Source organism: Nocardioides litoris (assembly GCF_006346315.1).
GTDB lineage: Bacteria > Actinomycetota > Actinomycetes > Propionibacteriales > Nocardioidaceae > Nocardioides > Nocardioides litoris.
Map to the genome: position 1 here is coordinate 1,073,884 of NZ_VDMR01000001.1, position 56,284 is coordinate 1,130,167.

Sequence of the window (56,284 nt, forward strand, 5' to 3'; positions counted from 1 at the left end):
GGCGGCCGTGGGGTCGCTGCTCGCCTGAGACCCGGCGCCGTGGCGGGCTCGACCCACGGTGGTCGAGGAGGGACGGCGTCCCGTCTCGAGACCGCCTGGCCGGAGCCGTTGCGCCATCCTCGGCCGCCGCGGGTGGGTCGACGTGTCGGTCGCGGTGGATTCGAAGCTCCTCGCTGAGGTCCTCAGCGGCGCTAGGAACGCGTCTGGCCCCGTGGGGTCGCCGTCAATCGCTTGACACTCGGGGTGCAGTGGCAGGCTCGACCCACGGTGGTCGAGGAGGGACGGAGTCCCGTCTCGAGACCCCGTGGCCGCAGCCGTGGCGCCTTTCCCGGCCGCCCACGGGTGGGGGCGACGTGTCGGTCGCGGTGGCTTCGAGGTTCCTCGCTGGGGTTCGTCACTCCCCAGCCGACGTGGGTGCCGCCCCGGCGGCTGACGTGCGCTCGTCAGCGATCCCTCAAGGCCCTGGGCGCGCGTCTGGTCCCGCCGGTGGAGGTCGGCGGGGTGTGGAGCTCGGTGGTCAGGGCTCGGCTGAGCGGTCGACGGTGTACGTCGCGCCGGCGGGGGAGTACCACTCGAACACGCCCGGTCTGACTTGCTGGTAGTCCCAGTCGGAGAAGGTCTTGGCGCGGTGGTGGGACCGGCACAGTCGCGCGAGGTTGGTCGAGCGGGTCTCGCCGCCGGAGTCGTACGGCTGGATGTGGTCGCGGTCGGTCCGGCGTCGGTTGCAGTGGGGGAACACGCACCGTTGGTCGCGGAGGTCGACCTGCTCGGCCAACGTCGGTGACGGCGTGTAGCCGCTGCTGGCGTGGTCGGCGGACAGGTCGATGACGGGTCGGACGTGGGCGTCGGTGTCGAGCCAGGCCGCAACCTGCTCGGCCAGGGCGAGGGCCGCGGTGGGGTCGCCGCCGGGTAGGTCGACCACGGGCGTGATGGTGACCTTGCTGCCGGGCTGACGGCACCACGCCGCGAGCTGCTCGGTGGTGATGGTGGTGCCAGCGGTCTCGACGAGGTCGGAGTCCGAGCGCAGGTGCGCGTACACGGTCACCCCACGCCCCGTGGTGCTGCCGACCTCGAGGTCGAGCGCGAGCTGGGCGCGGGCGATCTCGCCGACCGCGAGGGCGCGGCGGGCGTCCCAGGACTCGGTCGACCCCAGGTCGCCGAGCTGGGCCGCCACGCCGGCGACGGCGGTGTCGAGGTCGACCGCGTCGGCCAGGTCGAGCATGCCGGTGACCACGACGGTGCCGTCGAGGGAGCGGACGTGGTCGAGGTGCACGTCGAACCGACGGTGCTCCAACGCCGCCAGACGCCGGCGTTCCAACTCCTCGGGACAGTGCGCGGCCAGTGCGGAGGCGACGGTGCGGTCGACCTGGGTAAAGGTGCACGAGTGCGCCGTCGGTGCGAGCGCCCGGTCGACCTCCGCCGCACCCGCCGCCGGCAGTTGTTGGGTCTGCTCTGCGATGCGGAACGCCTTCCACACCGGCACCTCCAACTCGACGACCCGGGCCCACAGGCGGGGGAGGCGGTGGCGCAGCTCGAGGGCGTTGCCGACGTAGGTCGCACAGGAGTCGGGGGAGCGTCCGAGGACGCAGGCCAGGTCGTGGGTGTCGAACTCGCTGACCCACGGACACCCCGGCCCGCCGAGCTGCAGCCCGGGGGTCATGGTGTGGAGCGACGCCTCCGCCTCCGACACCTCGTAGGCCGCGCACCAGTCCAGCACCGCGACCAATGTCGCAACCTCCTCGCGCAGCATCCGCCCACGCGCGTCAGCCACGGCGGCGAGGGCCGGGTCGAGGAGGCGGCTGCTGGTCATGCGAATAGGCTAGACGCGACCACCGACAGTTGTCGATGACATGTTCGATCAGGTAGACGGTTTCGCGAAGGGATCTTGGGACGAGAGACAGGACGCTCTCCTGTACCAGCAAGAGACCGTTGACCGCTGCGGCCTCGTGGTCTCGAGACGGGACTTCGTCGCTCCTCGACCACTGTGGGTCGAGCCGGGCCATGCGGCGACGTCCCCGACCACCAAGAGACCGTTGACAGCTGCGGCCTCGTGGTCTCGAGACGGGACTCCGTCCCTCCTCGACCACCGTGGGTCGAGCCGGGCCAGACCGCTGACCAGCTGCGGCCTCGTGGTCTCGAGACGGGACTCCGTCCCTCCTCGACCACCGTGGGTCGAGCCGGGCCAGACCGCTGAACAGCTGCGGCCTCATGGTCTCGAGACGGGACTCCGTCCCTCCTCGACCACCGTGGGTCGAGCCGGGCCAGACCGCTGACCAGCTGCGGCCTCGTGGTCTCGAGACGGGACTCCGTCCCTCCTGGACCACCGTGGGTCGAGCCGGGCCGTATTGCGGCCTCCGCCTGTGCCGCGGCCGGCTAGCCCTTGCGGTAGGGGAGGCCGACGGCGGCGGGGGCGCGGGACTTGCCGACCAGTCCGGCGACGGCGAAGACCGTGACGACGTAGGGGAGCATCAGCATGAACTGCGCCGGCACGGGGGAGCCCAGCACCGACAGGACGCCCTGGAGGTTGGAGGCGAACCCGAACAGCAGCGCGGCGAGGGTGGCCCGGATCGGGTCCCACTTGCCGAAGATGACGGCGGCGAGCGCGATGTAGCCGGCACCGCCGGTCATCTCGCGGTTGAACTGCGAGACCGAGACCAGGGTGTAGAACGCGCCGCCCGTGCCCGCGATCGCGCCCGCGATGAGCACGGTGCGGTAGCGGGTGCGGTTGACGTTGATCCCGACGGTGTCGGCGGCCTTGGGGTGCTCGCCGACGGCGCGGACCCGCAGGCCCCAGCGGGTGCGGTAGAGCGCGTAGGTGACGACCGCGACCGCGACGTAGAGCAGGTAGACGATCGGCGTCTGGCGGAACAGGATCGGCCCGACGAGCGGGATGTCACCGAGCACCGGGATCGCCCAGGCCGAGAAGCGCGGCGGCGTGTTGAGCTCGGCGGTGTTGGGGGCGAGCACCTGCGTGAACATGAAGCTGGTGACGCCGATGACGAGCACGTTGAGCACGACGCCGACGATGACCTGGTCGACGTAGCAGCTGATCGCGAAGACGCCGAGGATGAGCGCGACGACGACACCGGCGACCATCGCGCCGAGCACGCCCGCCCACACCGAGCCCGCGACGGAGCCGACGAGGGCCGCGGCGAAGGCCCCGGCCAGCAGCTGGCCGTCGATGGCGATGTTGACGATGCCGGCGCGCTCGCCGAGGACGCCGCCGAGGGCCCCGAAGACCAGCGGTACGGCGAGGGCGAGCGCCCCCGCGAGCAGGCCGACCACCGGCACGGTGCCGCCGGCCGCGGCCCAGGACAGGAAGCCGACGAGGCCGACGACGGCGTACACCGCTGCGACCCAGCCGGGGGTGCGCTTCCGGGTGGCGTAGCGGCGCCACGACTCGGCGGCGAGGAGGAGCATGACGACGACCGCACCGAGGGCGGTGCCCTCGGCGGGCACCGTGATCTCGGGCAGCTCGAAAAAGTCGCTGCGCGTGGAGAGCCGGAACGTCGTGTCGCCGGCCTGCGACCCCAGCAGGACGGCCGCGAGCAGCGCGACCGCGACCACCGTCAACAGCACCGGGGTCTTCAGCGAGACGACCGAGATGACCTGCGGCTCGTCCTCGACAGGCTTGTCGGGCACGGTGGCCTCGACCTTCGCGGCGCTCACACGGCCTCCTTGGTGGGCAGGCGGAACAACGCACGCACCAGGGGCGGCGCGGCGATGAAGAGGACGATGAGGGACTGGATGACGAGCACGATGTCGACCGGGATGCCCTCGGAGGCCTGCATCGAGAAGCCGCCGGCCTTGAAGGCACCGAAGAGCAGGCCCGCGGCGAGGATGCCCAGCGGGTGCGACCGCCCGAGCAGGGCCACGGTGATCGCGTCGAAGCCGATGCCGGCGTCGAGGTCGGTGGTCACGCCGCTGGGGACGGTGCCGAGCACCTGGTTGGCACCGGCGAGCCCCACGAGCGAGCCCGCGATCAGCATGACCACGACGTAGGTGCGGCCGACGTCGATGCCGGCGGTGCGGGCCGCGTTGGGGTTCTCGCCGACCGCGCGGAACCGGTAGCCCAGCGCCGAGCGGTTGAGCAGCCACCACACGACGGCGACGGCCACCAGCGCCAGCAGGAAGCCGAGGTGGAGGTTGTAGCGGTCGCCGAGCAGCCGGGGCATGACGGCGTCCTCGGGCATGGCCTGCGACTTGGGGTTGACCGAGCCCGGCGCCTGCAGCCAGCCCTGCTTGGACAGGGCGTAGAAGAGCAGGTAGAAGCCGATGTAGTTGAGCATGATCGTGACGATCACCTCGTGGGCGCCGGTGCGGGCCTTGAGCAGGCCGGCGATGCCGGCCCAGATGCCGCCCGCGACCATGCCGGCCAGCACCGCGGCGACCAGGAGCAGCGGCCCGGGCAGCCCGGCGTTGATGGCGACGTAGCCCGACGCGCCACCGGCGAGCAGCATCTGGCCGCGGCCACCGATGTTGAACATGCCGGCCCGGAAGGCCAGGCCCACGCCGAGGCCGGCCGCGATGAGCGGCCCGGCGAACTTGAGCGTCTCGGTCAGCGGCCGGATGCCGGTGGCGAAGTCCTCGGCGCGGGTGTTGTAGATCGACCCGCGGAAGAGCGCGGTGTAGGCGCCCTCGATGGCCACCCGGGACTCGGCGAAGAAGTCGCCCGGCCGGGAGAAGAAGTAGCTCGCCGAGGCGCGCACGTCCTCGTCGGTGAACATGATCATCAGCGAGCCGACGACCACCGCGAGGAAGACCGCCAGCACCGCGACCAGGGCGTTGCCGGTGGTGATGGAGCGGACCACGGTGTGCCACTGCTGCTGCCGACGCGGGCGTACGACGTGCTCGAGCTCGGCCGGCGGGGAGTTCTGCGCCCCCGGGTCGGCCTTCTCGTCGACCCCGCCGGAGGCCCGCGGCCGGTCCGGCTGGGCCGGCTGGTCCTGGGACAGGTCGGGCTTCTCGTCGCTCACGCGACCACCTCCGTCGGGCGCTCGCCCGTCATCATCAGGCCGAGCACGTCGCGCGGGGTGTCGGCGGGGACGATCCCGACGACCTGCCCGCGGTAGAGCACCATGATCCGGTCGGCCAGCGCCACGACCTCGTCGAGCTCGGTGGACACCACGACCACCGGGATGCCCGAGTCGCGCGCGGCGACGATCTGCTGGTGGATGAACTCGATGGACCCCACGTCGACGCCGCGGGTGGGCTGCGCGGCCACGAGCAGCCGGAGGTCCTTCGACAGCTCGCGGGCGACCACGACCTTCTGCTGGTTGCCGCCGGAGAGGTTGCCGGCCTTGGTGCCGATGCCGGGGGCGCGGATGTCGTACTCCTTCAGCTTGGTCTCGGCGAAGGCCCGCAGCCGGCCGCGGTCGACGGCGCCGAGCTGCACGAACGGCTTGCCGAAGCTGCGGTCGAGCATCAGGTTCTCGGCGATCGAGAACGTGCCGACCAGGCCGTCGACCTGCCGGTCCTCGGGGACGAACCCGACACCGGCGTCGAGGATGGAGCGCACCCCGCGGCCGACCAGCTCGTGCCCGTCGAGGCGGATCGAGCCGAGCACGTGCTGCTGCAGGCCGAGCAGGGCCTCGGTCAGCTCGGTCTGGCCGTTGCCCTGCACCCCGGCGACGGCGAGCACCTCGCCGCCGCGGACGGTGAAGCTGAGGTCGTTGACGTGCACCAGCCCGGTCTCGTCGGCGACCGTCAGCCCCTCGACGACCAGCGCGTCGTCGCCGAGCCTCGGCGGGTCCTTGTGCACGGTCAGCTCGACGGGGCGGCCCACCATGAGGGAGGCGAGCTCGGCGTTGCTGGCCTTCGGGCTGGCCTCGCCGACGACCTTGCCCAGCCGGATCACGGTGATCCGGTCGGCGACCTCGCGGACCTCGCGGAGCTTGTGGGTGATGAAGACGATGGCGACGCCGGACTCGCGGAGCTGGCGCATGATCTGCATCAGCTCGTCGGTCTCCTGGGGCGTGAGCACCGCGGTCGGCTCGTCGAAGACGAGGACCTTGGCGTCGCGGGAGAGGGCCTTGATGATCTCGACGCGCTGCTGGACCCCGACCGGCAGGTCCTCGACCACGGCGTCGGGCGAGACGTGGAAGCCGAAGCGCTCGGAGATCTCCCGCACCCGGCGGCGGGCGGCGTCGAGGTCCAACGAGCCCGCGAGACCGGTGGACTCGTTGCCGAGCATCACGTTCTCGGCCACGGTGAAGACCGGGACCAGCATGAAGTGCTGGTGGACCATGCCGATGCCGGCCGCGATCGCGTCGCCCGGGCCGGAGAACTTCCGCGGCTCCCCGTCGAGCAGGATCTCGCCCTCGTCGGCCTGGTAGAGGCCGTAGAGGACGTTCATCAGCGTGGACTTGCCGGCGCCGTTCTCGCCCAGCAGGCAGTGGATCTCGCCGGGCTCGACGGTCAGGGAGATCCGGTCGTTGGCGACCAGGCTGCCGAAGCGTTTGGTGATGTCGCGCAGGGTCAGCTGCATGGGTGGACCTTAGTGATCGGTGGGTGCTCGGGGACAGGCGCGGGGCGGGCCCGGACGCGCCGCGGGAGGGGAGCCGACCCAGGTCGGCCCCCCTCCCGGGGTCGTCACCGCTCCGGGGAGCGGCGGGTGGAGCTCACTGCTGCAGGTAGGACGTCACCGGGATGGAGCCGTCGATGATGCCCTGCTTGATCTCGTCGAGCTCGCCCTGGAGCGAGTCGTTGACCTTGTCCTCGAAGTTGTGGAAGGGCGCGATGCCGACGCCGTCGTTCTCCAGCGTGCCGACGTAGGCCTCGGGGTCGAACTCGCCGTTGCCGGCGGCCACGACGGCCTCCTCGGTGGAGACGTCCATGTTCTTCAGGATGGAGGTCAGGACGAGGTCCTGGGTGTTGGGGTCGGTCTCGTAGAAGTCGGCGTCGACACCGACGAGCGCGACGTCCTCGCCGGAGTCGGCGATGGCGGTCAGCGCACCCTGGTAGATCGGGCCACCGACCGGCAGGATCACGTCGACGCCCTGGTCGAGGAGCTGCTTGGCGGTGTTGGTCGCGGCCTGGTTGGCCTCGAAGCCACCGGTGAACAGCCCCGTCTCGTCGTCGCCGGTCCAGCCGACGAGCTCGACGTTCTCGCCCTTCTCCTGGTTGTAGTACTCCACGCCCTGGCGGAAGCCGTCCATGAAGATCGTCACGGTCGGGAACGGCTGGCCGCCGTAGGTGCCGACCTTGCCGGTCTTGCTGTAGTCGGCGGCCGCGTAGCCGGCGAGGAACGCCGCCTGCGCGGTGTCGTAGAGGAGCGGCTTGATGTTGTCCGCGTCCTTCTCGCCGTTGAAGTCGTTGTCGGCCGCGTCGTCGATGAGGATGTACTCGACGTCGGGGTTCTGGGTGGCCGACTCGACGGTCGCGGCGGAGAGCGCGAAGCCGACGGTCACGATGGCGTTGCAGCCCTCGTCGACCAGGCTGGTCAGGTTGGGCGTGTAGTCGTTCTCGCTGTTGGACTCGACCTCGCGGATGTCGGTGCCGAGCTCCTCGGCGGCGCCCTGGACGCCCTCGTAGCTGAGCTGGTTGAACGACTTGTCGTCGAAGCCGCCCGCGTCGGACACGATGCACGGGAGGAAGTCCGTGTTCGTGACCTCGCCACCGCCGCTGGACGAGCCGCCCGAACCGGGCTCGCCGCCCGACTCCGAGGGAGCCTCCCCGCACGCGGCCAGAGCCGTGGTCGCCAGGACGGCGACGCCGCCGACGAAGGCCTTCCTCATCTTCATGTAACTGCTTCCTCCCGGGTATGGCCCCGCACCGTGGGGGCGGACGGACGGCAACCTACACACTGGCGGCGGGCCTGACGGACGGATCAGGAACCGAATCCATAACGGTTCTGCAGCCCTCGGCGCGACGCCCCACCCGGCACTCCCGACTACGGTGGCCCGCGTGGACCAGCAGCACGAGGACAGGGCCGTTCCCGCCGACTGGGCGGCGCTGCGCGCGGCGGCCGTGGAGGTGATGGGCCGCGCCTACGCGCCCTACAGCGGCTACCGGGTCGGGGCCGCGGCCCTCGTGGACGACGGCCGGACGGTCGTCGGCTGCAACGTCGAGAACGCGGCGTACGGCGTCACGCTGTGCGCGGAGTGCGGGCTGGTGTCGTCGCTGCACGCCGGGGGCGGGGGTCGGCTCACGCACTTCGTGTGCGTCAACGGTGACGGTGCGGTCATCATGCCGTGCGGCCGGTGCCGCCAGCTGCTCTGGGAGAACGGCGGTGCCCGGCTGCTCGTCGAGACCCCGCGCGGCGTGCTGACGATGGACCAGGTGCTCCCGCAGGCCTTCGGGCCGGAGGACCTGGACGCGGTGGGCCCGGCTGCCGGGTCGTAGGGTCGCGGCCATGAGCACGCACGACGCGGTCGAGGTCATCACGGCCAAGCGCGACGGGGGCACCCTCAGCGACAGCCAGATCGACTGGGTCGTCGACGCCTACACCCGCGGCGACGTCGCCGACGAGCAGATGTCGGCGCTGGCCATGGCCATCCTGCTCAACGGGATGGAGCGCCCCGAGATCGCCCGCTGGACCGCGGCGATGATCGCCTCGGGGGAGCGGATGGACTTCTCCGCGCTGTCGCGGCCCACGGCCGACAAGCACTCCACGGGCGGCGTCGGCGACAAGATCACCCTGCCGCTGGCCCCGCTCGTCGCGGCCTGCGGCGTCGCGGTGCCGCAGCTCTCGGGCCGCGGCCTCGGCCACACCGGCGGCACGCTCGACAAGCTCGAGGCGATCCCCGGCTGGCGGGCGGCACTGAGCAACGAGGAGATGATGGCCCAGCTGGAGTCGGTCGGCGCGGTCATCTGCGCCGCCGGTGACGGCCTGGCCCCGGCCGACAAGAAGCTCTACGCGCTGCGCGACGTCACCGGCACCGTCGAGGCCATCCCGCTCATCGCCTCCTCGATCATGAGCAAGAAGATCGCCGAGGGCACCGGGGCCCTGGTCCTCGACGTCAAGGTCGGCAGCGGCGCCTTCATGAAGGACGTCGACCGGGCCCGCGAGCTGGCCGAGGTCATGGTGGCGCTCGGCACGGACGCCGGCGTGCGCACCACCGCCCTGCTCACCGACATGTCCACCCCGCTCGGCCTCACCGCCGGCAACGCCATCGAGGTCGAGGAGTCGGTCGAGGTGCTGGCCGGTGGCGGCCCCGCCGACGTCGTCGAGCTCACCCTGGCCCTGGCTCGCGAGATGCTCGCCGGCGCCGGCCGCGACGACGTCGACCCCGCCGACAAGCTGGCCGACGGCTCGGCGATGGACGTGTGGAAGCAGATGATCCGCGCCCAGGACGGCGACCCCGACGCCCCGCTGCCCGAGGCCCGCGAGTCCCACGTGGTCACCGCGCCGGCCACGGGCACGCTCACCCGCCTCGACGCGATGGCGGTCGGCCTGGCGGCCTGGCGGCTCGGGGCCGGACGCGCCCGCAAGGAGGACCCGGTCCAGGCCGGGGCCGGGGTCCGCTGGCACGCGCGGCCCGGCGACGCCGTACATGAGGGGGAGCCGCTGCTCACCCTGCTCACCGACGAGCCGGCTCGCTTCGAGCGGGCCCTGGCCTCCCTCGAGGGCGGGTACGACGTCGCGCCGGCGGACGCCGACGCGACCGCAGCCGGGTCACCCCTCCTGGTCGACCGGGTCGGCTGAGCCGGACGCCTCGGCCCGCTCGGCCTTGGCCTCGCGGCGCTTGCGCACCCACCGGTGGGCGCCGAACCAGACGACGGCGACCACGACCACCACGATCACGATGTTCTGCACGGGGCTGAGCCAGCCCTCGACGCGCTCCCACTGGTTGCCGAGCTCGTAGCCCGCGAGCACGAAGGCGGTGTTCCAGATCGCGCTGCCCACGGCGGTCAGCACGGTGAACCGGACGACCCCCATGTGGGACACCCCGGCCGGGATCGAGATCAGGCTGCGGAACAGCGGCACGAACCGGCCCAGGAAGACCGCCTTGTCGCCGTGCCGCTCGAACCACGCCACGGTGCGGCGCACGTCGTCGACCTCGAGCAGCGGGAGGCGGTCGACCAGCGCCTCGATGCGGGCGGCGCCGAGCCGGGCGCCGGCGGCGTACAGGACGAGCGCGCCGACGACGGAGCCCAGCGTCGTCCAGACGATGGCGTCGACCAGGCCGATGTCGCCGCGCGAGGCGGTGAAGCCGGCCAGCGGCAGGATCAGCTCGCTGGGCAGCGGGGGGAAGAGGTTCTCCAGCGCGATCAGCAGCCCCGCGCCGGGCGCACCGAGGCGCTCCATGACGTCGACGGCCCAGCCGGCGACGCCGCCGAGGTCCTCTGTCGTCGCGGTGCTCACGCGCCCGACCGTACGGGGGACGCGGTCACCGGCCCCACTCGGCGCCTACTCGGCCAGCAGGACGACGAGCATCTCGGCCACGCAGGCCGGCTTGTCGACGCCGTCGATCTCGATGACGTGCTTCATGGTGACCTGCTTGCCCATGGGCAGGTCGTCGACCGCGACCAGGGTGACGTGGTCGCGCACCCGCTGGCCGACCTTGACCGGGTGGGGGAAGCGGACCTTGTTCAGGCCGTAGTTGAGCTTGGCGCCGGGGGTCTCGAAGGCGAAGACGGTGGTGCCGAGGGCCGGGATGAGCGACAGCGTGAGGTAGCCGTGGGCGATGGGACCGCCGAAGGGGCCCTCGTCGGCCCGCTCGACGTCGACGTGGATCCACTGGTGGTCGTCGGTGGCGTCGGCGAAGGTGTTGACCCGCTCCTGGGTGATCTCGAACCACTCGCCCGTGCCGAGCTCCTCGCCGACCGCGCCCGCGACGTCGTCGAGGCTGGTGAAGGTGCGCATGCGGGTCCTCCGGGAGGGTCGGCCCGCCGCGCTCGGGAGCGCCGTCCGGCGGTGCTTGGATGGGTCCGTGCAACCTACACGCGAGCAGGTCCGGACCGCCCCCAAGGTCCTCCTCCACGACCACCTCGACGGCGGCCTGCGCCCGGCCACCGTGCTCGAGCTCGCCGCCGAGGTCGGCCACCCGCTGCCCGAGGGCAACGACGCGAGCGCCGAGGCCCTGGGTGAGTGGTTCGCCGAGGCGGCCGACTCCGGCTCGCTCGTGCGCTACCTCGAGACCTTCGACCACACCGTCGCGGTGATGCAGACCGGCCCCGCCATCGCCCGGGTGGCGCGCGAGTGCGTCGAGGACCTCGCCTCCGACGGGGTCGTGTACGCCGAGGTGCGCTACGCCCCCGAGCAGCACGTGCAGCAGGGCCTGACCCTCGACGAGGTCGTCGCGGCCGTGCAGGAGGGCTTCGAGGCGGGCGTCGCCGCGGCCGAGGCGGCCGGTCACCGGATCGTGGTGCGCCAGCTGCTGACCGCGATGCGCCACCAGGCCCGCTCGATGGAGATCGCCGAGCTCGCCGTGGCCTGGCGCGACCGCGGCGTCGCCGGGTTCGACATCGCCGGGGCCGAGGCGGGCTACCCGCCCACCCGCCACCTCGACGCCTTCGAGTACCTCCAGCGCGAGAACTCCCACTTCACCATCCACGCCGGTGAGGCCTTCGGGTTGCCGTCGATCTGGCAGGCCATCCAGTGGTGCGGCGCCGACCGCCTCGGCCACGGCGTGCGCATCGTCGACGACATCACCGTCGCCGACGACGGCTCGGTCGAGCTCGGCCGGCTGGCCGCCTACGTGCGCGACCAGCGCATCCCGCTCGAGATGTGCCCGGCCTCCAACGTGCAGACCGGTGCCGCCGAGAGCATCGCCGAGCACCCGATCGGCCTGCTCACGCGGCTGCGCTTCCGGGTCACCGTCAACACCGACAACCGGCTGATGAGCCGCACCTCGATGACCGACGAGATGCACGCGCTGGTCGAGGCCTTCGACTACGACCTCACTGACTTGCGCTGGTTCACCATCAACGCGATGAAGTCGGCCTTCCTGCCCTTCGACGAGCGGCTCGCGCTCATCGACGAGGTCATCAAGCCCGGGTACGCCGCCCTGTCGGCAGGCTGACCGGCGCGACCACCGCCCACGGCGCGCCCCACCCGGCCACGGCGTCGCCGTGCACCCAGTCGAACCGGCTGATGGTCACCTCGACGCCGTCGTCGGGGTCCCGCAGCCGGAGCGCGTGGTCGCCGGCACGGGTGGCCAGGGCGACCTGGCCCGGGCCGGTGCGCTCGCCCAGGTGCACCTGGGCCGCCTGGCCCTCGGCGGCCGCGCGCGCCGCGACGTCGTAGGACGCGCCGCGGTCCTCGGCGTCGACGACGGTGACCTCCCAGGTGCGGTGGCCGCGGCTGGTCAGCTCGGCCGCCGACTCCCAGGGCCCGGTGCCGAGGGTGCCGGTGCCGACGGCGTCACGGGTGTCACTGGTGTCACGGCGGTGCCGCGGGGCGGACGCCGTGGGCGTGGGCCGTTCCGGGCGCCGGCGACCGCTGCGCCGGCGTCGGCCGCCGCCGCCACCGACCGGGGCGGCGACGAGGGCGCCGCCCACCGGGGCGGGGGCGGGCGCCTGCTGCGGCTCCGGCCGGGCGGGGGGCTCCGGCTCGGGGGCCGGAGGGCGCACCTCGTGGGTGGCGGAGGCGAGCCGGGTGCGGAACGCGTGGTGCGCGGCGTCGGCCTCGCCGTAGGCCCGCTCCAGCTCCTCGACCGAGCGGCGCAGCACGGCGACGGAGTCGGCCAGCCGCTCGCGCCACTCCTCGGGCGCCGCCGGGTCACCACCCCAGTCGACGGCGTGCAGGGCGTGGAAGGCGTCGGCGTGGCGGTGGCGGGCGGCCTGCAGGTCCTCGGCCAGGCCGTCCAGGGCGGCCTCGACGGCGTACGACGCGGCGGGCACGACCTCGGCCCGGCGGTGCAGGTCGGCGACCGAGCGGCGCGCGTCGTCGCCGGAGCCGCCGATCCACGCGTGCTCGCCGACCCCGGCGCCGAGCTCGGCGACGTGCTCGCCGGCCCGGGCGGTGGCAGCCCCGACCTCGTGCCAGTCGTCGGCCGCTCCCAACAACGCCTCGGGCGCGGGGCCCGGGGCGTGCGTGACCACGGCGAACAGGCGACGCACCGCGTCCTCGACCTGCACCGCGGCCTCCGCCGGGTGGCGCGGGTCGATGCGGCCGACGGTCTCGGCGAGGGGCCGCAGGTCGGCCCCGACCTCAGCGGCCGGCCGCACGGACGTCCTCGCGGGTCTGGTGCTCGGCCGCCTGCATCGCGGCCGCGCCGTCGGCCAGGCCGTCGCGGTGGGTGGCCAGCGTCCCGCTGAGCCCGTCGAGCAGGTCGCGGACCTCGCCCGCGGCCCGGGCCAGGTCGAGACCGAGGTCGCCGAGGTCGGGACCGGCGTCGGCGAGCGCGACCGCGCGCAGGCGGGCGGTGGCGAGCTCGCGCTCGGCGTCGTCGGCGTGGCGGCCGGCGGCGCGCACGGCGTCGGGGTCGATGCGCACGTCCATCTCCGCGGCGTGCCCGGTGCCCGTGCTGGTCAAACGGGCGTGACGGTGAACCAGGGGTGCGACCAGCCGGCCAGCCGGAGCGTGCCGGCGGCGGTCCGCTCCCGGTCGAGGCGCACGCCGGCGCCGGCGGCCGGCTCGTAGACCCGGACCTCGGGTCCGGGGCCGGGCAGGGCCAGCACGACGTGGCGGGGGAGCCAGCGGTCGCCGACGAAGAGCGCACCCCCGGCCTGCAACCGGTCGTGCGCGGCAGCCCGTCGCGCCCGGCCCCACCGGACCAGGCGCACCCGGTGCCGCACGCCCGTGACGGCGGAGAGCTCGCGGGCCACCGCCCACGGCGGCGTGCCGAGGAGCCGGGTCCAGGGCGGCTGGGGACGACCGCGGAGCACGAGGCGCACCAGGCGGCGGTGGGTGGCGAGCACGTCGGCCCCGAACGTGGCCCGCCGTGCCCCGGGGTCGCGGTCCGCGGCGAGGTCGGCCGCCACGACGACGCACGCGGCGCCGCAGCTGCGCCGGTCGGGCTGGCGCAGGCCGGCCACGCTCGGCGGAGCGGTCACCGGTCGGCCCGGCTCGCCCGACGCAGCCGGTCGATGTCGGCGGCGGCCTCGGTGGGGGTGACGGGCCGGCAGCCGAGCTGCTCGGCGTGGGCCACCACCGACCGCTGGGCGCGCATCAGGGCCAGGCCGCGGCGGACCAGGACGAGGGGTGGCTTGCGCCGCTCGCGCAGGTCGCGGACCAGGCGCAGCCAGAACGTGACGACCGGGCGTCGGCGTACGCAGAAGGCTGCGGCGAGCAGGCCCTCGGCCTCCAGCGGTCGGACGACCTCCTGGGCGAAGATGCCCTCGGCGACCAGCAGCGGCGCCCCGCCGAGGTCGAGGTGCTGCCACCCGGTGCGGCCGTCGCGGGCCAGCTCGTAGACCGGCACGTCGCCGCCGCCGTCGCGGCAGATCGCGACCATCGCCGCCACGGCCTCCTCGCGCAGCCAGGACGCGGGGTCGTCCCAGTCGACGATGCCGCGGTTGGGTCCGGCGGTGATGCGCGGGTTGGTCGGGTCGGCCCCGTCCTTGTAGAAGTCGTCGAGCCGCAGCACCGGCAGGTCGAGCCGCTCGGCGAGCCGGGACTTGCCGGAGCCCGACGGCCCCGCCAGGACCACGACCCGGGCCATCGCGCTCACACGCCCATCGGGTGCCACACCGTCTTGATCTCCACGAAGTCGGTCATGGTGTCCAGCCCCGGGGTGGCGGTGAAGTCGGGCTCGGCCGCGGGGGCGCGGCGCACCCGCTTGAGGTTGTCGGCGGCGGCGACCTCGAGGTCGGTGGCCAGGGCGTCGCCCGCCTCGGCCGGCTCGAGGCCCCGGACCCCGCCGAGGTCGATGGCGTTGACGTCCATGTGGGCGGCCAGCCAGGGACCGATGGTCGCCGCGTCGCCGGTGAGCAGGTTGACGACCCCGCCGGGCACGTCGGAGGTGGCCAGGACCTCGGCCAGGTTGACCGCGGGCAGCGGGCGGCGGAAGGAGGAGACCACGACGGCGCTGTTGCCGGTGACCACGACCGGGGCCAGGACGGAGACCAGGCCGAGCAGCGAGGACTCCTGGGGCGCCAGCACCGCGACCACGCCGGTGGGCTCGGGCGTCGAGAGGTTGAAGAACGGCCCGGCGACCGGGTTGGCGCCGCCGACGACCTGGGTCAGCTTGTCGGCCCACCCGGCGTACCAGACGAGGCGGTCGACGGCGGCGTCGACGACGGCGCCGGCCCGCGAGGCCGAGAGGCCCTCGGACTGCTGGACGGCGACGACGAACTGCGGTCGGCGGTCCTCGAGCACCTCGGCGACGCGGTAGAGCACCTGGGCCCGGTTGTAGGCGGTGCGGCCCGACCAGCCGCCGAAGGCCTTGCGGGCGGCGACGACGGCGTCGCGGGCGTCCTTGCGCGAGGCGAGGGCGGCGTTGGCCACGAAGGTCCCCTTGGCGTCCTCGACGGGGTAGGAGTAGCCGGACTCGGATCGGGGGAACGCCCCGCCGACGTACAGCTTGTAGGTCTTGCGGACGTCGATGCGCGCAGCCATCAGAGGTCGCCGCCCTTCAGGTAGGCGGCGAGCCCGTGCCGGCCGCCCTCGCGGCCCTGGCCGGACTCCTTGTAGCCGCCGAACGGACTGGTCGGGTCGAACTTGTTGAACGTGTTGGCCCACACGACGCCGGCCTTGAGCTGCGAGGCGACGTGCAGGATGCGCGAGCCCTTCTCGGTCCAGACCCCCGCCGACAGGCCGTACGGCGTGTTGTTGGCCTTCTCGACCGCCTCCGACGGCGTGCGGAACGTCAGCACCGAGAGCACCGGGCCGAAGATCTCCTCGCGGGCGATGCGGTGGGCCTGGGAGACGCCGGTGAACAGCGTCGGCGGGAACCAGAAGCCGCGGTCGGGCAGCTCGCACGGCGCCGACCAGCGGCCGGCGCCCTCCTGCTCGCCGATGGCGCTGAGCTCGCGGATGCGGGCCAGCTGCTCGGCGGAGTTGATGGCGCCGACGTCGGTGTTCTTGTCGAGCGGGTCACCGACCCGGAGCGTCGCCATGCGCCGCTTGAGCCGGGCCAGCACCTCCTCGGCCACCGACTCCTGCACCAGCAGCCGCGAGCCCGCGCAGCACACGTGGCCCTGGTTGAAGAAGATGCCGTCGACGATGCCCTCGACGGCCTCGTCGAGCGGAGCGTCGTCGAAGACGATGTTGGCGGCCTTGCCACCGAGCTCGAGGGTGACCTTCTTGCTGGTCCCGGCCACGGTGCGGGCGATCGCCTTGCCGACCTCGGTCGAACCGGTGAAGGCGACCTTGTCGACGTCGGGGTGGGCGACCAGGGCCTGGCCGGTCGCGCCGGCGCCGGTGACGATGTTGACCACGCCCGCCGGCAGGTCGGCCTGCTGGCAGATCTCCGCGAACAGCAGCGCCGTCAGCGGCGTCGTCTCGGCCGGCTTGAGCACCACGGTGTTGCCGCAGGCCAAGGCCGGGGCGACCTTCCACGCCAGCATCAGCAGCGGGAAGTTCCACGGGATGACCTGCCCGGCGACGCCGATCGGGGTCGTGCCGTAGCCGGACCACTCGAGCTTGTCGGCCCAGCCGGCGTAGTAGAAGAAGTGCGCGGCGACGATCGGGACGTCGACGTCACGTGCCTCGCGGATCGGCTTGCCGTTGTCGAGGGACTCCAGCACGGCCAGCTCGCGCGAGCGCTCCTGGATGATGCGGGCGATCCGGTAGAGGTACTTGGCCCGCTCGGCGCCGGGCATCCGCGACCACGTGCGGTCGTGGGCGCGGCGGGCGGCCTTGACCGCGGCCTCGACGTCGGCGGCGTCGGCCTCGGCGACCTCGGAGAGGACCTCCTCGGTCGCCGGGTTGACCGTCTTGAACGGCGTGCCGTGGCCGTCGACGAACTCGCCGCCGATGAACAGGCCGTAGGACGGCTTGACGTCGACGACCGCGCGCGACTCGGGGGCGGGGGCGTACTCGAAGACAGACATCGTGATCGGTCCCTGGTCCTGCTCAGTCGAGGGTGAAGTAGTCGGGGCCGGAGTAGCGGCCGGTGGTCAGCTTGGTGCGCTGCATCAGCAGCTCGTTGAGCAGCGTCGAGGCGCCGAAGCGGAACCACTCGGGCACCAGCCAGTCGGCGCCGGCGACCTCGTTGACCACGACGAGGTACTTGATCGCGTCCTTGCTCGTGCGGATGCCGCCCGCGGGCTTGACGCCCACCATGTGGCCCGTCGCCTCGCGGAAGTCGCGCACCGCCTCGAGCATCACCATCGTCACCGGCAGCGTGGCGGCCGGCTGGACCTTGCCCGTCGAGGTCTTGATGAAGTGCCCACCGGCCATCATGGCCAGCCAGCTCGCCCGGCGTACGTTGTCGTAGGTCTGGAGCTCGCCGGTCTCGAAGATGACCTTGAGGTGGGCGCTGCCCCCGTCGGGCTTGGCGCAGGCCTCGCGGACGGCCACGATCTCCTCGAAGACCTGCAGGTAGCGCCCGGAGAGGAACGCGCCGCGGTCGATGACCATGTCGATCTCGTCGGCCCCGGCCTCCACCGCGTCGCGGGTGTCGGCGAGCTTGACGTCGAGGGCGGCACGGCCGCTGGGGAAGGCCGTGGCCACCGCGGCGACGTGGACGCCCGAGGCGCCCAGGGTCTCCTTGGCCGTGGCCACCATGTCGGGGTAGACGCAGACCGCGGCGACCTGCGGGCAGGTCGGGTCGGCCGGGTCGGGCCGCTGGGCCTTCGACGCGAGCGCCCGGACCTTGCCGTGGGTGTCGGCGCCCTCGAGGGTCGTCAGGTCGACCATCCGGATGGCCAGGTCGAGCGCCTGCGCCTTGGCGGTGGTCTTGATCGACCGGGTGCCGAGCATGGCGGCACGGGCCTCCGCGCCGACCTGGTCGACCCCGGGTAGACCGTGCAGGAACCGCCTCAGCGAGGCCTCGGACCGGGTCACGTCGGAGAAGTCCGTGGCGAGCGTGGGCATCGGTCCAGCATAGGGTTCGGCGCGTGGACAGCGACAACTCGGACGAGCGGTTCCGGCCCAGCAACGGGCGGGTCAGCGGGGTGTCCGCGATCGCCCTCGGGGTGGTCGTGGTGGGCTTCGTGCTCGCCGACGAGGGCGACCTGTCCTGGCCCGCCTTCGTGTTCGGCCTGCTCCTCGTCGGGACGGGCTGGACGGTCTTCCTGCGCCCCGCGGTCTCGATCGAGGGCGGCGACCTCGTGCTGCGCGGGATGCTGCAGACGGTGCGGCTGCCGCTGGTGGCGGTCGAGCACGTCGTCGTGCGCCGCGTGCTGGCCGTGCTGGCCTTCGACCGCCGCTGGACCTCGCCCGCGATCAGCCGCGGTCGACGCGAGCTGCGCTCCACCGACCGCGGGACCGCGCGGGACGGCGGAGGGGGCGCGACCGGTGGCGCGGGTGCCGGCGACGTCTACGGCGTGTTCGTCGAGGAGCGCATCCGCCGGGCCGCCGACGACGCGCGCGCCCAGGCGGGACCCGGGGCCGACCGGGGCGTCGTGCGCCGGGAGTGGGCGTGGCTCGAGATCGCCTGGCTGGGCGCGACCGGGGTGCTGCTGCTCGTCCTGCTGCTGGTCTGAGGCGGCGACGGTCGGCCTCGGCCGGCCTCAGCCCAGGCCGGCGGCGGCGCGGATGTCGGTGCCGAGCGCGTCGAGCCGGGTCGCGGCGCTGATGCGGGCGGCCTCGACGCCGTCCTCCTGGCCGGCCTCGACCGGCACGACGACCTCGAGGTAGCACTTGACCTTGGGCTCGGTGCCGCTCGGGCGGACGATGACCCGGGCGCCGTCGGCGAGCCGGTAGCGCAGGCCGTCGGTCGGCGGCAGCCCGCCGACGCCCTCGCCGAGGTCGTCGACCCCGAGGACCGCGAGGCCGCCGAGCTCGGCGGGCGGCTGCTCCCGCAGCCGCTGCATGGCGGCCGGGATGAGCGCGAGGTCGGCCACCCGCACCGAGACCTGGTCGGTGGCGTGCAGGCCGTGCTCGCGAGCGATGTCGTCGAGCAGGTCGACCAGCGTGCGGCCGTCGGCCTTGAGCTCGGCGGCCAGCTCGCACAGCAGCAGCAGGGCCGAGACGCCGTCCTTGTCGCGGACGTGCTCGGGGTCGACGCAGTAGCCGAGCGCCTCCTCGTAGCCGAAGGCCAGGCCCTCGGCGCGGGCGATCCACTTGAAGCCGGTCAACGTCTCGGCGTACGGCTGGCCGGCGGCGGTGGCCAGCTTGCCGAGCAGCGAGGACGACACGATCGAGCAGGCGAAGGTGCCGGTGCGGCCGCGGGCGAGCAGGTGGTGGGCGAGCAGGGCGCCCACCTCGTCTCCGCGCAGCATCCGCCAGCCCGTCTCGCCCGGCACCGCGGCGGCGCACCGGTCGGCGTCGGGGTCGTTGGCCACGACCAGGTCGGCGTCGGTCTGCGCGGCCAGCTCGAGCGCGAGGTCCATGGCCCCGGGCTCCTCGGGGTTGGGGAAGCCGACCGTCGGGAAGTCCGGGTCGGGCTGCTCCTGGCGCTCCACCACCCGCGGTGCGGCGAACCCCGCCGTCTCGAGCACCTGCAGCACCGACGGCCCACCGACACCGTGCAGCGGCGTGTAGACGAGGTCGAGGTCGCGCGGCCCGTCGCTGGCGAGCCCGGCGACGGTGTCGAGGTAGTGGTCGACGACGTCCTCGCCGAGCACGGTGCCGGCCGGGCCACGCGGCACGTCGGCCAGCCGGCCCACGGCGTCGATCCGGGCCGCGATCTCGGCGTCGGCGGGCGGCACGATCTGGCTGCCGTCGCCCAGGTAGACCTTGTAGCCGTTGTCCTGGGGCGGGTTGTGGCTGGCGGTCACCATCACGCCGGCGGCGCAGCCGAGCTCGCGGATCGCGAAGGCCAGCACCGGCGTCGGCAGCGGCCGGGGCATCACCCACGCCGCGATCCCGGCCCCGGTCATCACCTCGGCGGTGTCGCGGGCGAAGACGTCGGAGTCGTGCCGGGCGTCGTACCCGATGACGACCGAGAGGTGGCCCGAGCCGCCCTCGCTCGCGTGCTGGTCGAGCAGGTACGCCGCCAGCCCGGCCGCGGCGCGGGTGACCACGACCCGGTTCATCCGGTGGGAGCCAGCACCGAGCGCCCCGCGCAAGCCGGCCGTGCCGAACTCCAGGGTGCCCCGGAACCGGTCGGCCAGGTCGGCCGTCGCGGCCTCGTCGCCGGCCTCGACCGCCGCCACCACGGACCCGAGCTCCTGCTGCGTCCGGGGGTCGGGATCCTCGGCCATCCAGGCGCGGGCGCGGCCGAGCAGGACGTCGACGTCGGGGCTCATGCCTGGCACCGTAGCGCTCGTGGACGACCGGCCCGACCGCCCTCCGGTGGCCCGGTCGATCGTCGCGCTGGCCGACCGGATCGGCCGGCCGGCGTTCGTCGCGGTGTGCGTCGACCTGCTGGGTGGCGCGCCCCGCGAGCGGTACGTCGAGGAGCTGCGCGCCCTCACCGGGCACGACGAGAGCCTCCTGGACCCCGACCGGTGGCAGGACTCCTGGGTCCGGTCGCGGGGCGCCCGCGGGCTGCTGCACGTCTGGTCGGACGGCGCGACCACGGCGGTGGTCGCGGGGCTCGACGACGAGCACTACCGGCCTGCCGAGATGTGCCTGAAGGTCGCGACCCGCTGGGCGTCGCCGGCGCGGGCGAGGGAGCCGCTCGGCTCCTGCGCCACGAGCTGCCGCGGGTGCGGGTCCAGGCGCTGCGGTGCCTGGCGGTCAGCGGCGACGTCGAGCACGTGGACGGCGTACGACGAGCGCTGGACGACCCGCACCCCGATGTCGCGGCCCGGGCGGGCCTCGTGCTCGAGGTGCTGCACCGCCGCCTCGACCTGCGCTGACCCGTCGTGGGACCTCCGACGGGTCGGTGCGCCGGGGGTCAGTCGACGAAGTGGTCGCCCTCGAAGGTGCGCTGGGTGTTGTCGACCTCGGCGTTCTCGGGGCGGTTGGCGGGGTCGAGGCGACGGGCGCGCTCCTCCTCGATCTCGCGCTGCTCCTCCTCGCTGACCTCCATCTCGCGGAACCGCTTGCTGGGGTCGGAGCTGCCGACCTGACCCTCCTGCTGCTCCTCGCCCTCGCCCTCGGCGACGGGGTTCTCGGCGTGGTCGGGGTCGTCGTAGGTCATGGCAGCACCGCACCACCGGGGCCGCAGGCCCGTGCCCACCCCTAGGGGCGAGGTCCGGGCCTGCGGGTCGACCGCGACGACGGGTCAGGCGTCGATGGTGCTCATGTCGCCGTAGCGGTCGCCGACGACCGCGTCGGCCGGGACGGCCTCGGCGATGCGCACCAGGTCGTCGGCGGTGAGCTCGACGACGGCGGCGCCGAGGTTCTCCTCGAGGTAGCGCACCCGCTTGGTGCCGGGGATCGGGGCGACGGCGAGCTCGTCGTCGCCCTGGGCGAGGACCCAGGCCAGGGCCAGCTGGCCGGGGGTGCAGCCCTTCTCCTCGGCGATGCCCCGCACGGTGTCGACCAGGCGCAGGTTGGCGTCGAGCGCCTCGCCCTGGAGCCGCGGGAAGCGACCGGCGGCGCGGGAGTCGCCGTCCTCGAGGGAGTCGCGGGTCACCGCGCCGGTGAGGATCCCGCGCCCGAGGGGGGAGTAGGGCACCAGGCCGATGCCGAGCTCGCGCAGCACCGGGGCGATCTCGGCCTCGAGGTCGCGGGTGAACAGCGAGTACTCCGTCTGCAGCGCGGTGATGGGGTGCACGGCGTGGGCGCGACGGATCGTCTCGGGCCCGGCCTCGGACAGCCCGAGGTGGCGGACCTTGCCGGCCTCGACGAGCTCCTCCATCGCGCCGACGGTCTCCTCGATCGGGACGGTCTTGTCGACGCGGTGCTGGTAGTAGAGGTCGATGTGGTCGACGCCGAGCCGCTGCAGGGAGGCGTCGCAGGCCGCGCGGACGTACTCCGGGCGACCGTTGACGCCGAGGAACCCGCCGTCCTCGGACCGCTCGTTGCCGAACTTGGTGGCCACGACGACGCCGTCGCGGCCCTGGCTGCTGCTGGCGATGGCACGGCCGACGAGGCGCTCGTTGGTGAACGGGCCGTACATGTCGGCGGTGTCGAGGAAGGTGACGCCTAGGTCGAGGGCGCGGTGGATGGTGTCGATGCCGCCCTGCTCGTCGGGCGTGCCGTAGAACTCCGACATCCCCATGCAGCCCAGGCCGAGGGCCGAGACGTCGAGCGGGGAGGCGGTGCCGAGGGTGCGGGTCTCCAGGTGCGGTGTGCTCATGTCGTCCACCTTGCTCCTTGGAGCGCGCTCCAGGTCAAGCGGTCGGTGCGGACCCGCACGGCCGGCCGCCGGCGTCAGGCCGCGCCCGGTCCCTGCTCGCGCGCCTCGAGCGCCTCGGTGTAGAGGCCGATCTTGTGGTCGATCGCGCCGAGGTGGTCCTGCACCTCGGCGAGCCGGGCCAGCACCGTGCGGCGGTGCTCGCGCAGCAGCTCGAGGCGGTCGGCCTCGGTGCCGTCGCCGGCGCGCACCAGGTCGGCGTAGCGACGGACGTCGCGGATGGTCATGCCGGTCGAGCGCAACCGGGTGACCAGCTCGATCCACCGCAGGTCGGGGGCGGAGTAGCGGCGGTGGCCGCTCGCGGCGCGTCCGACCGGGCGCAGCAGCAGCCCGTCGCGCTCGTAGTAGCGCAGCGCGTCGGTGGACAGGCCGAGCCGCTCGGCGGCCTCGGCGATGGTCAGGCCCTCGGTCACGCCCCCAGTGCACCCTGGAGCGCACTCCGGGTCAAGCGCGGCCGCTCGGCGTACGCCGTCGGGGCGCGGGGTCCTCAGGCGGTCGGCGCGGGTGCGCCCAGCATGCCGACGACCATCGCCACGAGGTTGGCCGCGAACGGCCCGTCGGGCAGCTGGGCCCGGCCGTCGGCCCGCTCGGCCGCCCGGCCGCGGTCGGCGACCGTGCGCAGGGTGAAGGCCGCCACCAGGGCCAGCCGCTCGGCCCGCACCTCGGCGGCCATCGGCGGCATCCGCTCCTCGGCGAGGGCGAAGGCCTCGTAGCCCCCGGTGCGGTGCAGCACCACGACGACGGCCGGGTCCATCTGCTCGTCGGCGTCGTCGACGAGCTGGGCGAGGATGCTGAGGTAGGCGCGCTGCTGCGGGCCCATCGCGGCCAGCTCGACGGCCGGCAGCGTCAGGGCCTCGACCGCCGAGACCAGGTCGTCGTCCGGCTGCTCCTGCGCCCGGGTCAGCAGCTCGCGCTGCCGGTCGGCGATGAGGTCGACGTGCCGCTCCAGGACCGCGACGAGCATCCCGGTGCGGGAGCCGAAGTGGTAGTGCACCGCGCCGCGGTTGCGCTGCCCCGCGCGGCGTGTGATCTCGAGCAGCGAGGCGGTGTGGACGCCGTCGTAGGCGAACCCCAGCGTCGCGGCCTCGACCAGGAGGCGGCGGGTGCGCTCGCCGGCGCCCGCCTCCAGGACGTCCTGGTCGGTCTTCGGGACGGTCGTCGGGTCGGTCGTCGGGTCGGTCGTCGGGTCGGTCTCGTCGGCCCGCTGGGGGGTCCGGTCGGCCACGGTCAGATCCCCGGCACGACGCGGCCGAGCAGGTCGCCCATCCGGCTGGCCGCGGCCCGGCCGGCCTCGAGCACCTCGGCGTGGTCGAGGGGCTCGCCGCTGATGCCGGCGGCCAGGTTGGTGACCAGGCTGATGCCGAGCACCTCCAGGCCGGCCTCGCGGGCGGCGATCGCCTCCAGCGTCGTGCTCATGCCGACGAGGTGGCCGCCGATGGCGCGCACCATCCCGATCTCGGCCGGGGTCTCGTAGTGCGGCCCGGGGAACTGCACGTAGACGCCCTCGTCCAGGCTCGGGTCGACCTCGCGGCACAGCGCCCGCAGCCGCGGGGAGTAGAGGTCGGTGAGGTCGACAAAATTGGCGCCCTCGATGGGGCTGCGGGCCGTCAGGTTGATGTGGTCGCTGATCAGCACGGGCGTGCCCGGGCTCCAGGTCTCCTTCAGCCCGCCGCAGCCGTTGGTCAGCACGATCGCCCGGCAACCCGCGGCCGCCGCCGTCCGCACGCCGTGCACGACCGCTGCGACCCCGCGGCCCTCGTAGTAGTGGGTGCGGCTGAGGAAGACCAGCAGCTGCCGGTCGCCGGCGCTGATGGAGCGGATCTTGCCCGCGTGCCCGGCGACCGCGGCCGGCGCGAAGCCCGGCAGGTCGGTGGTGTCGATCTCGGCCGTCGCCTCGCCCAGTGCGTCGACCGCCGGCAGCCAGCCGCTGCCGAGGACCAGGGCGACGTCGTGCGACTCGCGCCCGGTCAGCTCGGCGAGCCGCTCCGCCGCGCGGCGGGCCAGGTCGTGGGGGGACTCCGGGGTGCTCTGGTCGTTCACGGTCGACGACTCTAGGGCGCGGGCGGCCGGGGAGGGCTACAGGGAGCGGCAGGGACGACGGCGGAGTGCTGCGACGTAGTCGTCGGGCGCGTCGGCCGCCTCGGCCGCGTCGGCCAGCACGCCAATGGTGACGGCCGAGGGCAGCCCGCCCTCGTAGGCGTCGAGGACGTAGGTCCACACCACCATCTCGCCGGTCATCGTGGAGACCCGCACCTTGGTCTTGCGGTAGAGCCCGGTGTCGGCCTGCTCCCAGCCGTCCAGGGTCCGCTCGTCGGCCGGCACGACGTCGTACACCGCGACGTAGACCTGCTCCAGGGGGTCCTGGACGAGGGTGGGCAGGGCGCCGTCCCAGCCGTGCTCCTCGCCGCCGAACGTCAGTCGCCAACCGGTGAGCCAGCCGGTCGTCCGCAGCGGCGAGTGGGGGCACCGCTCCGCCATCCGGAGCGGGTCGAGGTTGCTCCCGTAGGCGGCGTACAGCGTCACGGGGAGGAGAGTAGTGCCCGCCTCGGATCGCCCTCGGTGCCGCACTAAGATCGGAGGGTGAGCCACTTCGATGTCCTCGTCCTCGGTGCCGGCCCCGGTGGGTACGTCGCCGCCATCCGCGCCGCCCAGCTCGGCAAGTCCGTCGCGGTCGTGGAGGAGAAGTACTGGGGCGGCGTCTGCCTCAACGTCGGCTGCATCCCCAGCAAGGCGCTGCTGAAGAACGCCGAGCTCGCCCACGTGCTCACCCACGAGAAGGCCAAGTACGGCATCGAGGGCGACGTCACCATGTCGTTCTCGCCCACCTGGAAGCGCAGTCGCCAGGTCAGCGCCGGCATCGTCAAGGGCGTCCACTTCCTGATGAAGAAGAACAAGATCACCGAGATCGACGGCTGGGGCACCCTCACCTCCGCCACCGGGATCGACGTCAAGGGCAAGGACGGCGAGTCGACCTCGCACACCTTCGACAACCTCATCCTCGCCCCGGGCGCGACCGTGCGCACCGTGCCCGGCGTGACCATCGGCGGCAACGTCGTCACCTACGAGGAGCAGATCCTCGACGAGGACCTGCCGTCCTCCATCGTCATCGGCGGCTCGGGCGCCATCGGCGTCGAGTTCGCCTACATCATGCGCAACTTCGGGGTCGAGGTGACCATCGTCGAGTACCTCGACCGGATGGTCCCCACCGAGGACGCCGACGTGTCCAAGGAGCTCGCCAAGCACTACAAGAAGCTCGGCGTGAAGGTCATGACCGGCACCGCCGTCAAGGGCGTCGAGGACACCGGCTCCGGCGTCAAGGTCACCGTCGCCCCCGCCGCCGGTGGCGACGAGCAGGTGCTCGAGGCCGACAAGTTCCTCGCCGCCTTCGGCTTCGCGCCCCGCCTGGAGGGCTACGGCCTGGAGAACACCGGCGTCGAGACCACCGAGCGCGGCGCCATCGCCGTCGACGGCTTCGGCCGCACCAACGTCGAGAACGTCTACGCCATCGGCGACGTCACCGGCAAGCTCATGCTCGCCCACGTCGCCGAGGCCATGGGCATCGTCGCCGCCGAGACCCTCGCCGGCGCCGAGACCATGGAGTTCGACTTCGCGATGGTCCCGCGGGCGACCTACTGCCAGCCCCAGATCGCCTCCTTCGGCTACACCGAGGCCCAGGCCAAGGAGAAGGGGTACGACGTCAAGGTGTCGACCTTCCCGTTCTCGGCCAACGGCAAGGCCCAGGGCCTCGGCGACGCCGTCGGGTTCGTCAAGGTGGTCGCCGACGGCGAGCACAACGAGTTCCTCGGCGCCCACCTGATCGGCCCCGACGTCACCGAGCAGCTGCCCGTGCTGACCCTGGCCCAGCAGTGGGACCTCACCGCCGACGAGGTCTCCCGCAACATCTTCGCCCACCCCACGCTCTCCGAGGCCGTCAAGGAGGCCGTGCACGGCATCGCCGGCCACATGATCAACTTCTGATCTGTCTGGTCGCCTGCGGTTCGGCACCCGCGGCCGGGCGCGGCCACTCCGGTTCGCTGCCGCCGGCGTGGGCAGCGCGCCCGTCCCGCGGGCGGCCTCCCTCCGGCTCCGTGCGCCGTGTGGTCCGGTCTGAGCGGGGCCCGGCGCCTGTGCCCCCGTGCGCCGTGTGGCTCGGTCTGCTCGCCAGACTCCACGGTGGTCGAGGAAGGCCGCCTGGCGGCCTGTCTCGAGACCACGCACTGCTCCGCCCCGCCGCTTCGCGGCGACCTTCAGCCGTCCTTGACCCGGAGCCTCGCCCGATCGACTGACGGCGCGCTCAACGGCACGGGCTCCGCCCGCGCCGCCGCTGGCGCGGCCGCCCTCGATGACTTCTGTCGCCGATCTCCCACTCCTGGCGGGGAACTACCGACCGGGAGTGGGAGATCCGCACCATGAGTGGTGCGCGTGTGGACTGTGGGGCGGGTGGCCGCGCTAGCGGCGGCGCGCCGAGCTTGCGAGGCGTCGCCGACAGCGCGCAGGTCGGCGGGCCGCGCGAGGCTCGGGGTCAGGGACCGCGAAGCGGCCGCGCAGCGGCGCGAGCGCAGCGAGCGTCCTTGACGCCGAGACGCGGCCTGCCACGCGCGCGGCCACCCGACCCACCACCCAGAGCGGCCGGCCCACGCGCGCACAGCCCGCGCCTGACCCGTCGTGGTCCACGACGGGTCAGCGCGGGTTCGGGGGAGGAGGTGGGGCGTCGATATCCTGGGAGGCATGAGCAGCGACAAGGTCGTCATCCTCGGTGGGGGACCCGGTGGCTACGAGGCGGCGATGGTGGCCGCCCAGATCGGCGCCGAGGTGACGATCGTCGACTCCCACGGCATTGGCGGGTCGGCCGTGCTGACCGACTGCGTGCCCAGCAAGACCCTCATCGCCACGGCCGAGGTGATGGCCGAGCTCGGGGGAGCGACCGAGCTGGGGCTCGACTTCTACGACCACGAGGGCGACGCCGCCCGGACGATCCGGGTCGACCTGGCCCGGGTCAACGGCCGGGTCAAGCAGCTCGCCGCCGACCAGTCGGCCGACATCAGCCGACGCCTGGAGAAGGACGGCGTCCGCGTCGTCCAGGGCGTCGGCCGGCTCGACGGGCCGTCGACGGTCGTCGTGGGCGGTCGCCGACCTGAGGACCCCGAGGTCGAGACGCTCGAGGCCGACGCCGTGCTCGTGGCCACCGGCGCGGCGCCGCGCACGCTGCCGAGCGCGCAGCCCGACGGCGAGCGCATCCTCACCTGGGAGCAGGTCTACGACCTCGACGAGGTCCCGACCGAGCTCGTGGTCGTCGGGTCGGGCGTCACCGGGGCCGAGTTCGCCAGCGCCTACCTCGCCCTCGGCATCCCGGTCACCCTGGTCTCCAGCCGCGACCGCGTGCTCCCCGGCGAGGACGCCGACGCCTCCCACGTGCTGGAGGAGGTCTCCAAGCGCCGCGGCATGACCGTGCTGTCGAAGTCGCGCATGGAGTCGGTGACCCGCGACGGCGACGTCGTCACCGTGCGGCTGACCGACGGTCGTGAGGTGCAGGCCAGCCACTGCATCCTCGCCCTCGGCTCGGTGCCCAACACTGCCGACATCGGTCTCGAGGAGGCCGGCGTCGTGCTCAAGGACGGCGGGTTCGTCAACGTCGACCGGGTCTCGCGCACCTCCGCCCGGGGCGTGTACGCCGCTGGCGACTGCACCGGCGTGCTGATGCTCGCCAGCGTGGCGGCCATGCAGGGCCGGATCGCGATGTGGCACTTCCTCGGCGACACGGTGCACCCGCTCGACCTCAAGAAGGTCTCCTCCAACGTGTTCACCGCCCCCGAGATCGCCACGGTCGGCTGGTCCCAGCAGGCCGTCGACGCGGGCGAGATCGCGGTCGAGTCGGTGACCCTGCCGCTCTCGGGCAACGCCCGGGCCAAGATGCAGGGCGTCCACGACGGCTTCGTCAAGCTCTTCAGCCGTCCCGGCACGGGCATCGTGGTCGGCGGCGTCGTCGTCGGCCCGCGGGCCAGCGAGCTCATCCACCCGGTCTCGATCGCGGTGGCCGAGTCGTTGACCACCGACCAGCTGGCGCAGGCCTTCACGGTCTACCCGTCCGTCAGCGGCTCGATCGCCGAGGCCGCGCGCCGGCTGCACCGCTACTGAGACCCGGCCGGCGGGTCGACCACCACGGCGGGAAGACCTCGCCCTGCTCGACGGCCAGGCGCGCCGCCGCGGTCTGCCCGTAGCGCCAGGCCGGTCGTCGTACGTCGGGAAGCGGTCGCCCGCCCCGTTGCGGACCAACGTCAGCGGCACGTAGCGGTCACCCACCCGCACCATCCGCGTGTCGGGGTGCTCGCCCCGTGCGAGACGCCGGGCATCCGCGGCGCACACGGGGACCTGGCGGGCGACGCCCCCGGGCGGGGCCCACGACACCTCGGTGGTCGACGGGCCGTGCTGGGGGTTGGAGAAGCACTCCTCGTGCTCGGCCGGCAGCGGCTCGCCGGCGACCGCGGCCAGGACGCAGGCCCTCTGGTGCCGTCCCTGGACCAGGGCGGTGTGCACGCCGACCAGGTCGTCGTCGGTCGTCGCGGCCTCGAGCAACGTCGTGGACCGCTCGTAGGACTCCAGCGCCCAGTGGTAGCGGTCGACGTCGTCGGGGCGAGGGTGTCGGTGAGGGTGTCGAGGTGCAGCTGCCCGAGCTCCTCCCCGAAGACCGTGACGTCCTCGCGCAGGTAGGCGCGGCGGGCGACGAAGGCGTCGTGCTCGGCGAGCTCGGCCTCGCGGCGACGGCGGCGGGCGGCGAACGGGTTGAGGGCCACCTGAGCTCCCTCTCCTGAGTGGGCCGGTGGCCCGGAGGCTAGGTCAGTTCCCCGAGGAGGTCACGCATCCGCCTGATCTCGGCGTTCTGCCCCGCGATGGTCTCGGTCGCCATGTCGCCGACGACGACGTCCTCGCCCTCGCCCAGCAGCTGCTCGGCCATCCGCACCGCACCCTGGTGGTGCTGGATCATCCCCTCGAGGAACAGGCGGTCGAACGTCGCGCCGTCGGCCGCCTCCAGCTCGTCGACCTGCTCCGGCGTGAGCATCCCGGCCATGCCCATGCCGGTCATGTCGGCCACGCTCTCGCGGGTCGGCTCGGGCTGGCCGTGGTCGACCAGCCACGTCGCCATGGTGATCACCTCACGACCCTGGCCCGCGTCGATGGACTCGGCCAGCCGGCGTACGCGTGGGTCGGTGGCCCGGTCGGGCACGAGCTCGGCCATGTCGAGCGCCTGGCTGTGGTGGGCCACCATCATCTGGAGGTACTCGGCGTCGGCGGTGTTCCAGTCGGCCGACTCGGGCGGGGCCGAGGCCTCGGGCATCGCGTGGCCCGTCCCGCCCCCGCTCGCGTGGGTCGAGGTCCCCGACCCGTGCTCGCCGTGGTCCCCGTCACGTGACGTAGGGTGCTCGGCAGCACAAGCCGACGCCGTCAGCAGGATCGCTGCTGCGGACACGGTCAGCGTTCTCGGAAGCACCTCTCGACCTTAGACGACCTCTCAGGAGCACAGGTGAAGCTGTTCGTCGCCGCCGGCGCGTTCGTCCTCACGGCGGGGCTGGCCTCGGCCATCCCGGCCACGGCCGACACCGCCCCGCCCATCGACCCCGCCAACCCGCCCACGTCCGGACCCGCGCTGAAGCAGTTCACCGAGCTGCCCGGCCAGGACATCGCCCGCATCGACCCCGCCACGCCGACCGTCCGCAGCGGCGAGGTCGACCGCAGCCGCAACATGCGCAACGTCGCCCGAGTGCCGCTCAGCGGACCCTTCGCCGCGGCGGGCTCGTTCGGCACCGACCTCGCCTTCAAGGGTCGCTACGCCATCGCGGGCAACTACAACGGCTTCACCGTCTACGACATCAAGCGGCCGACCCGCCCGCGGCAGGTGTCCCAGGTGGTGTGCCCGGGTTCGCAGAACGACGTCTCGATCTACCGCGACCTGCTGGTCCTCTCGGTCGACTCCCGCCGTGACAACGCCACCTGCACCAACAGCACGGCCACGCCCGCGCAGAGCCAGGCCGGCGCCTACTGGGAGGGCATCCGGGTCTTCGACATCAAGAACCCGCGCAAGCCTCGCTTCGTGACCTCGGTGGAGACCCAGTGCGGGTCGCACACCCACACGCTCGCCCCGAGCAAGAACGGCAAGGACGTCTTCGTCTACGTCTCCTCCTACGGGCCCAGCCCATCGCTCGCCCGGTGCCAGCCGCCGCACGACAAGATCAGCGTCGTCAAGGTGCCGGCGAAGAAGCCCGCCAAGGCGGCCGTGGTGGCCACCCCGGTGCTCTTCCCCGACGGCGGCACCACCGGTGACGACTACAGCAGCGACACCAGCGGCTGCCACGACATCACCGCGTTCCCGAGCAAGGACATCGCGGCCGGCGCCTGCATGGGCGACGGCATCCTGATGGACATCAAGAACCGCGCCAAGCCGCGGGTCATCGACCGGGTCGCCGACACCGAGAACTTCGCCTTCTGGCACTCGGCCACCTTCAACAACGCCGGCACCAAGGTCGTCTTCACCGACGAGCTCGGCGGCGGTGGCGGCGCGGAGTGCAACGACGACGTGGGCCCGCAGCGCGGCGCCAACGGCATCTACGACATCCGCAAGCGCAAGCTGAAGTTCGCCAGCTACTTCAAGATCCCGCGCGTGCAGTCCGACACCGAGAACTGCGTGGCCCACAACGGTTCGCTGGTCCCCGTGCCCGGGCGCGACATCATGGTGCAGGCCTGGTACCAGGGCGGCCAGTCGGTCTTCGACTTCACCGATTCCAAGCGGCCCCGTGAGCTCGAGCACTTCGACCGAGGCGCGATCAGCGACACCGCGCTGGTGACCGGTGGCTCGTGGTCGTCGTACTGGTACAACGGCTACGTCTACTCCAGCGACATCACCCGTGGCCTCGAGGTCTTCGCCATCGACACCCGGTGGGCCGAGAAGGCCGCCAAGAAGAGGTTCTCCACCTTCAACGCCCAGTCCCAGCCGTCCTTCAACGGCTGACCTGGCGGTCCCCGTGCGCCCCGTGCGCGTGCTCGCGAGGTCGGTGGCGGTGCTCCTCACCGCCACCGGCCTCGCGGCCGTCCCGGCCGACGCCGTCGTCGGCCAGGCCCGCGCCGTCGAGGTGTGGCTCGTCGGCAACGGCTACGGCCACGGCCACGGCCTGTCCCAGTGGGGCGCCCAGCGGCAGGCCGAGCGCGGTCGTACGGCGGGCCAGATCCTCTCCTTCTACTACCCCGGGTTGCGGTCAGGGACGGCCGGCGGCAACGTCCGGGTGCTGCTCACCGCCGACACCACCGACGACGTCGTCGTCCGCGACCGGCCGGGCCTGCGGCTGACCAGCCTCGGCAGCCGGCGCACCGTCTCGCTCGACCGCCCGGCCGCAGCCGTCAGGTGGCGCATCACGCCCGCCGGCCCCCGCGGCAGCGCCGTGTCGTGGAAGCCGCGCGGCGGTGCCTGGCGCCCGTGGCGCACGGTCCGCGGGCTCGCCCAGTTCTCCGCCGGCCCGTCGCCGGTGGTGCTGGTGACCCCGTCCGGGCCACGGGCCTACCGCGGCGCCCTGCGCTCGGCCGCCCCGAGCCGGACCTCCACGCGCCGCGACACCGTCAACGTCGTGCCGCTCGAGGCCTACGTGCGCGGCGTCGTCCCCCGCGAGGTCTACACCTCCTGGCGCCCGGCCACCCTGCGCGCGCAGGCCGTGGCCGCCCGCACCTACGCCGCGTTCGAGCGCACCGCGCGGGCCGGACAGTGGTGGCACGTCGACGACACGACCTCCTCCCAGGTGTACGGCGGCTCGGGCGACGAGGTCGCCAGCACCGACGCCGCCGTGGCGGCGACCCGGGGCCGCGTGCTGCTGCACCGCGGCCGACCGGCCTTCACCCAGTTCTCCGCCAGCAACGGCGGCTGGGCCGCGGCGGGCTCGCAGCCCTACCTGGCCGCCCGGCGCGACCCGTACGACGACACCTACCGCGGCTGGACCGCGACCGTCACCGCGGCCGCGGCGCAGCGGGCCTACCCGTCCATCGGCACCTTCCGTGGCGTCGAGGTGCTCACCCGCGACGGCCACGGCCAGTGGGGCGGTCGGGTGCTGCGGGTGCGGGTGCTGGGGTCCGAGGCCTCGCCCGTGGTCAGCGGCGAGGACTTCCGGTTCGCGTTCGGGCTGCGCTCGGAGTGGTTCAGCCTCCGCTGAGCCCTCCGGTCAGCCGACGACGGCGATCAGGTCGCCGCCCTCGACCGACTGCGTGCCGCTGAGCGTGACCCGCTCGACGCGGCCGCCCTGGGCGGCGGTGATGGAGGCCTCCATCTTCATCGCCTCGATGGTGGCCAGGGTCTGCCCGGCCTCGACGGTGTCGCCCTCGGCCACGAGCACCGTCACGACGCCCTGGTAGGGCGCGGCCACGTGGCGCGGGTTGCCGGGGTCAGCCTTCTCGGCCGCCTGCACCTCCGAGGCCACCGCCTTGTCGCGCACCGAGACCGGGCGCATCTGGCCGTTGATCATCGTCATGACGGTGCGGTAGCCCCGCTCGTCGGGATCGCTGATCGACTGCAGGCCGAGGATCAGCTGCTTGCCGGGCTCGAGCTCGACCGCGTGCTCCTCGCCGCGGCGCAGGCCGTAGAGGTAGTCGATGGTCGGCAGGACCGAGACGTCGCCGTAGGTCTCGCGGACCTCGTCGAAGGACTGGGTGGGTCCGGGGAACAGCAGCTGGTTCAACGTACGCCGCCGCGTCGGCGACCCGCCCGCGAGGCCGGCCTCCTGGTCGTCGGTCAGCTCCTCGGCCGGGGGCGTCCAGCTGCGGCCCTCGAGGGCCTTGGTGCGGAAGGGCTCGGGCCAGCCGCCGGGCGGGTCGCCGAGCTCGCCGTTGAGGAACCCGATCACCGAGTCGGGGATGTCGAACCTCGCCGGGTCGGCGGCGAACTCGGCCGGGTCGGCGCCCAGGCCGACCAGCGACAGCGCGAGGTCGCCGACGACCTTGGAGGACGGGGTCACCTTGACGACGTTGCCGAGGATGTCGTTGGCCGCGGCGTACATGTCCTCGACCTGCTCGAACTTCTCGCCGAGGCCGAGGGCGATGGCCTGCTGGCGCAGGTTGGACAGCTGGCCGCCCGGGATCTCGTGGCGGTAGACGCGACCGGTGGGGGAGGGCAGGCCGGACTCGAACGGCGCGTAGACGCGGCGGGTGGCCTCCCAGTAGGGCTCGAGCGCGTTGACGGCGGACAGCGACAGGCCGGTCTCGCGGTCGGAGTGGTCGGTGGCCGAGACCAGCGCCGACAGGGCCGGCTGGGAGGTCGTGCCGGCCATCGAGGCGCAGGCGGCGTCGACGGCGTCGACCCCGCTGTCGATCGCGGCGAGCAGGGTGGCCAGCTGGCCGCCCGGGGTGTCGTGGGTGTGCAGGTGGACCGGCAGGTCGAAGCGCTCGCGCAGCGCGGTCACGAGGGTGCGGGCGGCGGGGGCGCGCAGCAGGCCCGCCATGTCCTTGATGGCCAGCACGTGGGCGCCGGCGTCGACGATGCGCTCGGCCAGGCGCAGGTAGTAGTCGAGGGTGTAGAGCGTCTCCTCGGGGCTCGACAGGTCGCCGGTGTAGCAGAGCGCGACCTCGGCGACCGCGGTGCCGGTCGCGCGGACCGCCTCGATCGCCGGGCGCATCTGCTCGACGTCGTTGAGGGCGTCGAAGATGCGGAACACGTCGAGGCCGCTCTCGGCCGCCTCGGCCACGAAGGCGTCGGTGACCGCGGTCGGGTAGGGCGTGTAGCCGACGGTGTTGCGCCCGCGCAGCAGCATCTGCAGGCACACGTTGGGCACGGCCTGGCGCAGCGCGGCCAGCCGCTCCCACGGGTCCTCGCCGAGGAAGCGCAGCGCCACGTCGTACGTCGCGCCGCCCCAGGCCTCGAGCGACCACAGCTCGGGCGTGGTGCGGGCGACGTGGCCGGCCACCGCGACGAGGTCGCGGGTGCGGACGCGGGTCGCCAGCAGCGACTGGTGGGCGTCGCGGAACGTGGTGTCGGTGACCGCCACGGCCGTCTGCGCGCGCAGCCGACGGGCGAACTCCTCGGGTCCGACCTCGAGCAGCAGCTGCCGCGAGCCGTCGGGCGCGGGCACGGCGAGGTCGACCTCGGGCAGCTTGGTCACCGGGTCGAGGCTGACCGGTGCGGCGCCGTGGGGCTGGTTGACGGTGACGTCGGCGAGGTAGGTCAGCAGCTTGGTGCCGCGGTCGCCGGAGGAGCGGGCGTTGAGCAGCTGCGGGTGGGTCTCGATGAACGACGTCGTGACCCGGCCGGCCACGAAGTCGGGGTCGTCGAGCAGGGCCTGCAGGAACGGGATGTTGGTGGAGACGCCGCGGATGCGGAACTCCGCGACCGCGCGGCGGGCCTTGGCCACCGCGACGTCGTACGTGCGGCCGCGGCACGTGAGCTTGGCCAGCATCGAGTCGAAGTGGGCCGAGACCTCGGCGCCGGTGTAGACGGTGCCGCCGTCGAGGCGGACGCCGCCGCCGCCGGGGGAGCGGTAGGTCGTGATGACGCCGGTGTCGGGGCGGAAGTTGTTGCTCGGGTCCTCGGTCGTGATGCGGCACTGCAGGGCGGCGCCGCGCAGGGTGACGGTCTCCTGGGACAGGCCGAGGTCGGCCAGCGTCTCGCCGGAGGCGATGCGCAGCTGCGACTGCACGAGGTCGACGTCGGTGACCTCCTCGGTCACGGTGTGCTCGACCTGGATGCGGGGGTTCATCTCGATGAAGACGTAGTTGCCCTCGGGGTCGAGCAGGAACTCGACCGTGCCGGCGTTGCGGTAGCCGATCTCGCGGGCGAAGCGCACCGCGTCGGCGCAGATGCGGTCGCGCAGCTCGGGGTCGAGGTGGGGCGCGGGGGCGATCTCGACGACCTTCTGGTGGCGACGCTGCACCGAGCAGTCGCGCTCGAAGAGGTGCATCACGTTGCCCTCGCCGTCGGCGAGGATCTGCACCTCGATGTGGCGCGGCTCGACCACGGCCTGCTCGACGAAGACCGTCGGGTCGCCGAAGGCGCCGTCGGCCTCGCGCATGCAGGTCTCGATGGCCTCGCGCAGCTGGGCGGGGTCGTCGACGCGGCGCATGCCGCGCCCGCCGCCGCCGGCGACGGCCTTGACGAACAGCGGGTAGGGGATGGCCTCGCTCGCCGTGACCAGCGCGTCGACGTCGGTGCCGGGCTCGACGCTCTGCAGCGTGGGCACGCCGGCCGCCTTGGCCGCGGCGATGGCGCGCGCCTTGTTGCCGGTGAGCGTGAGCACCTCGGCGGTCGGCCCGACGAAGGTGATGCCGGCGTTGGCGCAGGCCTCGGCCAGCGCGGGGTTCTCCGAGAGGAAGCCGTAGCCGGGGTAGACCGCGTCGGCCCCGGCCCGCACCGCGACGGCGACGATGGCCTCGGGGTCGAGGTAGGCCCGGACGGGGTGGCCGCGCTCGCCGATCTCGTAGGCCTCGTCGGCCTTGAGCCGGTGCTCGGACCAGCGGTCCTCGTGGGGGAACACGGCGACCGTGCGGGCGCCGACCTCGTAGGCGGCGCGGAACGCCCGGATGGCGATCTCGCCGCGGTTGGCCACCAGCACCTTGGAGAACATGGCCGTCAACCTAGTGGTGCGGCGTGTCGGTCCCGTGACGCGATCTCAGCGCACGAACTGCGCGACCAGCCCCGGCCGCGCGGCGTCGGCCACCGCGACCGCGTCGGGCTCGGGCACGTCGAGGACGGTCACCGCTCCGCGCCCGCCGGCGGTCGTCGCCCCCAGGGTCGTCAGGCCGACCCGGCGCTGGAACCAGGTGTCGCGGAAGGTCCACCCGATCACGTGGCCGGTGCCGAGGGCCTCGCGGCGGCGGGCCAGGCTGCCGGACCGGGCGACCAGGTGCCCCTCGAGCAGGGCGTGCCCGAGTCCGCGCACCCGGTCGGCGGCCACGACGAGGGCGGCAGGCAGCAGGGCGACCGGGCCGAGGAGCAGCCACCACGGGGCGCCGGCACCCACGGCCGCGACCGCGGCGACGAGGACCACCAGCACCGGGACCACGGCCCGGGTCCAGCGGCGACGCGCCGCGGCCGGACCGTGGTCGCGCAGCGGACCGTCGACCGGGCCCGCGTGCCCGAGGAGGGTGCGGGCCACCCTCGGTGCCACGGCGGCGTCCGACGGGGGCACGAGCATCGAGCTGCCGGTCTCGCTGCGGTCGACCCCGGTGACGATCGCCTGGAGGTGCCGGCCCCCGGCCACGCGCAGGGCGAGCGGCTCGCCCAGGGCGACCCCGGCGAGCCGTTCGTCGTCGATCGTCGTGTCGCGGGTGGTCAGCAGGCCGCGGCGTACGCGCCAGCCGGCGGGGGTCTGCTCGAGGCGGTAGCCGCCGTTGGTGACCAGGTAGCCGAGGACGGTGAGGAGCAGGAGCCCGACCAGGACGGCGACGAGCAGGCCGACGGCGCCCACGACGCCCGGGCCGCGCAGGTCGGCGCGGTCGAGGGACCGCGGGAGACCGACGGCGTCGAGGAGCTGGGTCGCGCCCCCGACGGCCGCGGCGACCACGACGAGGCCGGTGCCGGTGAGGGGCGCGAAGCGCAGCCAGCGGGGGTCGAACGTGGCCACCGGCGGCGCCGGCCCGTCCTTGGTCGCGGACGCGGTCTGGTCGACCGCCGGAGCCACGCGGAGCAGGTCGTCGCGCAGCGCCTCGGCCCGGTCGGCCGGCAGTCCGTCGAGCTCGAGGGCGTCGCCGTCGTCGTTCGCGGCGACCCCGGTGCCGATGCGCAGCCGCACCAGGCCCAGCACCCGCTGCACGAGCGAGGCGGTCAGGTCGACCGTGCGGACCCGGTCGACGGCGACCGAGGTCACCCGGCGTTGCAGCAGGCCGCGGCTCAGCTCGACGCGGCCGTCGGCGATCCGGAAGCGGGTGGTGAGGTAGCGCAGCAGCCCCAGCGCGACGGGCACCACCACGCCCAGCACCTGCCAGGTGACGCCGCCGGACGCCGTACCGGCGAGGACGATGGCCACCAGGGCCGGCAGGAAGCGCACGACCTCGCGCACCGGGTGGACCAGCAGCATCCGGGGGTCGAGGCGCTGCCACTCCTCGTCCCCGGCGACGGGCGGCGCCGCCGGGCCGAGCGGCTCGCTCACGTGGCGTCGCCCTCGACGGCGTCGGCCTGCCGCACCAGGTCGTCGACCAGGCGCCGCGCCACCTCGCGGTCGAGGCCGGGGACGGCCAGCGCGCCCGCGGCGGAGGCGGTCGTGATCGTCACCGACGCCAGGCCGAACAGCCGCTCGACCGGGCCCTCGGCGTGGTCGACGGTCTGGATGCGGCTCATCGGCGCGATCCGGCGCTCGCGCGCCCACCAGCCGGTCTGGGTGTAGACCGCGGTGTCGGTGACCTCCCAGCGGTGGGTGCGGTAGCGCCACTGCGGCACCACGGCGATCCAGACGACCTCGGCCACGAGCAGGAGCGCGAGGGTCCAGGCGGGCACGGCGTCCCAGGCCAGCACCGCGCCCAGCAGCACGACGAGCGCGACCACGCCCTCGACGGCGGCCGTGGTCACCCACATGGCTCGTGCCCGCGGGCTGACGCGGTGGGCGGGGTCGCGCAGGGCCTGCCCCGTCGTCGCCATGCCGCGAGCCTACGAGGGTGGCTGGACCCCACGGGCGCCACCTGCACGGGTGGGCCGCGCCCGGTCGCCGGGGGTGGACGCTGGCAACCCCCTACCGAGGAGGCACCCCATGCGGGCCATCATCATCATCATCGCGGTCGTCGTGATCGCGTTCCTGGTCTACAAGTTCCTCCTCGCGGGCCGCCGCAGGGTCTGAGCCGGGTCGGCTGTCCCCGCCGCCTACGCTGCGGCGGGTGCAGCTGGAGTTCATGGGCGAGGTCTTCTCCTGGCGCGGGCCGGCGCCCCACCACTTCGTGCGGGTCCCGGACGTCGAGGCGGCCGAGCTCGCCGACGTCGCACCGCTGGTGTCCTACGGCTGGGGCATGGTGCCGGTCTCCGGGCGCATCGGCGCCACCGCGTTCACCACGGCCCTGTGGCCCAAGGACGGGTCCTACCTGGTGCCGGTCAAGGACGCCGTGCGCCGGGCCGAGGCGATCGAGCTCGGTGACACCGTCACGCTGGTGCTGACGGTGGACCTGCCCTGAGCCCGGGCCGGGGGCTGGTCATCCCAGCTGCACGAGCAGGCAGAACGGGTGTCCGGCGGGGTCGGCGAGCACGTAGAGGGGCTCGTCGCCGTCTCCGGACCGGTCGTGCAGGAGCCCGGGCCCCCAGGGCCTCGGCGCGGGCGCGGTGGCGCTCGAGCTCGGCCACCGAGTCGACCCGCAGGTCGAGGTGGGCCTGCATCGGCACCTCCTCCGAGGGCCAGGTCGGCGGGCGCGTGTCGTCCTTGCGCTGCACCGCGAGCACCCGCGCGCCGTGGTCGTCGACGAGCACCAGCCAGTCGGCGTCGGGGCTCGGGTCCTCGTCGCCCGGCCGGTAGTGCACGCCGAGGAGCTGGCGGTAGAACTTCGCCAGCCCGCGGCAGTCGCGGGCGTCGAGCGCGGTGTGCAGGACGACCGGGTGGCCGCTCACGACTGCGCCGCGCCGGGGGCCAGGGCGGCGACCGCCCGGCCGGCGGCCCGGCCGGAGAAGATGCAGCCGCCGAGGAACGTGCCCTCCAGCGCGTTGTGGCCGTGCAGGCCGCCGCCGCCGAACCCGGCGACCTCGCCGGCGGCGTACAGGCCGGGGACGGGCTCGCCGTCGGGACCCAGGGCGCGGGAGGAGAGGTCGGTCTGGATGCCGCCGAGGGTCTTGCGGGTCAGGATGTTGAGGCGGACGGCGATGAGCGGGCCGTGGTCGGGGTCGAGCATCGCGTGCGGCTTGGCGACGCGGACGACCTTGTCGGTGCGGGAGCGACGGGCGTTGGCGACCAGCATCAGCTGGGCGTCCTTGGAGAAGGAGTTGGTCAGCTCGCGGTCGCGGGCCCGGATCATCTGCTCGACCTCGGTGGCGTCGAGCACCGGCGCCGGGGCGTCGCGGCCGGGGCGGGCCAGCTTGTTCATGCCGGCCACGAGGTCGGCCACGGTGTCGGCGACGACGAAGTCCTCGCCGTGCTCCTTGAACTTCTCCACCGGGGTCGGCGCGCCCTTGGAGAGCCGCTCGCGCAGCAGGACCCGGATGTCCTTCTCGGTGACGTCGGGGTTCTGCTCGGAGCCCGAGAGCGCGAACTCCTTCTCGATGACCGACTGGGTCAGCACGAACCAGGAGTAGTCGTGGCCGGTGGCCAGGATCGCCTCCATCGTGCGCAGGTTGTCGCAGCCGGGGAAGTTGGGGGCCGGGAACCGGTGGCCGTGCGCGTCGAGCCACAGCGACGACGGGCCGGGGATGATGCGGATGGCGTGCTCGGGCCAGATCGGGTCCCAGTTGTGGATGCCCTCGGTGTAGTGCCACATCCGGTCGCGGTTGACGACACGGGCGCCGGCCGCCTCGCTGATGCCGAGCATCCGGCCGTCGACGTGGGCCGGGACGCCGGAGATGAGGTGCTCCGGCGCCGGGCCCATCCGCTCGGTCGGCCAGGTGGCCCGCACCAGGTCGTGGTTGCCGCCGATGCCGCCGGAGGTGACGACCACCGCGGGGGCCCGCTGCTCGAAGTCGCCGACGACCTCGCGCGAGGAGGCGACACCGCGCTCGGCGTCGGTGGGTTCCAGCTCCGACCCGCGTACGCCGACCACGCGGCCGTCCTCGACGACCAGCTCGTCGACGCGGTGGCGGAAGGCGAAGGTCACCAGGCCGTCGCGCTCGCCGCGGAGCACGGGCTCGGCGAACACCCGGACGACCTCGGGGCCGGTGCCCCAGGTGAGGTGGAAGCGCGGCACCGAGTTGCCGTGGCCCTGGGCGTCGCCCGCCCCGCGCTCGGCCCAGCCGACCATCGGCACCGAGCGCAGGCCGAGGTCGTGGAGGTAGGAGCGCTTCTCGGTGGCGGCGAACTCGACGTAGGCCTCGGCCCACTGCCGAGCCCAGTCGTCACCGCCCTCGTCGACGGAGTCGCCGAACCGGGCCGAGCCCAGCCAGTCCTGCCAGGCCAGGTCCTTGTCGTCGGTGATGCCCATGCGCCGCTGCTCGGGGGAGTCGACCAGGAACAGCCCGCCGAGCGACCAGAACGCCTGGCCGCCGAGGTTGGCGCGGTTCTCCTGGTCGAGCACGAGCACGCGGCGCCCGGCGAGGACGAGCTCGTGGGTCGCGACGAGGCCGGCGAGGCCGGCGCCGACGACGATCGCGTCGTGGGCCGGCGTGGTGGCGGGGCTGGGGTGGTCCGCGGCGGTCATGGCTGCTCCAGGAGGGGTCGGACGAGGTCGGCGAGGGCGCGCAGGGTGGCCTCGTCGCGGTCGGGGTCGGGCAGGACGTGGGCGACGGCGGCCTCACCGTCGAGGTAGGTGACGACGATGCGCAGGGCGGTCTGGTGGGTCTCGGTCCACGGGTGGCCCGCGGGCCGCAGGGACGCCACGGCGGCGCGGGTGCGGCGGTGATAGGTGCGCAGCGCCGGGGCGAGGTCGCGGCGCAGCTCCTCGTCGGTGCGGGCGGCGTGCACGAGCTCGTGCCAGACCACGTTGGCGGGGGAGCGGACGGCGGCGCGCAGGTGGCGCAGGCCCTCGAGCAGGTCGAGGCCGGCCGGCACGTCGTGGGTCTGCCGCTCGGCCACCCGGACCGCCGCGGCGACCAGCAGCGCGCGCCGGGTCGGGAAGTGGCGGAACAGCCCGCCCTGGCTGACCCCGGCACGCTCGCAGACCGCCGCGGTGGTCGTGGCGGCGTACCCGCGCTCGTGGAGGACGGCCTCGGTCGCGTCGAGCAGCGCGGTCGTGGTCGCCGTACGACGCTCGAGCTGGGTGGGCACGGCGCGACCCTACCTTCGATAGCGGTCACTCGCTAACTTTTGGCCGTCGCCCCGTCCACCCCGTCCGGCGGTGCCGGTCCGGCCGCCGAGACCCCACGGTGGACCGATGACCACCGATGCCGCCGACGTCGACCTCGACCAGCCCCTGGCGCCCGAGGGCGAGGCGCTGCCGCACAGCGCGAGCAGCGAGGACGCCGCGGTCGACGCCCCGGCCGACCTGCCCGCCCCGGGCCACGCCGGCAGCGCCCGCCGGTGGACCCCGAAGCGGGTCGTCGTCACGCCGGCCGCGCTCGACCACGCCCACGGCGCGCGGATCGTGGAGCGGGTCGAGGCGCTCGGCATCGAGGTCGAGCGGCTGCGGGCCAACCGGCTGACCGGGGTGCGCGGCGAGACCGCCCGGGAGACCTACGCCCGCGCCAAGTCGACGCTGGCGGTGGTGGTGAGCCCGCCGAGCCGGCGGCGCCTGCAGCCCATCTCGCCCAGCGCCGACTGGCGCGTCGACCTGGCCGAGGGCTGCCCCGCGCACTGCCAGTACTGCTACCTCGCCGGGTCGCTCAGCGGCCCACCCGTCACCCGCGTGTACGCCGACCTCGACGACATCCTGGCCAACCTGGCGTCGTACGTCGGGACCGGGACGGTGACCAGTCGCTCCGACGAGCGCCACCACGAGGGCACGACCTTCGAGGCGTCCTGCTACAGCGACCCGCTCGCCTTGGACCACCTCACCGGCAGCTGGCAGCGGGCGGTCGAGCACTTCGGGGCCTGGGAGGCGCCGGTGCAGCTGCGGTGGACGACGAAGTTCGCCGACGTCGAGCGCTACGTCGGGCTCCCGCACGCCGGACGCACCCGGGTGCGGTTCAGCGTCAACGGCCTGCCCGTGACCCGGCGCTGGGAGGGCGGCACCAGCCCGCTCGAGGCCAGGCTGGCGGCGCTGCGCACGGTGGCGCTCGACGGCTACCCGGTGGGGCTGACCATCGCGCCGATCATGGCGCTGGACGGCTGGCGCGAGCACTACGGCCACCTCCTCGACCTGGTCGAGGAGGCGGTCGACGGCGTCCCCGCGCTCGACCTGACCGCCGAGCTCATCACGCACCGGTTCACCGCGTCGAGCAAGGAGGTGCTGCTCGGGTGGTACCCGCGCACGACGCTCGAGATGGACGAGGAGCGCCGGTCGGTCAAGCGGGGCAAGTTCGGCAACAGAAAGCACGTCTACCCCGCGCCCCTGATGCGCGAGATGCGGGCCTGGTTCACCGACCGGATCGCCCAGCAGCTCCCCGCCTGCCGGGTCCTCTACTGGACCTGAGCCGCCCGCCAGCGCAGAGCGACCTGGAGGACGCCGCCCGCCACGAGCGCCCAGAACGCGGCCCCCACGCCGGCCACGACCACGCCCGAGGCGGCCACCACGAACGTCACGGCCGCGGCCTCGCGGAAGTCCTCGTCGCCGAGGGCGGAGGCGGCGGCCGCGCCGAACGTGCCGAGCAGCGCCAGTCCCGCCACCGCCGCGACGACGCCGGCCGGGGCGGCCGCCGAGACGGTGGTGACCAGCGCGGCCAGCGGCCCCAGCACGACGTACGTCGCCCCGGCGGAGACACCGGCCACCCACCGGCGCGCGGGGTCGTCGCCCGCCGAGGGCCCGGCGGCGAGGGCGGCGGAGATCGCGGCCAGGTTGATGGAGAAGCCGCCGAGCGGCGCGGTGACGACGGTCGCACCGCCGGCGTAGACGAGGGCGGGGGAGAGGGGCGCGGTGTAGCCGAACGAGCCGAGCACGGCGACGCCGGGGATGTTCTGGCTGGTCATCGTGACCAGGTAGAGCGGCACGCCGATGGCGACGACGGTGACGAGGTCGAGGGTCGGGGTGGTCCAGGTGAGGGTGGGCACGAGCTGGTCGCCCGAGACGTCGGCGAGTGAACCGCTGGCGGCGATCACCACGAGCGCGGCGACGAACGCCCCCGGCACGGCCCAGCGCCGGGCCACGCGCAGCAGCACCAGCCAGGTGGCCACGACCGGCGCGATCGCGGCCGGGTCGGTGGCCAGGGCGCGGAACGGCTCGACGCAGAGCCCCAGCAGCACGCCCGCGAGCATCGCGTTGGCCAGGGCCACTGGGATGCGGGCCACCCACCGCCCGAGCGGGCGGACCAGCCCGGTCAGCGCGTAGAGCACCCCCGCCACGACGAAGGCGCCGACGGCGTCGGCGTACCCGCCGCCGGGGACGGTGGCGCCGGCGAGCAGGGCGGCACCCGGGGTCGACCAGGCCATGGTCACGGGCTGGCGGGTGCGCCAGGAGAACAGCAGCGAGCCCAGGCCCATCGTCAGCGACAGGACGAGCAGCCCCGACGCGGCCTCGTCGGCCGACCCGCCGACCGCGACCAGCCCGGTGAGGACGACCGCGAAGGAGGAGGTGAAGCCGACGACCGAGGTGACGACGCCCGCGACGACGGCCTGGCTGCGACCGGTCGTCACCGGTTCGCCGCTCAGGTCAGTCCTTGAGCTCGCAGACGACGGCGCCGCTGGTCACCGTGGCGCCGACCTCGGCCTGCAGGCCGGTCACGGTGCCGGCCTTGTGGGCCTTGAGCGGCTGCTCCATCTTCATGGCCTCGATGACCACGATGGTCTCGCCCTCGGCGACCTCCTGGCCCTCCTCGACGACGACCTTGACGATGGTGCCCTGCATCGGGCTGGTCACCGAGTCGCCCGAGGCGGCCGCGCCGGCCTTCTTGGTCGCCGCGCGCTTGGGCTTCTTGGCGCCGCCACCGCCGCCGGAGGACGCGAGGCCGCCGAGCCCGGCCGGGATGACGACCTCGACCCGCTTGCCGCCGACCTCGACGACCACGGTCTGGCGCTCCTCGGCCTCGGGGGCCTCGGCCGCCTCACCGCCGTACGGCTCGATCTGGTTGTCGAAGTCGGTCTCGATCCAGGTCGTGTAGACGTCGAAGGAGCCCTCACCGGTCGGGTTGGACGCGCCGACGTAGGCCGGGTCGCGCAGCACGACGCGGTGGAACGGGATGACCGTCGGCATGCCGTCGACCACGAACTCGTCGAGGGCGCGGCGGGACCGCTCGATGGCCTGCTGCCGGTCGCGGCCGGTCACGACGAGCTTGGCGATGAGGGAGTCGAAGGAGCCGGGGATGGTCTCGCCGGTGCCGTAGCCGCCGTCGACGCGGACGCCCGGGCCGCCCGGGGGCGTCCAGGCCGACAGGGTGCCGGGGGCGGGCATGAAGCTGCGGCCGCCGTCCTCGGCGTTGATGCGGAACTCGATGGAGTGACCGCGGATCTCGGGGTCGTCGTAGCCGAGCTCCTCGCCGGCGGCGATGCGGAACATCTCGCGCACGAGGTCGAGGCCGGTGACCTCCTCGGAGACGCAGTGCTCGACCTGGAGGCGGGTGTTGACCTCGAGGAAGGAGATGGTGCCGTCGGCGGCGACGAGGAACTCGCAGGTGCCGGCGCCGACGTAGCCGGCCTCGCGCAGGATCGCCTTGGAGGAGTCGTAGAGCTGGGTCAGCTGCTCGTCGGTCAGGAACGGCGCGGGCGCCTCCTCGACGAGCTTCTGGTGCCGGCGCTGGAGGGAGCAGTCACGGGTGGAGACGACCACGACGTTGCCGTGCTGGTCGGCCAGGCACTGGGTCTCGACGTGGCGGGGCTTGTCGAGGAACTTCTCGACCAGGCACTCGCCACGACCGAAGGCGCCGATGGCCTCGCGGACCGCCGACTCGTAGGCGTCGGGGATCTCCTCGAGCGTGCGGGCGACCTTGAGGCCGCGGCCACCGCCACCGAAGACGGCCTTGATGGCCACCGGGAGGCCGTTGGCCTCGGCGAACGCGACGACCTCGTCGGCGTCGGCGACCGGGTCCTTGGTGCCGGGGGCCAGCGGCGCGTCGGCCCGCTCGGCGATCTGCTTGGCCTTGGCCTTGTCGCCCAGCGCGTCGATCGCCGCCGGCGGCGGGCCGATCCAGACCAGGCCGGCGTCGAGGACGGCCTGGGCGAACTCGGCGTTCTCGGCCAGGAACCCGTAGCCCGGGTGCACGGAGTCGGCGCCGGACTTCTCGGCCACCGCGATGATCTTGGCGATGTCGAGGTAGGAGTCGGCCGGCGTGGCCCCGCCGAGGGAGTGGGCCTCATCGGCGATGCGCACGAACTGCGCGTCGCGGTCGGGGTCGGCGTACACCGCGACGCTCCCGATCCCGGCGTCCTTGCAGGCCCGGATGACCCGGACCGCGATCTCGCCGCGGTTGGCGATCAGGACCTTCTGCAGCGGCTTCACTTCAGGCACGGCCGCAGGTTAGCGGGTCTTCACCTCGCCCTCGATGCTGGATCATCGGCCGGACTCACCGCGTACTAAGGTCGAGCCGTGTCCGAGTACCAGCAGGAACGCAAGGGGTTCTGGCACGAGCCGGACGGCCGTCCGACCACCGAGGCCATCGCGCTGGAGGCCTGGGCGCGCTCCGCCCACCCGGTGCTGGAGGAGGCGGCTGCGGTCTACCACGGTGTCGTCCGCGAGTCCGAGCTCGCCGAGCGCGTGCAGGCCGACAGTGGCATCCGCACCACGCGTCCCCTCGAGCGCTGGCTGCCCAAGGTGCTGCAGCCGCTGGCCCACCTCCACCACCGCGACGGCTACCCGCCGCTGACCGCGCTCGTCGTCGACGGCCACGGCTGGGTGGGGGAGCGGTACGACGACGTGCTGCGCGCCACCGAGGAGCTGCCGATCGCCGACCGTGCCGCCCGCGAGCGGCACGCCGCGCGCGCCCGGCTGGCCTGCTACCAGTGGGCCGGTTCGGCCCCCGAGGACGGCGGCGTCCCCGCCGAGGTGCTCAGCTCGACGCGCTCCCGCCAGCCCCGCGCGACCGGCGGCACGACCACCCGGGCGCCCCGCGCGCCCCGGGCCCCCAAGGCCCCGGCCGCCCCCAAGCGCGTCGCCCCCATCGACCGCCCCGTCGCCATCTGCCCCACCTGCTTCATGGCGCTGCCCGCCACCGGCATCTGCGACAACTGCGACTGACCGGCTCCTGCCGCCTGACCCTTCCGTCGAGGCACATGTCTCGGCTGGCTGGTGGGCGGCCGCGCGCGTAGTCGATCGGGTCTCCGCGTCAAGGACGCTCGCTGCGCTCGCGCCGGCTCCGCCGGCGACCTTCGGTCGCCCTTGACCCGGAGCCTCGCCCGATCGACTGACGGCGCGCTCAACGGCACGGGCTCCGCCCGCGCCGCCGCATGCGCGGCCGCCCCTGACTCCTGACGCCGATCTCCCACTCCTGACGGTTGACTACCGACCAGGAGTGGGAGATCACCACCAGGAGTGGTGCTGCCGGGTCACCCGCCCCACCACGGCCGGCCGCCCACACCAGCCACGGGGAGCGGCGACGCTCCGGCGGTTAACAAACGCTAACCTCCCGGGCTACCATCGACCCATGACGTTCGAGCTGTCCCGTGAGCACGAGGAGTTCCGCCGCAGCGTCCGCGAGTTCGCGGAGGCCGAGATCGCGCCGTACGCCGCGCAGTGGGACCGCGAGCACCACTTCCCGACCGACGTGGTGCAGCAGATGGGCAAGCTGGGGCTGTTCGGGCTCACCGCGCCGGAGGAGTACGGCGGCGCGGGGGAGGACGGCGACTTCACCAGCCTCTGCGTGGCCATCGAGGAGCTGGGGCGCGTCGACCAGTCGATGGGCATCACGCTGCAGGCCGGGGTCGGCCTGGGCATCAACCCGCTCCTCGCCTACGGCACGGCCGAGCAGAAGGAGCGCTGGCTCCCGGCACTGGTGGCCGGCGAGGCGCTGGCCGGCTTCGGGCTGACCGAGCCGGGCGCCGGCTCCGACGCCGGGGCGACCCGCACCAAGGCCGAGCTGGTCGGCGACGAGTGGGTGGTCAACGGCGCCAAGCAGTTCATCACCAACTCCGGCTCCGACATCACCAGCCTGGTCACCGTGACCGCGCGCACCGGCACCCGCGAGGACGGCCGGCCCGAGATCAGCGCGGTGATGGTGCCGAGCGGCACGCCGGGCTTCACGGTGGAGAAGGCCTACGACAAGCTCGGCTGGCACGCCTCCGACACCCACCCGCTGTCCTTCGAGGACTGCCACGTGCCGGCCGACCACCTGCTCGGCGACCAGGGCCGGGGCTACGCGCAGTTCCTGGCCACCCTCGACGACGGCCGCATCGCCATCTCGGCGCTCAGCGTCGGCTGCATCCAGGCCTGCCTCGACATGAGCGTCGCCTACGCCGGCGAGCGCCAGACGTTCGGCGGGCCGATCGGGCGCAAGCAGGGCGTGGCCTTCCAGGTCGCCGACCTCCAGGTCATGCTCGACGCCGCCCGGCTGCTCACCTACCGCGCGGCGGCCCTCAAGGACGCCGGCGCCCCGCACCAGCAGGTCAAGCAGGCGGCCTCGGTCGCCAAGGTCTTCTCGACCGAGTCGGCGGTGACGGCGACCCGCATCGCCACCCAGGTCTTCGGTGGCTACGGCTTCATGGAGGAGTACCCCGTCGCGCGCTTCTACCGCGACGCCAAGGTGCTCGAGGTCGGCGAGGGCACCTCGGAGGTGCAGCGGATGCTGATCGCACGCGGCCTCGGCCTGCCCGTCGAGTAGCGCGTCGACCAGCCCGTCGACCAGCCCGTCGACCAGCCCGTCGACCAGCCCGTCGACCAGCCCGTCGACCAGCCGGGTGGGCCGGGCGACCCAAGGGGTGATGCCGCGCACAGGTCACGGGTGGTCCGGTGGAGCGTTTCCGATCGGAGGTCCTCCATGGCCCAGGTGCCGTCCTTCCTGGCCCGCGAACGCATCGTCGCGGGCCCCGGCTTCAGCCGGTGGCTCATCCCGCCGTGCGCGCTGGCGGTGCACCTGTGCATCGGCCAGGTGTACGCCACGAGCGTCTACAAGTCAGCGTTGGTCGAGCACTTCGACAGCAACCTGACCACCATCGGCTTGATCTTCTCCCTGGCCATCGTGATGCTCGGCCTCGCGGCCGGGTTCGCCGGCACCTGGGTCGACCGCAACGGGCCGCGCGCGGCGATGTTCGTCTCGGCCTGCTTCTGGGTGACCGGGTTCCTCGTGGCCGCCGCCGGCATCGCGACCGACCAGCTCTGGCTGGTCTTCGTCGGGTACGGCGTCATCGGCGGCATCGGCCTCGGCATCGGCTACATCTCGCCGGTCTCCACGCTCATCAAGTGGTTCCCCGACCGGCCCGGCCTGGCCACCGGCATGGCGATCATGGGCTTCGGCGGCGGCGCGCTGATCGCGAGCCCGCTCAGCGGTGAGCTGCTCGACCTGTACGGCGGCGACGGAGCCTCGGTCGCGTCGCTGTTCGTCACCCTGGCCGCGATCTACGCGGTGTTCATGATGTTCGGCGCCTTCACGGTCCGGGTGCCGGCCGACGACTGGGTGCCCGAGGGCTGGGACCCCTCGACGGTGAAGTCGAAGAAGATGGTCACCACCGGCCACGTCTCGGCCAACGACGCGCTCAAGACCCCGCAGTTCTGGCTGCTCTGGGTGGTGCTGTTCTGCAACGTGACGGCCGGCATCGGCATCCTCGAGCAGGCCGCCCCGATGATCCAGGACTTCTTCCGCGAGGGGGACTCCTCGACCATCAGCGCCGCCGCGGCCGGCGGGTTCGTCGGGCTGCTGTCGATCGCCAACATGGCCGGTCGCTTCGTGTGGTCCTCCACCTCCGACGTCATCGGGCGCAAGCCGATCTACATCATCTACCTCGGCGTCGGCCTGGCGCTGTACTTCCTGCTGGCGACGTTCGGCTCGTCCACGACGGCCCTCTTCGTGCTGCTGGCGGCGGTCATCATCAGCTTCTACGGCGGCGGGTTCGCCACCATCCCGGCCTACCTGCGCGACCTGTTCGGCACCTTCCAGGTCGGCGCCATCCACGGTCGACTGCTGACCGCCTGGTCGGCCGCGGGCGTGGCCGGGCCGCTCATCGTCAACGCGTTCCTCGACGCCCAGGGCGAGCCTGGCAGCCTCACCGCTGACGCCTACCGCCCGGCGCTGCTGACCATGGTCGGCGTCCTCGCGGTCGGCCTGGTCGCCAACCTGATGGTCCGCCCGGTCGCCGAGCGGTTCCACCAGCCGAAGGACGTGCTCGAGAAGGAGAGGAGCGCAGCATGACCGCACGCATCGTCGTGGCGTGGACCCTCGTCGGGGTCCCGCTCGCCTACGGGCTCGTCGAGACGATCCGCAAGGCGTCCAGCCTCTTCACCGGCTGACGCACGACCGGCGGGCACCCCACGTGGGGTGCCCGCCGGTCGGCTGCGGCGGTGGACTACTGCGGCTGGTCGTCCACCACGATGCCGTAGTTGACGGTGTCACCGTCGACGGAGTCGACGGTGACGGTCACCCCGAGCTCGTCCTCGCCGGCGGTGAGCGTGCACTCCAGCGTCGCGCCCTCCTCGGCCTCGAGGTCGTCAGGGCAGGAGACGTCGTCGGGGGCCTGGCCCACCTGCTCCTCGAGCTCGCTGGAGATGCGGTCCTCGACGTCGGACTGCGGCACGGCGCCGCTCGAGCAGGCCGACAGGCCCAAGGCGAGTGCGGCGAGCGGGGCGGCCGCGAGGAGGCGGCGGGCGGTGGGGCGGCGGTGGCTCATCGTGAGTCCCTTCGTCGTGGACCCCACCGATGCCCCACCCGAAGCCGTCGGCAAACAATCTCTAGGGGTGGCGCGGGTCGGCCCAGAAGTCGGTCCACCGGTGGCCGAGGTCGGCCAGCAGCACGCGGAGCAGGGGCAGGCTGACGCCCACCACGTTGTGGGGGTCGCCCTCGACACCCGTGACGAACGCGCCGCCCAGCCCGTCGAGGGTGAAGGCGCCGGCCACGTGCAGCGGCTCGCCCGTCGCGACGTACGCCGCCACCTCGGCGTCGCTGACCGCCGCGAAGTGCACGGTGGTCGACGCGGTGCGCTCGGCCCGGTCGCCGGAGGCCAGGTCGTGCAGGGCGTGACCGGTGTGCAGGACCCCGGTGCGCCCGCGCATCGCCCGCCAGCGGGCGACGGACTCCTCGGGGTCGCCGGGCTTGCCGAGCGCCTCGCCGTCGAGCTCGAGCACCGAGTCGCAGCCGAGCACGACGGCGCCCTCGGGCACCTCGGGCCGGTCGAGGACGGCCGAGCACTTCATCGAGGCCAGGCGCAGCGCGAGGTCGGCGGGGGCGGGCTCGGTGACCTGCGACTCGTCGACGCCCGAGACGACGACGAGGGGCTCGACGCCGGCCGCGCGCAGGGTCGCGAGCCGGGCGGGGGACTGGGACGCCAGGACGAGGGTCGGCACTCGACGACGCTATCGCCCACGGCGGCCGCGGCTCGTCCCTAGGCTGCTCCGGTGCCCCCACGCCTCTCCGATGTCGTCGCCGCCGTCGAGCACGCCGCCGAGCGCCGGGGTGCCTCCGCCCCGCCGCTGCTGGCCTCCGTCCTCGACGCGCTCCGGGCCGACCACGGCGACCTCGACGGCCCGGACCCGCTCGAACGGGTCGACCGGCTCGCCGACCGCTTCGACCTCGACCCGGTCGACCAGCGGGTGCTCGGCACGGTCGCCTCGGTCGAGCTCGACAGCAACCTCGCCCTGGCCTGCACCCTGCTCGCCGGCCACGACGCCCCCGGCTGGCCGACCACGGCGCTCGTGCTCGAGCTGTGCGGGTTGGGCACCCTCGACGTGGCGGTCCGCACCCGGCTCAACCCGCTCGCCCCGCTGCGCCGGCTCGGGCTGCTCGACATGCGGGGGGACGGCCCGTGGCTGACGCGCCGGCTCGTCGTGCCGCCGCGGGTCGGGGCGCACCTGGCCGGCGACGACACGCTCGACGCGACGCTGCTGCCCTGCCTGGTCGAGCCGGGCGGACACGCCGTGGCCGGGTCGCCCGAGCTCGTCCGGGCGCTGGCCGCCGGGGTGCGCCTGTGCTGGGTCCGCTCCCCGCTCGGCGCCACCGGGCCTGCCCTGGCCCAGGCCGCGGTCCGCGCCGGCGGGTCGGAGCCGATCGTCATCGACCTCTCCCGGGCCTGGCCCGACCCGCTCACCGGCGGGTTGGCCGGGACCGTCCGCGCCGCCGTCGTCGAGGCCGGGCTGCGCGACCGCCCGCTCGTGCTCCTCGAGGCGCATGCGCTCGTCGAGCCCGGCCGCGAGCCCGCCATGCCGTTGCTCCTCGCCAGCGTCGTGCCTGTCATCGGCGTCTCCTCCCGGGCCTGGGACCCGGCCTGGCTGCCGCTCGTCCCCGTCACCGTCGACGCCCCGCCCCTGGGCCCGCGCGAGCGCGTGACCGTGTGGGGCAGCGCCGTCGAAGGGTCCGGACTCGTGGTCGAGCCCGAGGCGCCGGCGTGGCAGGACCTGCTCGGCATGCGGCTCGCTCCCGAGCAGATCGAGCGCGCCGCCACCGAGGCCGAGCTGACCGGGGTGCTCGAGGACCGCCCGGTGGTCGTCGACGACCTGCGCGACGCCGTACGCCGCTCGCACGGCGCGGCTCCCGACGGCCCGTCCCGCACCCCCGCCACGTTCGACGACCTGGTGCTCCCGCCCGCCGCGATGGGTGAGCTGCGGCGCCTGGTCTCGTGGGCGCGGCACCGCGACCAGGTGCTGGCCCAGGGGCCGCTGCACGGCGCGGGCGGCAAGGGCACCGGCATCGCGGCGATGTTCGCCGGGGGACCAGGCACCGGCAAGACCCTCGCCGCCCACGTCGTGGCCGACGCGCTCGGGCTCGACCTGATGCGCATCGACCTGTCCTCGACGGTCGACAAGTACATCGGCGAGACCGAGAAGAACCTCGAGCGGGCCTTCCACGAGGCCGAGTCGATGAACGTCGTGCTGTTCTTCGACGAGGCCGACGCCCTCTTCGGCTCGCGCTCGGCCGTGAGCGACAGCCGCGACCGCTACGCCAACCTCGAGGTCTCCTACCTCCTCCAGCGGATGGAGAGCTTCGACGGCATCACCGTGCTGGCGACCAACCTCCGCGGCAACCTCGACCCGGCGTTCAGCCGACGCCTGCACTTCATCGTCACGTTCACCGACCCCGACGCCGAGACACGGCTCGAGCTGTGGCAACGGCTGCTCGGCCACGTCGACCGCCTCGACGAGACCGACCCGCCCGACCTGCCGCTGCTGGCCGAGCACGCCGAGCTCGCGGGTGGCGACATCCGCAACATCGTGCTCGCCGCGGCCTACGACGCCGCCGACGACAACGACGGCGCGGTGGCCATGCGGCACCTCGTCACCGCCGCGGGACGGGAGTTCACCAAGGTCCGCAAGCGGATGCCCCCGCAGCTGGCCCGCTGGGGCGGGTGAGCCCGCGGAACCCCGGGGGCAAACTTCGCGCGATCGGCCACCGTCCCGGCCGCCGGGCACTAGCGTCGTCCCGACCCAGCCCCCACGGACCGAGGCACCCATGACCCGACCCGAGCACGAGGTCGCGGAGGCCAAGCCCGCCCGCGCCGCCCAGCTCAGCCCGCCCGTCCCCGAGGTCGCCGAGCCCACGGTCGACGTGGGGGCCGAGCACCACCCGTCGGTCGTGGCCGGGCTGCGACGTACCGCGGGTGCCGCCGGCGGAGGGGACGAGCTCGGGGGCACGACGCTCGGTGCGGACCTGATGGCCCCGCTGCGTCGCCGCGCCGGCAAGGGCGCACCGCTGGACGCGGGCACCGCCACCGACCTCGGAGGGCGCCTCGGCGCCGACTTCAGCGGGGTGCGGGTCCACGCCGACGGCGAGGCCGACACGATCGCCCGCTCCGTGCAGGCCACCGCGTTCACGCTCGGCAACGACATCTACTTCAGCAAGGGCACCTACAACCCCTCCTCGCGTGCCGGCCGCTCGTTGCTCGCCCACGAGCTGACCCACGTCCGCCAGCACCGCGAGGGTCGTTCCACCACCGCCTCGGGCACCGGCGGCGGCGTGCAGGTCGGCCGCGTCGACGACCCCGCCGAGCGCGAGGCCGAGGCCGTGGCCCGCGCCGTCGACACCGGTCGCCCGGTGCCGGGGGCCGGTACGACGACGGAGCCGCTGGCCGCGCACAGCACCTGCGACCCGTGCGCCCACCGCAGCGTGAGCCTCGACGGGCTGTCGATCCGCCGGACGGTCGAGGACAAGGTCACCATGGTCAAGGACCGGGTGCCAGCGACCGAGGTGCCGCTCGCGATCGTCGAGCTGACCTCGGTCATCCGGGAGATCCAGGACAAGAAGGGCGCAGCCGAGAAGCTGGGTGGCATGTGGACCGACGCCAAGGTCGACACGGTCGCCGACAGCGAGGGCTTCTCCGGCACCTCCAACCCGATCGGGGTCGTCGACGGCGCCGCCGGGTTCGTCAAGGCCGGGTTCGACGCCCACACCGCCTACGGCAACATCAAGCAGGGCACCAACATCGACAAGAACCTCGGGTGGAAGCAGGCCGAGGACGCGGTGCTCGGCGGCCTGGGCGGCGGCGGCAAGGTCGTCACCGGCGTGGCCAACACCGTGAAGGTCGCCGGCGGCCCGGCCGGGGAGTGGATCCCGGGCGTCGAGGCCGTCGTCAACCTCAAGGAGGGCTACGAGAACATCAAGGGCAGCGTCGAGGACGGCGTCACCGCCGCCAAGCTGCAGGGCGACAAGCGCTCGATCAAGCGCCAGGGCGACAAGTTCCTCCCGCTCGCGGTGCGCGAGAAGCGGTTCGCCGAGTTCATCGAGGCCCTCAAGAGCGACGGCAAGGTCAAGAGCGACGACCGCAAGCGGTGGGCCACCGTGCGCCAGGCCTGGGACGCCCACGTCGGGGGGCCCAACCGACCCGCGGGCGACTACGCCGGGGCCGGGACGGGCGGCTCGATCACCAAGCCGGGGGCGCTGGAGAAGAAGTGGACGTCGTTCAAGTCGCTCTTCTCCTCCGGGCCGGCCCCGGCGACGCCCGCCGGCCCCGCCTTTGGGACGGCGACGGGTGGCGCCTTCGACCCGTTGACGAGCAACTGGGCCGACTCCGGGGTGCACACCGTCGAGAAGCGGATGTTCCTGGAGTGGCTCGAGACGACGACGCACAAGGACTTCGGCTACGGGACCAACTGGCGCTCGGACGCCACGGTGGGCACCGTCGTCGCCGGGACGGCTGCGGTGGGTGACGCGACCGAGCAGTCCGCCCGCACGGACCGCGACACCGCCGCCCAGGCCAAGCTGGCGACCACCCGCGGACTCGGCAAGGTCACCAACTTCGCCCAGAACCGGCTCACGGAGTCCTCCGCCGTCAAGGGCGTCAAGGGCGTCGGCAACACCCTCGACGGCACCGGCACCTTCACGGCCGGAGCCGACGGCGGAGCGACCAAGGCCGCCGGCAAGGCCGTCAAGCTGGCCGCAGCGACCTACGAGGCCGTCAAGAAGGGCTACAAGCGCTGGAACCGGGTCACCAAGCTGGCCGAGGTGCGCGACGAGGCCGGCTACGGCCCGCGCGTAAGCCGTGACTGGAAGTGGAAGGTCGCCCGGTTCGTCGGCACCGACATCGACAAGGCGATGGCGAAGACCAAGACCGCCATCAACCACAACGTCGAGGAGGCGGCCCGGCTCAAGAAGCACGGTGAGGACACCGCCGCCTTCCAGGCCGACCAGCAGGCGCGGGCTGCCCACGCGACGTACGTGCAGCAGGTCGGGACCCGGGACGCGAAGCAGGCGCAGAACCAGCAGGACCACGATGCGGCTCTCGCCGCCTGGCAGGCGACCAACCGGAAGAAGACCGACGAGAAGTTCGCCGAGGACAAGGCCGCCTTCGACGCCTACAGGAAGAAGCGCGAGACGTGGGAGGTGCAGGCCGACGCCTACCAGCACTTCCGCGAGCAGCAGCTGGCCTGGGACGACCTGCAGAACAAGGTCTTCGGCTACTACCAGACCCACGAGGGTCCCCAAGGACCCGAGCAGGACCGCGAGCTGGCCGACTACGAGCCTCCGGTGGTCGTCATCGACCCGGGTCCCGAGCCCGTCGCGGTGACCGACCCCGGGGACCAGGCCCCGGCGGACCCGATCGACTTCGGGGGCAAGCCGGTGCTGAAGGAGGAGGGCGCCATCACGCCGGTCGCCGCGCCCGCAGCCCAGGCCGTCAGCGACCCGGGGACCTTCACCTCCGGGAGTGGCCCGGCCAAGAAGGCCAGCAAGCAGCTGGACGCGGCCACGGCCCAGGCGATGCTGGCCAGGCTGACCAAGAAGTGCGTGAAGATGGTCTCCGAGCTGGTGCTGGCGCTCCAGAACCCGGACAAGAGGGTTCGTCAGCTCGCCCAGGACGTCGTCCTCACGATCGCCAACGGCGACCTCGCCGGCGCGGTCTTCTCCGTCACGGCTGACGACCTCGAGGCCCTCCTGACGACCGCCGAGCCGGAGAAGTCCCGACTGCTCGGGCAGCTCCAGGCGCGCATCGAGGGTCGTCTGGGCGGGGTCGGCGGGTGAGCCTGGGCGACCGTCTCCACGCGGTGCTCGCCTCCCTCCAGTGGCTCGCGGTGCCCGACTCCGAGGTCGACGGAGGCTTCCACCTGCGTCCCAGCGACGGCCCGGCGCCGTGGCCGGTCGTCGCGGCGGTGCCCCCAGGCACCCACGGTGTCGTCGTGCTCTCGGTGCTGCCCGATCCGGTGCCGGCCGACCGCCGCGACGCCGTCGTCGCCGCCCTCGGACCCATGAACCTGCGCACGCCGGGCGGCTGCGTGGAGATCGACCTCGAGTCAGGAGAGGTCCGGGCCCGCGCGGGTCTCGACCTCGGGGTGTGCGAGGTCGAGGACGACCAGCTCACCGCCCTCGTCGCCGGCCTCGTCGACGCGAGCCTGGGCACCATGGGTGCCTGGCGCGAGGTGGTCGAGGCGATCGCCGGCGGCACCGACCCCGACGACATCGAGCTGCTGCGGGCCGGGGCCGCCTGATGACGGCGGGGGAGGCCTGGACCGACGAGCGGCTGCGCTCGCTCACCGCCACCGTGCTGGGCGAGGACGGGTGGGCCGTCACCGACGACGACGGCGTGCTCCACCTCGAGCCCGCCGAGGCCGGCGCCGAGGCGCCGTACGGCGGCCTGCGGGTGCTCGTCGGCCCGCAACCGGCCCTGGTCAGCGTCGTGGTGCAGGCGCCCGAGCCGGTGCCCGACGACCGTGTCGCGGCGGTCGCGCGCGTGCTGGCCGAGGCCAACGCCGGGCGGCTGGTGGGCTGGTTCGAGCTCGACCCGGTCGACGGCGACCTGCACGTGCGTGCGGTGCTGGACCTCGACGGGGCGGAGCTGGCCGAGGAGCAGGTGGCCCACCTGCTCCGGGTGCTCGTCGTGCGCGCGGTCGACGCGATGGGGGAGTGGGTCGAGCGCATCGGCGACGTCGTCGCCGGT

At 73.7% G+C, this 56,284-nt stretch carries 54 protein-coding genes (2 of these 54 running past the window's edge); 22 read left to right on the forward strand and 32 right to left on the reverse strand.

Annotated features, from left to right (window positions below):
- On the forward strand, nt 1-28 hold the 3' end of the coding sequence (locus FJQ57_RS05185; protein WP_139978112.1) for an amidohydrolase. 1,172 nt of this gene lie to the left of the window's left edge; the window shows 28 of its 1,200 coding nt (coding positions 1,173-1,200); its start codon lies beyond the left edge, outside the window; it ends in the stop codon at nt 26-28.
- A gap of 489 nt (nt 29-517) precedes the next feature.
- Here FJQ57_RS05185 and FJQ57_RS05190 read toward each other — a convergent pair whose 3' ends face one another.
- The 5 genes from FJQ57_RS05190 to FJQ57_RS05210 all read right to left on the reverse strand — a co-directional run bounded on the left by FJQ57_RS05190 (nt 518) and on the right by FJQ57_RS05210 (nt 7,742).
- The gene (locus tag FJQ57_RS05190; RefSeq protein WP_139978113.1) at nt 518-1,810 is read right to left on the reverse strand and encodes an HNH endonuclease signature motif containing protein; all 1,293 of its coding nucleotides are present in this window, start codon (nt 1,808-1,810) and stop codon (nt 518-520) included.
- Nucleotides 1,811-2,373: 563 nt separating this feature from the next.
- The gene (locus FJQ57_RS05195) at nt 2,374-3,669 is read right to left on the reverse strand and encodes an ABC transporter permease (RefSeq protein WP_246081590.1); all 1,296 of its coding nucleotides are present in this window, start codon (nt 3,667-3,669) and stop codon (nt 2,374-2,376) included.
- Entirely contained in the window at nt 3,666-4,976 is a 1,311-nt protein-coding gene (locus tag FJQ57_RS05200; RefSeq protein WP_246081591.1) for an ABC transporter permease, read from the reverse strand. Before FJQ57_RS05200 ends, FJQ57_RS05195 begins: the two co-directional genes overlap by 4 nt.
- On the reverse strand, nt 4,973-6,487 hold the full coding sequence (locus tag FJQ57_RS05205; protein ID WP_139978114.1) for an ABC transporter ATP-binding protein: 1,515 nt from the start codon (nt 6,485-6,487) through the stop codon (nt 4,973-4,975). Before FJQ57_RS05205 ends, FJQ57_RS05200 begins: the two co-directional genes overlap by 4 nt.
- A 133-nt stretch (nt 6,488-6,620) precedes the next feature.
- Nucleotides 6,621-7,742: a BMP family lipoprotein gene (locus FJQ57_RS05210; protein WP_139978115.1), complete on the reverse strand. Its 1,122-nt coding sequence runs from the start codon at nt 7,740-7,742 to the stop codon at nt 6,621-6,623.
- Between the two features lie 163 nt (nt 7,743-7,905).
- Between FJQ57_RS05210 and FJQ57_RS05215 the strand changes: the two genes are divergently transcribed.
- Both FJQ57_RS05215 and FJQ57_RS05220 read left to right on the forward strand, forming a co-directional pair.
- Nucleotides 7,906-8,343: a cytidine deaminase gene (locus FJQ57_RS05215; RefSeq protein ID WP_211348748.1), complete on the forward strand. Its 438-nt coding sequence runs from the start codon at nt 7,906-7,908 to the stop codon at nt 8,341-8,343.
- Between the two features lie 10 nt (nt 8,344-8,353).
- The gene (locus FJQ57_RS05220) at nt 8,354-9,646 is read left to right on the forward strand and encodes a thymidine phosphorylase (protein WP_139978117.1); all 1,293 of its coding nucleotides are present in this window, start codon (nt 8,354-8,356) and stop codon (nt 9,644-9,646) included.
- On the opposite strand, the gene FJQ57_RS05225 is transcribed toward FJQ57_RS05220, so the two are convergent.
- Both FJQ57_RS05225 and FJQ57_RS05230 read right to left on the reverse strand, forming a co-directional pair.
- Nucleotides 9,617-10,306, reverse strand: coding sequence for a DedA family protein (locus FJQ57_RS05225; RefSeq protein ID WP_246081592.1), 690 nt, complete (start codon nt 10,304-10,306; stop codon nt 9,617-9,619). The genes FJQ57_RS05220 and FJQ57_RS05225 overlap by 30 nt on opposite strands.
- Before the next feature lie 45 nt (nt 10,307-10,351).
- Entirely contained in the window at nt 10,352-10,807 is a 456-nt protein-coding gene (locus FJQ57_RS05230) for a MaoC family dehydratase (protein WP_139978118.1), read from the reverse strand.
- A gap of 67 nt (nt 10,808-10,874) precedes the next feature.
- Between FJQ57_RS05230 and FJQ57_RS05235 the strand changes: the two genes are divergently transcribed.
- Nucleotides 10,875-11,966: an adenosine deaminase gene (locus FJQ57_RS05235; RefSeq protein WP_246081593.1), complete on the forward strand. Its 1,092-nt coding sequence runs from the start codon at nt 10,875-10,877 to the stop codon at nt 11,964-11,966.
- Here FJQ57_RS05235 and FJQ57_RS22265 read toward each other — a convergent pair.
- Genes FJQ57_RS22265 through deoC form a run of 7 tightly spaced genes read right to left on the reverse strand, consistent with a single transcriptional unit; the run spans nt 11,932 to nt 17,866 of the window.
- A complete protein-coding gene (locus FJQ57_RS22265) occupies nt 11,932-13,113 on the reverse strand; it encodes a hypothetical protein (protein WP_170219280.1) in 1,182 nt (393 codons plus the stop codon). The genes FJQ57_RS05235 and FJQ57_RS22265 overlap by 35 nt on opposite strands.
- A complete protein-coding gene (locus FJQ57_RS05245) occupies nt 13,097-13,420 on the reverse strand; it encodes a hypothetical protein (RefSeq protein ID WP_139978120.1) in 324 nt (107 codons plus the stop codon). The genes FJQ57_RS22265 and FJQ57_RS05245 overlap by 17 nt, the downstream gene beginning before the upstream one ends.
- The gene (locus FJQ57_RS05250; RefSeq protein WP_139978121.1) at nt 13,417-13,941 is read right to left on the reverse strand and encodes a hypothetical protein; all 525 of its coding nucleotides are present in this window, start codon (nt 13,939-13,941) and stop codon (nt 13,417-13,419) included. The genes FJQ57_RS05245 and FJQ57_RS05250 overlap by 4 nt, the downstream gene beginning before the upstream one ends.
- Nucleotides 13,938-14,549, reverse strand: a complete 612-nt coding sequence (locus FJQ57_RS05255; protein ID WP_139979064.1) for an ATP-binding protein — start codon at nt 14,547-14,549, stop codon at nt 13,938-13,940. The genes FJQ57_RS05250 and FJQ57_RS05255 overlap by 4 nt, the downstream gene beginning before the upstream one ends.
- Before the next feature lie 5 nt (nt 14,550-14,554).
- Nucleotides 14,555-15,445 carry an aldehyde dehydrogenase family protein gene (locus FJQ57_RS05260; RefSeq protein ID WP_139978122.1) on the reverse strand — a complete coding sequence of 297 codons (891 nt, stop codon included), beginning with the start codon at nt 15,443-15,445 and terminating at the stop codon, nt 14,555-14,557.
- Nucleotides 15,445-16,881: an aldehyde dehydrogenase family protein gene (locus FJQ57_RS05265; protein WP_139978123.1), complete on the reverse strand. Its 1,437-nt coding sequence runs from the start codon at nt 16,879-16,881 to the stop codon at nt 15,445-15,447. Before FJQ57_RS05265 ends, FJQ57_RS05260 begins: the two co-directional genes overlap by 1 nt.
- 22 nt (nt 16,882-16,903) lie before the next feature.
- Complete coding sequence (deoC, locus tag FJQ57_RS05270) at nt 16,904-17,866, reverse strand: deoxyribose-phosphate aldolase (RefSeq protein ID WP_139978124.1); 963 nt, start codon at nt 17,864-17,866, stop codon at nt 16,904-16,906.
- A 23-nt stretch (nt 17,867-17,889) separates the two neighbouring features.
- Between deoC and FJQ57_RS05275 the strand changes: the two genes are divergently transcribed.
- Nucleotides 17,890-18,477, forward strand: a complete 588-nt coding sequence (locus tag FJQ57_RS05275) for a hypothetical protein (RefSeq protein WP_139978125.1) — start codon at nt 17,890-17,892, stop codon at nt 18,475-18,477.
- Between the two features lie 27 nt (nt 18,478-18,504).
- On the opposite strand, the gene FJQ57_RS05280 is transcribed toward FJQ57_RS05275, so the two are convergent.
- Nucleotides 18,505-20,184, reverse strand: coding sequence for a phospho-sugar mutase (locus tag FJQ57_RS05280; RefSeq protein WP_139978126.1), 1,680 nt, complete (start codon nt 20,182-20,184; stop codon nt 18,505-18,507).
- Nucleotides 20,185-20,505: 321 nt separating this feature from the next.
- Here FJQ57_RS05280 and FJQ57_RS22270 point away from each other — a divergent pair, with 321 nt between their 5' ends.
- Nucleotides 20,506-20,739 carry a HEAT repeat domain-containing protein gene (locus FJQ57_RS22270; protein WP_170219281.1) on the forward strand — a complete coding sequence of 78 codons (234 nt, stop codon included), beginning with the start codon at nt 20,506-20,508 and terminating at the stop codon, nt 20,737-20,739.
- Nucleotides 20,740-20,777: 38 nt separating this feature from the next.
- Here the strand turns inward: FJQ57_RS22270 and FJQ57_RS22275 are convergent, their stop codons facing one another.
- The 6 genes from FJQ57_RS22275 to FJQ57_RS05310 all read right to left on the reverse strand — a co-directional run bounded on the left by FJQ57_RS22275 (nt 20,778) and on the right by FJQ57_RS05310 (nt 24,707).
- The gene (locus tag FJQ57_RS22275) at nt 20,778-21,023 is read right to left on the reverse strand and encodes a hypothetical protein (RefSeq protein ID WP_170219282.1); all 246 of its coding nucleotides are present in this window, start codon (nt 21,021-21,023) and stop codon (nt 20,778-20,780) included.
- 84 nt (nt 21,024-21,107) lie between these two features.
- Nucleotides 21,108-22,127 carry an aldo/keto reductase gene (locus FJQ57_RS05290; RefSeq protein ID WP_139978128.1) on the reverse strand — a complete coding sequence of 340 codons (1,020 nt, stop codon included), beginning with the start codon at nt 22,125-22,127 and terminating at the stop codon, nt 21,108-21,110.
- 74 nt (nt 22,128-22,201) lie between these two features.
- Nucleotides 22,202-22,597 carry a MerR family transcriptional regulator gene (locus tag FJQ57_RS05295; RefSeq protein ID WP_139978129.1) on the reverse strand — a complete coding sequence of 132 codons (396 nt, stop codon included), beginning with the start codon at nt 22,595-22,597 and terminating at the stop codon, nt 22,202-22,204.
- Nucleotides 22,598-22,671: 74 nt separating this feature from the next.
- A complete protein-coding gene (locus FJQ57_RS05300; RefSeq protein ID WP_139978130.1) occupies nt 22,672-23,409 on the reverse strand; it encodes a TetR family transcriptional regulator in 738 nt (245 codons plus the stop codon).
- 2 nt (nt 23,410-23,411) lie between these two features.
- Nucleotides 23,412-24,224, reverse strand: a complete 813-nt coding sequence (locus FJQ57_RS05305) for a purine-nucleoside phosphorylase (protein ID WP_139978131.1) — start codon at nt 24,222-24,224, stop codon at nt 23,412-23,414.
- 36 nt (nt 24,225-24,260) lie between these two features.
- A complete protein-coding gene (locus tag FJQ57_RS05310) occupies nt 24,261-24,707 on the reverse strand; it encodes a gamma-glutamylcyclotransferase family protein (protein WP_139978132.1) in 447 nt (148 codons plus the stop codon).
- Between the two features lie 57 nt (nt 24,708-24,764).
- Between FJQ57_RS05310 and lpdA the strand changes: the two genes are divergently transcribed.
- From lpdA to FJQ57_RS22280, 3 genes are all read left to right on the forward strand, one after another.
- Nucleotides 24,765-26,162, forward strand: a complete 1,398-nt coding sequence (gene lpdA, locus FJQ57_RS05315) for a dihydrolipoyl dehydrogenase (RefSeq protein ID WP_139978133.1) — start codon at nt 24,765-24,767, stop codon at nt 26,160-26,162.
- 750 nt (nt 26,163-26,912) lie between these two features.
- Nucleotides 26,913-28,319, forward strand: a complete 1,407-nt coding sequence (locus FJQ57_RS05320; protein ID WP_139978134.1) for an NAD(P)H-quinone dehydrogenase — start codon at nt 26,913-26,915, stop codon at nt 28,317-28,319.
- A 521-nt stretch (nt 28,320-28,840) separates the two neighbouring features.
- Nucleotides 28,841-28,993 carry a hypothetical protein gene (locus FJQ57_RS22280; RefSeq protein ID WP_170219283.1) on the forward strand — a complete coding sequence of 51 codons (153 nt, stop codon included), beginning with the start codon at nt 28,841-28,843 and terminating at the stop codon, nt 28,991-28,993.
- 20 nt (nt 28,994-29,013) lie between these two features.
- On the opposite strand, the gene FJQ57_RS05325 is transcribed toward FJQ57_RS22280, so the two are convergent.
- Entirely contained in the window at nt 29,014-29,517 is a 504-nt protein-coding gene (locus tag FJQ57_RS05325; RefSeq protein ID WP_139978135.1) for a DUF305 domain-containing protein, read from the reverse strand.
- 186 nt (nt 29,518-29,703) lie between these two features.
- On the opposite strand from FJQ57_RS05325, the gene FJQ57_RS05330 reads away from it, so the two are divergent.
- Both FJQ57_RS05330 and FJQ57_RS05335 read left to right on the forward strand, forming a co-directional pair.
- Nucleotides 29,704-31,185: an LVIVD repeat-containing protein gene (locus tag FJQ57_RS05330; protein ID WP_139978136.1), complete on the forward strand. Its 1,482-nt coding sequence runs from the start codon at nt 29,704-29,706 to the stop codon at nt 31,183-31,185.
- A 13-nt stretch (nt 31,186-31,198) separates the two neighbouring features.
- The gene (locus FJQ57_RS05335; RefSeq protein WP_170219284.1) at nt 31,199-32,371 is read left to right on the forward strand and encodes a SpoIID/LytB domain-containing protein; all 1,173 of its coding nucleotides are present in this window, start codon (nt 31,199-31,201) and stop codon (nt 32,369-32,371) included.
- 9 nt (nt 32,372-32,380) lie between these two features.
- Here FJQ57_RS05335 and FJQ57_RS05340 read toward each other — a convergent pair whose 3' ends face one another.
- The 3 genes from FJQ57_RS05340 to FJQ57_RS05350 are packed head-to-tail and all read right to left on the reverse strand — an operon-like array spanning nt 32,381 to nt 37,776.
- Entirely contained in the window at nt 32,381-35,767 is a 3,387-nt protein-coding gene (locus tag FJQ57_RS05340; protein ID WP_139978138.1) for a pyruvate carboxylase, read from the reverse strand.
- A gap of 45 nt (nt 35,768-35,812) precedes the next feature.
- Nucleotides 35,813-37,291, reverse strand: coding sequence for a PH domain-containing protein (locus tag FJQ57_RS05345; protein WP_139978139.1), 1,479 nt, complete (start codon nt 37,289-37,291; stop codon nt 35,813-35,815).
- Complete coding sequence (locus tag FJQ57_RS05350) at nt 37,288-37,776, reverse strand: PH domain-containing protein (RefSeq protein ID WP_139978140.1); 489 nt, start codon at nt 37,774-37,776, stop codon at nt 37,288-37,290. Before FJQ57_RS05350 ends, FJQ57_RS05345 begins: the two co-directional genes overlap by 4 nt.
- Nucleotides 37,777-37,849: 73 nt before the next feature.
- On the opposite strand from FJQ57_RS05350, the gene FJQ57_RS23545 reads away from it, so the two are divergent.
- Nucleotides 37,850-37,972: a hypothetical protein gene (locus tag FJQ57_RS23545; protein WP_281284229.1), complete on the forward strand. Its 123-nt coding sequence runs from the start codon at nt 37,850-37,852 to the stop codon at nt 37,970-37,972.
- Nucleotides 37,973-38,009: 37 nt separating this feature from the next.
- The gene (locus FJQ57_RS05355; protein WP_139978141.1) at nt 38,010-38,300 is read left to right on the forward strand and encodes a DUF1905 domain-containing protein; all 291 of its coding nucleotides are present in this window, start codon (nt 38,010-38,012) and stop codon (nt 38,298-38,300) included.
- On the opposite strand, the gene FJQ57_RS05360 is transcribed toward FJQ57_RS05355, so the two are convergent.
- The 3 genes from FJQ57_RS05360 to FJQ57_RS05370 are packed head-to-tail and all read right to left on the reverse strand — an operon-like array spanning nt 38,269 to nt 41,026.
- The gene (locus FJQ57_RS05360) at nt 38,269-38,727 is read right to left on the reverse strand and encodes a VOC family protein (RefSeq protein WP_246081594.1); all 459 of its coding nucleotides are present in this window, start codon (nt 38,725-38,727) and stop codon (nt 38,269-38,271) included. The genes FJQ57_RS05355 and FJQ57_RS05360 overlap by 32 nt on opposite strands.
- Nucleotides 38,724-40,460, reverse strand: coding sequence for an FAD-binding dehydrogenase (locus FJQ57_RS05365; RefSeq protein ID WP_139978142.1), 1,737 nt, complete (start codon nt 40,458-40,460; stop codon nt 38,724-38,726). Before FJQ57_RS05365 ends, FJQ57_RS05360 begins: the two co-directional genes overlap by 4 nt.
- Nucleotides 40,457-41,026, reverse strand: coding sequence for a TetR/AcrR family transcriptional regulator (locus FJQ57_RS05370; protein ID WP_139978143.1), 570 nt, complete (start codon nt 41,024-41,026; stop codon nt 40,457-40,459). Before FJQ57_RS05370 ends, FJQ57_RS05365 begins: the two co-directional genes overlap by 4 nt.
- 106 nt (nt 41,027-41,132) lie before the next feature.
- Here FJQ57_RS05370 and FJQ57_RS05375 point away from each other — a divergent pair, with 106 nt between their 5' ends.
- Nucleotides 41,133-42,329: an SPL family radical SAM protein gene (locus FJQ57_RS05375; RefSeq protein ID WP_246081595.1), complete on the forward strand. Its 1,197-nt coding sequence runs from the start codon at nt 41,133-41,135 to the stop codon at nt 42,327-42,329.
- On the opposite strand, the gene FJQ57_RS05380 is transcribed toward FJQ57_RS05375, so the two are convergent.
- Both FJQ57_RS05380 and FJQ57_RS05385 read right to left on the reverse strand, forming a co-directional pair.
- Nucleotides 42,317-43,486, reverse strand: coding sequence for a benzoate/H(+) symporter BenE family transporter (locus FJQ57_RS05380; RefSeq protein WP_246081596.1), 1,170 nt, complete (start codon nt 43,484-43,486; stop codon nt 42,317-42,319). The two genes, FJQ57_RS05375 and FJQ57_RS05380, sit on opposite strands and share 13 nt — an antisense overlap.
- Before the next feature lie 16 nt (nt 43,487-43,502).
- Nucleotides 43,503-45,293, reverse strand: a complete 1,791-nt coding sequence (locus FJQ57_RS05385; protein ID WP_139978145.1) for an acetyl/propionyl/methylcrotonyl-CoA carboxylase subunit alpha — start codon at nt 45,291-45,293, stop codon at nt 43,503-43,505.
- Between the two features lie 78 nt (nt 45,294-45,371).
- Between FJQ57_RS05385 and FJQ57_RS05390 the strand changes: the two genes are divergently transcribed.
- The 4 genes from FJQ57_RS05390 (at nt 45,372) to FJQ57_RS23750 (ending at nt 49,220) form a co-directional block, all read left to right on the forward strand.
- Entirely contained in the window at nt 45,372-46,019 is a 648-nt protein-coding gene (locus tag FJQ57_RS05390; protein WP_139978146.1) for a hypothetical protein, read from the forward strand.
- A 406-nt stretch (nt 46,020-46,425) separates the two neighbouring features.
- The gene (locus tag FJQ57_RS05395; protein ID WP_139978147.1) at nt 46,426-47,598 is read left to right on the forward strand and encodes an acyl-CoA dehydrogenase family protein; all 1,173 of its coding nucleotides are present in this window, start codon (nt 46,426-46,428) and stop codon (nt 47,596-47,598) included.
- Nucleotides 47,599-47,754: 156 nt separating this feature from the next.
- The gene (locus FJQ57_RS05400) at nt 47,755-49,122 is read left to right on the forward strand and encodes an OFA family MFS transporter (RefSeq protein WP_139978148.1); all 1,368 of its coding nucleotides are present in this window, start codon (nt 47,755-47,757) and stop codon (nt 49,120-49,122) included.
- Nucleotides 49,119-49,220 (forward strand): MFS transporter small subunit, encoded by a 102-nt coding sequence (locus tag FJQ57_RS23750; protein WP_425465412.1) that lies wholly within the window; start codon nt 49,119-49,121, stop codon nt 49,218-49,220. Before FJQ57_RS05400 ends, FJQ57_RS23750 begins: the two co-directional genes overlap by 4 nt.
- A 56-nt stretch (nt 49,221-49,276) precedes the next feature.
- On the opposite strand, the gene FJQ57_RS05405 is transcribed toward FJQ57_RS23750, so the two are convergent.
- Nucleotides 49,277-49,597: a DUF4333 domain-containing protein gene (locus FJQ57_RS05405; protein ID WP_139978149.1), complete on the reverse strand. Its 321-nt coding sequence runs from the start codon at nt 49,595-49,597 to the stop codon at nt 49,277-49,279.
- A 61-nt stretch (nt 49,598-49,658) separates the two neighbouring features.
- Nucleotides 49,659-50,270, reverse strand: a complete 612-nt coding sequence (locus FJQ57_RS05410) for a Maf family protein (protein ID WP_139978150.1) — start codon at nt 50,268-50,270, stop codon at nt 49,659-49,661.
- A 51-nt stretch (nt 50,271-50,321) separates the two neighbouring features.
- On the opposite strand from FJQ57_RS05410, the gene FJQ57_RS05415 reads away from it, so the two are divergent.
- The 4 genes from FJQ57_RS05415 to FJQ57_RS05430 all read left to right on the forward strand — a co-directional run.
- On the forward strand, nt 50,322-52,268 hold the full coding sequence (locus tag FJQ57_RS05415; RefSeq protein WP_139978151.1) for an ATP-binding protein: 1,947 nt from the start codon (nt 50,322-50,324) through the stop codon (nt 52,266-52,268).
- Nucleotides 52,269-52,368: 100 nt separating this feature from the next.
- A complete protein-coding gene (locus FJQ57_RS05420) occupies nt 52,369-55,371 on the forward strand; it encodes an eCIS core domain-containing protein (protein WP_139978152.1) in 3,003 nt (1,000 codons plus the stop codon).
- Nucleotides 55,368-55,835 carry a type III secretion system chaperone family protein gene (locus tag FJQ57_RS05425; RefSeq protein WP_139978153.1) on the forward strand — a complete coding sequence of 156 codons (468 nt, stop codon included), beginning with the start codon at nt 55,368-55,370 and terminating at the stop codon, nt 55,833-55,835. Before FJQ57_RS05420 ends, FJQ57_RS05425 begins: the two co-directional genes overlap by 4 nt.
- Nucleotides 55,835-56,284, forward strand: partial view of a YbjN domain-containing protein gene (locus FJQ57_RS05430; RefSeq protein ID WP_139978154.1) — the 5' portion only. It continues 18 nt past the right edge of the window; 450 of the gene's 468 nt are visible here — the first part of the coding sequence; it begins with the start codon at nt 55,835-55,837; its stop codon lies off the right edge, out of view. Before FJQ57_RS05425 ends, FJQ57_RS05430 begins: the two co-directional genes overlap by 1 nt.

Excerpts from the sequence above, each read along its gene's own strand:
- FJQ57_RS05190 (WP_139978113.1), bottom strand. The coding sequence starts at position 1,810 with ATGACCAGCAGCCGCCTCCTCGACCCGGCCCTCGCCGCCGTGGCTGAC.
- FJQ57_RS05205 (WP_139978114.1), bottom strand. The coding sequence starts at position 6,487 with ATGCAGCTGACCCTGCGCGACATCACCAAACGCTTCGGCAGCCTGGTC.
- FJQ57_RS05210 (WP_139978115.1), bottom strand. The coding sequence starts at position 7,742 with ATGAAGATGAGGAAGGCCTTCGTCGGCGGCGTCGCCGTCCTGGCGACC.
- FJQ57_RS05220 (WP_139978117.1), top strand. The coding sequence starts at position 8,354 with ATGAGCACGCACGACGCGGTCGAGGTCATCACGGCCAAGCGCGACGGG.
- FJQ57_RS05230 (WP_139978118.1), bottom strand. The coding sequence starts at position 10,807 with ATGCGCACCTTCACCAGCCTCGACGACGTCGCGGGCGCGGTCGGCGAG.
- FJQ57_RS05255 (WP_139979064.1), bottom strand. The coding sequence starts at position 14,549 with ATGGCCCGGGTCGTGGTCCTGGCGGGGCCGTCGGGCTCCGGCAAGTCC.
- FJQ57_RS05260 (WP_139978122.1), bottom strand. The coding sequence starts at position 15,445 with ATGGCTGCGCGCATCGACGTCCGCAAGACCTACAAGCTGTACGTCGGC.
- FJQ57_RS05265 (WP_139978123.1), bottom strand. The coding sequence starts at position 16,881 with ATGTCTGTCTTCGAGTACGCCCCCGCCCCCGAGTCGCGCGCGGTCGTC.
- deoC (WP_139978124.1), bottom strand. The coding sequence starts at position 17,866 with ATGCCCACGCTCGCCACGGACTTCTCCGACGTGACCCGGTCCGAGGCC.
- FJQ57_RS05280 (WP_139978126.1), bottom strand. The coding sequence starts at position 20,184 with ATGAGCCCCGACGTCGACGTCCTGCTCGGCCGCGCCCGCGCCTGGATG.
- FJQ57_RS22275 (WP_170219282.1), bottom strand. The coding sequence starts at position 21,023 with ATGACCTACGACGACCCCGACCACGCCGAGAACCCCGTCGCCGAGGGC.
- FJQ57_RS05290 (WP_139978128.1), bottom strand. The coding sequence starts at position 22,127 with ATGAGCACACCGCACCTGGAGACCCGCACCCTCGGCACCGCCTCCCCG.
- FJQ57_RS05320 (WP_139978134.1), top strand. The coding sequence starts at position 26,913 with ATGAGCAGCGACAAGGTCGTCATCCTCGGTGGGGGACCCGGTGGCTAC.
- FJQ57_RS05325 (WP_139978135.1), bottom strand. The coding sequence starts at position 29,517 with ATGCCCGAGGCCTCGGCCCCGCCCGAGTCGGCCGACTGGAACACCGCC.
- FJQ57_RS05340 (WP_139978138.1), bottom strand. The coding sequence starts at position 35,767 with ATGTTCTCCAAGGTGCTGGTGGCCAACCGCGGCGAGATCGCCATCCGG.
- FJQ57_RS05350 (WP_139978140.1), bottom strand. The coding sequence starts at position 37,776 with ATGGCGACGACGGGGCAGGCCCTGCGCGACCCCGCCCACCGCGTCAGC.
- FJQ57_RS05365 (WP_139978142.1), bottom strand. The coding sequence starts at position 40,460 with ATGACCGCCGCGGACCACCCCAGCCCCGCCACCACGCCGGCCCACGAC.
- FJQ57_RS05375 (WP_246081595.1), top strand. The coding sequence starts at position 41,133 with ATGACCACCGATGCCGCCGACGTCGACCTCGACCAGCCCCTGGCGCCC.
- FJQ57_RS05395 (WP_139978147.1), top strand. The coding sequence starts at position 46,426 with ATGACGTTCGAGCTGTCCCGTGAGCACGAGGAGTTCCGCCGCAGCGTC.
- FJQ57_RS05400 (WP_139978148.1), top strand. The coding sequence starts at position 47,755 with ATGGCCCAGGTGCCGTCCTTCCTGGCCCGCGAACGCATCGTCGCGGGC.
- FJQ57_RS23750 (WP_425465412.1), top strand. The coding sequence starts at position 49,119 with ATGACCGCACGCATCGTCGTGGCGTGGACCCTCGTCGGGGTCCCGCTC.
- FJQ57_RS05405 (WP_139978149.1), bottom strand. The coding sequence starts at position 49,597 with ATGAGCCACCGCCGCCCCACCGCCCGCCGCCTCCTCGCGGCCGCCCCG.
- FJQ57_RS05420 (WP_139978152.1), top strand. The coding sequence starts at position 52,369 with ATGACCCGACCCGAGCACGAGGTCGCGGAGGCCAAGCCCGCCCGCGCC.